The organism is Bacillus cereus group sp. BfR-BA-01347 (assembly GCF_022663835.1).
Lineage (GTDB): Bacteria > Bacillota > Bacilli > Bacillales > Bacillaceae_G > Bacillus_A > Bacillus_A thuringiensis_K.
On sequence record NZ_JAKUGG010000004.1, the window covers coordinates 115344 to 173014 of the forward strand.

A 57671-nucleotide genomic window follows, 5' to 3' on the forward strand; every position below is an offset into this window, starting at 1 on the left:
ACCAGGATGTCTTGAAAACATAGGCTCTGAGTTTAAGACCGTTTTATAATCTAAGTTATGCTCTCTAGCTAAATCTAACAGTCTCGGAACAGCGGCCCTTATCCCTACAGAATTCACTTCTTCATCTGGTACAGCCAATAAAAGAACATTCCCATCGAATCTTCCTTCACATGCTTGTTCAATCATTGCCATTTGTAATGCTAGACCGCATTTCATATCCATTGTTCCTCTACCAAACAGCCATTCCCCATGTTCTATATCTTCACGCACATGGTCTGGAAGTTCATCTTTATGAGAATAAAACATAGATGTTAACTTTTTAGGATTAAATGCATCTTCTTTCCACACTCCGTAATCTTGTACATCTACAACATCAAAGTGACTTACTAGAATTACAGTATTTTTTGTACTATCTTTTTTCTTTACTAGTGCTGTAACAAAATATCGTCCGTCCCCTGTCGGATTTTTTTGTAAATGATGCGGGTTTTCTTTGAAATACTGTAATTCAGATAATTGTTCCACAACAAAGTCTGGCAATATTACTTCAGCTTCTGAACCGGTAATACTAGGAATTTCAACAAGACTGCTTAATAATTGAATCAATTGTTCTTTTGATTGCCACTTTGACATATAAATCCCCCTATTTTTCCGCATTATGAAAACGAATTCCAGTATATGAATAAAAAATGACGACAGCTATCAAAATTATAGTTCTGATGTACTGCCGATTTTTATTGATATTTCATGAGCTGCTTGTTTTACCTTGCTAATAAGAAAAGATAGTCGATCATCATTAATACGATGACTAATTAACCCAACACTTAATGCTCCTACTACTTTATGATTAAATCCGATAATAGGTGCAGCTACTGAAGCTGTCCCTTCTGTTTTTTCACCATAACTGACAGCATATCCTTCATTTTTTATTTGCTTTATTTGATTAAGAAGAATTTGCTTTTGTTCTGGTAATGAAGAAAGTAAATATTCTACAATATGTTCCATTTCATTCGTTTTCATATTGGCAAGCATCGTTTTATTTGCGGCACCAATTGAAAGTGGAATTTGTTCCCCTAGATTATCGATAACTCGAATTTTTAAAGGACTATCAATTCTTTCAATGATAATAGAATGCGTTCCGTTTGGAATATTTAAATAGACACTTTCTTCGACTTCAAAGGCCAACCGCTTCATCACTTCTCTTGCAACAGATCTATAGTCTACCTTCTCCAATTGACGTAACCCTATTTCCATCCACATTGGTCCAATTTTGTACTGTTTTGTCTCTGGTATTTGTGTAACTAACCCATGCTCCATTAGAGAGTTAAGTAATCTATGTACTGTACTAACTGGGAGATGTGTTCCATCTGCTATATCAGAAATAGCCCAATACTCTTTTTCATTTGTAGAATTCAATAATTTAATAATACTTATCGCTCGATCAATGGACTGTACCATAACTCGCCTCAACTTTACTCGTAGTATGTTAGTACGTTTAATTAACTATCAATTTAGCAAACATTCGAAATGAAATCAATATATTTATTCAATTTTCTAACAATAAAAATATATCACTAACAACGAATTGAAAACGCAAACAAAAAAATATTGACTTTTCTTTTTAATTATCTGAAAATTATAACAAGATTTCACATCACGGAATACATTCCATAATACGGAAAAACATCAAACTTTATTCTATCAACTACGAAAGTGAGGAAAACAATGGCGCAAGTAAACAATACAAACAATGAATTAAAACGTACGATGAAAAGTAGACACTTATTCATGATTGCACTCGGTGGTGTGATTGGAACGGGGTTATTTAACGGATCTGGCTTTATAATAAGTCAAGCTGGACCTGGTGGATCCGTACTTGCCTTTATGGCCGGTGGATTATTAATGTATTTCGTTATGCTATGTCTTGGTGAACTCGCTGTAGCCATGCCTGTTTCGGGTTCTTTCCAGGAATATGCCACTAAGTTCATCAATCCTGCAACTGGCTTTACAATCGGATGGTTGTATTGGTTAAGCTGGGCGAATACGACCGGTCTTGAATTTACAACTGCCGGCATTACAATGCAGCGCTGGTTTCCTGATATTCCTGTTTGGGTTTGGTGTTTAATATTTGGCGTTACGATTTTCACTATTAACGCATTATCTGCTCGTAGTTATGCAGAAACAGAATTTTGGTTTTCAAGTATAAAAGTATCTGCCATTATAGCTTTTATAATTCTTGGTGGCGCCGCTATGTTCGGTTTTATTGATTTAAAAGGCGACGAACCAGCTCCGCTATTTTCAAATTTCGTAAATCATGGTGGTTTATTCCCAAATGGACTTGCAGCTATTCTATTAACAATGGTTACAGTCAATTATTCCTTCCAAGGTACAGAGCTTGTCGGAATCGCAGCAGGTGAAAGTGAAGATCCAGCAAAAACTTTACCTCGTTCTATTAGAAATATTATATGGCGCACAATGTTTTTCTTCGTCTTAGCAATCTTTGTTCTTGTTGCTTTAATTCCTTGGGAAGAAGCAGGACTCACAAAGAGCCCATTCGTTGCTGTTTTTGATAATATCGGTATTCCATATGCAGCTGATATTATGAACTTTGTTATTCTTACTGCTGTTCTTTCTGTTGCAAACTCAGGACTATACGCTGCTACTCGAATGCTTTGGTCTTTATCAAAAAACGAAATGGCTCCAGCATTTTTAAAGAAATTATCATCACGTGGGATTCCTCTCAACGCTTTAATCATGACAATAGCTATTTCTGCTTTTTCTCTTTTAACAAGCGTCGTAGCTGCTGAAACGGTTTACTTATGGTTAATTTCCATTTCTGGAGTCATAACAATCATTGTTTGGATGTCAATTTGTGTTTCTCAATTCTTTTTCCGCAAACACTATTTAGCTGAAGGTGGAAAATTAGAAGACTTGAAGTTCAGAACTCCACTCTATCCCCTTGTACCAATTCTTGGTTTTGGATTGTATGGCATTATATTAGTAAGTCTTATCTTTATCCCAGATCAAAGACTAGGCATTTATTGTACTGTACCATTTATCATCTTTTGCTATACCTACTATCACTTTAAAGTTAAGAAAAGAATTGCAACTAACACTCAAAGTGAAACTAAAATTAGCGAAACTTCGTAATATTGCACGATACAAAAAAGACAACACGTGGCGTTTCACTTCATGTGTTGTCTTTTTTTATTATTTAAATATGAGTTCACCTGAATTTAATGGATTTTTCTCTTCTCCTACAAAAGTAGTAAAATTTTCATTTGAACTTGCTACCTCAGTTGGATTTATCGTATTTCAATTTCGATATAATAATAAATAGGTATATCAGATATAGCTGTACATTATTAGAATTACATTCATTACTCAACTGGTAGTTACCAAGAAAGAAAGGAATGATCATAATGATACAGAACATATACGAGACTCATTTACATGTAAGAAATTTAGAAAAGGCAATAAATTTCTATCAAAACAAGCTAGGATTAACGTTAGCAAGAAAACTCTCCAAAAGAAGAGTGGCTTTCTTTTGGGTCGGAGAAAATAAAAAACAAATGCTTGGACTATGGGAAGTAAATAATATCGAAGACTTTGAGCTGAGACATTTTGCTTTTGGTGTAAATTTAGAGTTTTTAATGACTTCTAAAGCGTGGTTAGAGGAGCGTGGAATAGAAGTGATAGGAAGTCAAGGAAAAGGAAATCAAGAGCCAATTGTCCAAAGGTGGATGCCCGCTGCAAGTGTATACTTTCTAGATTATGATAGAAATAAATTAGAATTCATTTCTATGTTACATGACAATCCAGATGAATTAGAATATGCATCCTATTTAAGTGTATGGAATGCGAAACACCAAGAAAAATGAATGAAATTTCCGTTCAAGTCTTTTCTAATTTTTTAGATATAATGTTGTACGATCCCCCTTTTGCTATTAATTTTCGTCGGATTTATGAACAGTTATCGTAATGGAAAATTCATGATAACTCCACTTGTTAACATAATGCATTTACTGTCACTTTATATTTGTACTTACGTACGAGCAATTCCTAATCTGCTTCAATTACAATTTGAATTATGTAAATTTTCCTCTTATCTGGCATCTACTCTTTAAACACAAACTCCCCTTAAATCGAAAATGATTAAGGGGAGTTTTATATACGATGCAATTATAGTTCAGATTTCACTCGAACAGAAACATTACTTTTAATTATATTTTTGACATCTTTAAAGCTAACAAAATTGTTACTTTTCTCATCCCAAAGACGGAAACGTAGTGATTGTAAGCTTGTAGTAAGCGTAATCGTTGGTACATTTTTTAACGGAAGCGTATTATTGTGTGCCTCTTCTAGTTTATAGTTAGGTACTCTTGGACTTAAATGGTGAACATGATGGAATCCAATATTACCCGTTAGAAATTGCAAAATTTTAGGAAGCTTATAAAAAGAACTTCCTTCCACTGCCGCTTTCACATATTCCCAATCTTTATCCTCTTCAAAATAAGAATCCTCAAATGTGTGCTGTACGTAAAACAGCCAAATCCCTACTGAACCTGCTATTAAGAATATAGTACCATGTACTAACAGAAACGATTGCCACCCAATTGCCCAGCAAAGTATAGCTACTACAGCAACAATTATAATATTCGTCAAATAAGTATTCATACGTTCTTTCTGTCTTGCACCTTTTCGGTTAAATCTATTTTTAAGCAAGAAAACATAAATCGGACCTAATCCAAACATAACGAATGGATTGCGATATAAACGATATGCTAAACGAAGTCTAAATGGTGCTGCTACATATTCATCAACTGTAAGCGTCCAAATATCCCCTGTACCCCTCTTATCCAAATTACCACTCGTAGCGTGGTGAATAGAATGCTCATGCCCCCACTGATCAAATGGGAATAATGTTAAAACACCCATACACGTTCCAACTATTCTATTTGCACGTCGACTTTTAAAGAACGAATAATGGGTACAATCATGAAAAATAATGAAAATTCTTGTCATAAATCCAGCGGCTAACAGTGCTGGAACTAAAGTTAACCAATAAGAAACTGACAAACTTTTATAAGCAAGGTACCATAAAATAATAAATGGCACGATTGTGTTGATCAGTTGCCAAACACTTTTTTTAATCGTTGATTTTTCAAAAGGAGCAACTTGTTTTTTTAAATTTTTAGTATTTTCTAAGGTCATTGTTCTAATTCCTTTCCTTTTTGTTGCTAATTCATATTATAGCACACTATTAGTATCAGGTGTTAAAAGTAGCTATAATAAATATTTTATACTATGAAAATCTCTTTTTTCTTACTCATTACTTACAAATTTCTTACGTCCAAAATAGCTTCTATAATTGGACAGACGGAGCATTTTATGTATCAAAGAAACTTCGAATTTTTCCAATAAGTACATAAAAAACAGCGAGTTTTTCACAAGAAGAAAAAAGCTGCAATCAGTCAGTTTCACCGACTTATCGCAGCTTCTCTTCTTTTTACCTTATTTTATCGATGAAGCCAAACTGCACCTGCAGACTTGTCTTCAGCTTGGCCTACGACTTCAAACTTCAGTCCTAGCTTCGGCAACTTACGTCCTGCATCAGGAATAACGCTGTTGATGTATTGCTTAGAATCATCAAATTTTGCCACTCCTGGTAATCCTTTATAATCAAAGATACCGCGTGTTGGTGAATTTACTTTCCATGCTGGCGTTTGATCAAATGAGAATGCCGCATCAGCAATTTGATAACGCGTACTGCTCTTCACAGTAGGTTGTCCATTTAATGTCCCTACAATTGCCTCTGGATGAGAATCTACTACTCCTAAGAACCCTTCACCTGGATGAACGCCTACCCAGTTATCTGTAAAGCTTTGATCCGCATACCATACAACCATTCCTGTATTAAATACTGGTCCACGTGCATGTTGTAACGCAGTGTCAGAACCAGCGTAATTTCTCCACTCTACATAGTAATTATGTTTTTTCTGTTCAAATCCGTTAGACACAGTAAAGCCTTTTAACGTCATTGCTGGCTGACCTTCTGCATCATCAGAGAAAACAACTTTTCCATCTACAGTTAATGCTGCATTATCTAACGCAAACCCTTTATAAGCTACTGCAATATCTGTTAAGTACTCAAATTGCAGTTTTACTTTTTTTCCTTTGAATTGGCTTAAATCGTATGATTTATCAACCCACTTACCATCAGTTGTATCCGCGCCGCCTTTTACATCTTTTTCGCCCATTCTATCAATGCGTGTCTTCGTTCCATCTTCTGCAATCGCATATACGTCAAGGAAATCATACTTCGCTTCAAGTTCGTAAAATGCCTTATAATCGAACTTAGCATCCTTTGCATTTGTTAAGTCAAATACTGGTGTCTCAAGTGTTGTATGAATGTCATTTCCTTTTGTACTGTAATAGAACTTCTTACCAAACGCTGATTCGATATTTTTTATATCTTTGTCCGGCAAGTTAACACGAACGATTCCAGGTCGTTTAGATTTTGTAGTGCTTTGATCTACATATGTCGCAACACCGATTCCTTTGCTAAGTTTGTCATAATCTACTTCAAGGATATTCGCCCAGTTCCCCTTCATATTCTTTTGGAAAAACTCTTTATTTTGTGGTGAGAAACTCGTTGGCTCTGTTCCTGCAATTTTTCCAGCCCAGCTACCACCACTCATAATAGACCATGACTCAACAGGTTCACCTTGTCCTGAGTACTTTGTATCATATTCATCTGGTAAACCTAAATCATGACCATACTCATGCGCAAACACACCAACTGCCCCGTCTTCAGGCTCGATTGTATAATCGTATGCAGCCATCTTTCCGCCCCAGTTCGAAACAGAAGATTTCGTGCCATCAATTGCATATGGTTTTGAACCTAGTTTTGAACGATGTGACCAAATCGCATCATCTTTCAATTTACCGCCGCCAGCTTCTTGACCAACGCCAGCATGTACAACCATTAAATGATCGATAATGCCATCTGGCTCATTTTTATTTCCATCACCATCTTGATCGTATTGATCAAATTGGTCATAGTCTGCTAAATTGATTCCTTTTGCTACCGCTGCTTTTAATGCTTCTTTCACAAAATCTTTTGGTCCTAAAGGCCCCTTGTTATCATGCCCAGTACCCGCATCAGCACCATAATCTGATGCTTTTCCTGGAACAGTAAGCCACTCTGTTACAGTCCCATCAACTGTATAGCTACCACCAGATTGTTCTTCATAATATTGCTTAAATGTGTTAATCTTCGATCCATCAAATAAAGTGAATGGTTCATCACCAAATAACATTTTTTGATAATGTTCACGATTAAAGTCCTTAGAATACATGTATCCTGGCTCTTGATCAATATTGTTATGCTTAAAATCGCTAAATTCTACAAGTAAAACAAGTACTTTATCTTTTCGAACAGCTCCATTGTATTCTTCTTGCTTCGCTGATGTAGTAGGTACTTTTCCATTTAATTTCCCTGGATTCAATGCTGCACCTTGTCCAGCTACTGGGCCTACTTCAGGCTGCTGTGCCTGTTCATTTTCCTTCATTTTTGCATCTTTTACTTTTTTCATAAAATCAGAAGCTTCTTGTGTAAGACTATCTCCTGTTAAGATTTCTTTCCCAGGGTTTTCCCCTTTCTTTTTCTCAACATATTTTTCGACAGCCTTTGACGTCTCAGCTTGTGATGCAGATTGATCAATTACCCCCCGTTGTTTTAGCGCTTCTGCCAAACGCTCCTCCGGTATTAAGTGCTCATCTATTGGTAGAGATGATGTTGGTGTCTCAGCATAAGCTGCGTGACCTCCAAAAGCAAACGTACTACTTAGTACTGCTGCTGTTGTTAATACCGCTAATGGTTTTAATTTCTTTTTCAATGTATTTCCTCCCCAATGTCTGCAAATTATCGTTTTTTGCCGATAACAACATAATATTCGTTATAATGCGAATATTCAATCTTTCTCAACAAATAAAATGTTGAGAAAGATTTTTTTATGCAGGGTGAAATACATAAGATATAAAAACAAACAGACTCTCCTATAAATAACAGTGAACTTTTATATGTTCTTAGTTACAATCAAAATCCAGTAAATCTGGGATTCATACTTTTTTAATAAAAATAAGAATTAAATATTTTCTATACTATTTAATCTATGGATTACCATATTACTCACTATTCTCATTATTACAAGCTAATAGTGGTTCGTACATCATTATAGCGTGATTCTCTGTTACATATTGATCTTCTATTAACTGTTTCTGTTGATTATATACTTTACGTTGAATCACATTATGTCGTATATAACCGCCCCAGTATGCAGGTTGAATTGAGTGTTCTTTCTCATACACTTCATATTGATACAGTTGCGGATAGACTGTTCTCCATTCACCAACTAAATGTTCATCTGTCATATAAAGGTGAAGTTGATACGGTTGGTCCGTTTCATTTTTAATTTGTAAATCCAAATAGTTATAGGAACAAGTCGCCCCACTCCCAAACGGTTGAGTTCGCCTAGAGTCAGGAAAGACATCAAAGCTATGACGATATCGTTCTGTTACTGTCAGTGGTGTATGTAAAGTCATCCAATATATTAAATTCGAAAGCTGACAAAGACCTCCTCCAATACCTGTTTGAAAAGATCCGTAATGTAATACCATACCTTCTACATACCCTTTTTTCCTCGTTGGCTTACCTATTAAACGCCAGTAAGAAAATGTTTCTCCCGGTCTAATGACGATACCATTTAGTTTTTTAACAGCAATTTTCAAATTAACAACCTTATTCTGTTGATACCACATATCTACATCTTTGAGCTTACGAAGTAATATCGTTCGGTGCTGAATTGCTGTACAAGGTAGCTTTTCTTGTTGGAATCTTTTTGCATATGTTTTTCCGTCTGATAACCACTGAATGTACCTCTTTGTAGAGTAATACCACTTCCCTAGCATAATGCGATACTTAGACCGCTGTTTAGGACGTAAGTGCACTATATTCATTTTATTCCCTCTCTTTCTTCAACTAAATTCTAATATATCTCTAATTCAATAAACTACAGTTTTCTTAGCTGCATAATAATTTTCGTAAATAAAGTGAAACTTTAATCAGCCCTCACCAATCTGGCTTTTACGGAGAGCCCGACCCCCACCTAACTTCTTTGCTTACGCTGAATTTTGAGGTGGGGTCTTACTGCCTGGCAAATAGCGGGATAAAATAGACGCAAAAAATAATAAATTTACTCTAGTGGAGATTTTATTTTGATTATTGCTTTATAATTATATAAAACTGAGCTTCAATACAATAAATTGAAATAAGCACATTATAAATATAACGGATAACCTTAAATAAAAAATAATGAAAATTAAATAAATTCTAAAGTATTAATATATTTTTCGTAAATATTAATTGATAATACATTAGATTTTACTATATGTATAAATTCTCTATTCTACAAAACGAAATTTTTTAATGTAAGAAAAGAATATAATTCCCCTTTAACATTTATACAAGTCTCATATGGAAAACTTTACAAAACAATTCGAACACTTATATTTAGAATAAACACAAAAAATTGCCACCAGTTAGCTTAACTGGTTGGCAATTTTTTAACGAGAATGCTTTACAAATAGTTGAATTGCTTCTTCTGGTACATAGCACTTTCCATTACTCTCTACAATAATACTTCTTAATTCATACCCTTTACCATTGATACGAATTATATTTTTGTTACCAAATAATTGTGCTTCTACTTTATTATGTTTTACTACGAGTAACGGGTTTGCTCCTTCGGTTTTGTCGGCTGTTACAGTTGCACCGATTTTCTTAAAGGCTTGCTCACTCTCTAAAAATATTTTATTCGTTACTTCTTCTAAGTTAAAGCCCATCGCTCTCGCCATCGTCTTCGCAATGTCTGTATTCTGGATTAAGCCTTCTGGTTTTTGAGGTCCATAAGAATATAAGAATACATCCTCACCTGTATGTCCTCCTGTCGTAAAGCCGATATTTGCACGATTAGCCAATAATGTAGTAAGGATTCGTCCTACATCAATTTTCTTTTTTTCCGCTTTTAATTTTTCTTTTTCATCATGAGTTAGATTATCCAAACCGTATAGTTTAGCTACATCTTCTACATTTGATAAATCAGATTTCAGTTTATTTATAGTTCCTTCAAGTGTCATTTTCGCCTTTTTCAATGGATCAATGTATGCAGAAACCGGTGTAGTATTGTATCCTTTAGTCGTATTCCTATTCCCTATAGAGATACCGCTGTTACCATGATCAGTTAAAGCGATAAGCATCGTATCCCCATCTTTCTTCGCAAATTGTAACGCCTTTGCTACCGCTTCATCAAATGCCAATACATCGCTAATAATCCCAATTGGATCATTAGCATGAGCTGCCCAATCTGGCTTACTACCTTCTACGAATAAAAAGAAGCCATCTTTATCTTTTGATAATGTTTGAATTGCTTTTTCTGTCATTTGAGAAAGTGTTGGTTGTTCTGGATTTGTTGCTATACGATCCATATCAAACGCAAGAGCATGATGTGAGAAAGAGCCCCAAATTTTATTAGATTTGGAGTTCAATAACGCATCTTTCGTTTCAACAAAATCGTACCCTTTGTCTTGAATCACCTTTACTAAATTTTCACCATCTTTTCGGATTCCATTACTTTTTATAGGTAGAAGCGCCGCTTTTCCCCCGCCTAATACGACATCTATATTTTGATATACTTGCTGCTTCGCAATTACGTTAAAATGTTTGCGATTGACATGGTGAGCGGAGAATCCGGCCGGAGTAGCATGCTGAATTTCAGATGTAGCAACAATCCCAGTTGCACGACCAGTACATTTTGCGCCTTCTAATACGTTTGCGACCGGCCGTAACTTTTCTTCTTCTTTTATTGGCTGTAAGCTAGGCGAACTTACAATAGAAGGTAATACACCTACATATCCTGAATTCGATTTATTTCCAGTTGCTAAAGCTGTTGCTGCTGGCGCTGAGTCTGTAATAGCTGATTCCGCCGAAAACGTACGAACACCTCCTGTTACAATTTGATCTAACGTAAGCGGTGCCCCTTTATACCAGCGAGCCAATGTTGTCGCCGTTGAACTCGTTCCGTCCATAACCATCATAATTATATTTTTAGGCTGGTGTTCTACTTTTTTCACCTTAGCTTTGGCCGCATGATAATTCATCATACTTTCCGTACTTAATACGCTTACTATTATAGCTCCCACCAATAGTAACTTTTTCATCTTCACACCATAATTCAACATGATTGTTCCTCCATAAACTTTGCATTCATTTCAATACACCTTATTTCCTTTTCCATACCAAAACCTACATATGTTTTATTAGTTCCCAATTCTCATAAAGCTAACAATAGTTACTTTCTCTTTCTTTAATTAAATATCGGTATGTTTCATCTATCTTATAAAAAAGATTTAGCATTCTTTTCATTAATTACTTGTTTAACAATAAATCCTCGATTAAAAGAAATAAAAATTTATTGTTAAACGATAAATTTTATGTTAAATTAATAAGATATTAAATAAATGAGGTGCTTTTTATGAAACAAGGATCCACACTCTTTTTAAAGACCGTTGTGATTCTGATTGGAATCCCTGTTCTTGCTATGTGCATTTTTTTAGTCCCTAAAATAGGAAATTTCGCCGCAGAATTATATCCAGATATTGCATATATTAAATATCTTGTATTTATCAATTTATACGCAACAGCAATACCTTATTACTTCGCACTGTACCAAACATTTAAGCTTTTAAACTATATTGATAAAAACAACGCATTCTCAGAGTTATCTGTTAAAGCTTTAAAAAATATTAAGTACAGCGCATTGGCAATTAGTGTATTATATGTATTAGGTATGCCACTTTTCTATCTTGTGGCGGAGAGAGATGACGCCCCTGGCATTATTATTATCGGAATGATTATGATTTTTGCTTCAATGGTAATCGCGGTCTTTGCTGCCGTTCTCCAAAGACTATTAAAAGATGCTATAGATATAAAATCAGAAAATGATTTAACGGTCTGAGGTGAATAATATGGCAATTATTATTAATATTGATGTAATGTTAGCAAAAAGAAAAATGAGTGTAACAGAACTTTCGGAGAAGGTTGGAATTACAATGGCTAACCTTTCTATCTTGAAAAATGGAAAAGCAAAAGCAGTCCGTTTTTCAACTTTAGAAGCAATATGTAAAGCATTAGAATGCCAACCCGGGGATATTTTAGAATATCAACCTGAAGATACCGAATAAAAAGAGTCCTTCATACAAGAAGGACTCTTTTTATTACACATTACGGCGCAAAACTAATTTGACCAGTAAACAATAGGATAATTGCTATGATCCAAAATATAAAAAATGATGAGGACAGTATTAATGAAAGAATAGCAATTCCCTTCTTCTCTGTTCTTTTCGTCATTGTGATTATTGAAAGCATGATACCTACACCTGTCAGGGCAATTGTAATATAATCTCCAACTATATTACCTGCATTGGCTATCCTTGTTGGCGTTATAAAAACGAATAGAAAACACAAAATGCCGATGAGTAAAGATATATAGCTTATTATACTGTACTTCTTTGTAGGAACTATTTCAGTTTTCATACTAACCCCACCCCTTCTATATAGCTATGAGTTCATATTAACATGAATAACCATAATTTGGTTAAAACATAAAAAAGATAAAGTGGACGCTATCACTTTATCCTTCAGTTTATTTCTATCTAACAATTAACCTGGCTACTTCTTTAATAAAGATGGACGGACATTCTTTAACTCCTAGCAATTTTTATATACAGAAAATAAAATGAAATAGTTCTAAAAAATAAAGACTGTACCTTTAAAATGAAAGATACAGTCTTTATTAATAACTTTTTTTATAAAGAAAACTCTCTATCACTCACTACCTTAAAAAACTCCGAGTAATGTGATAAAGAATAATCCGCTACATCACAATTACCTTGAAACATACATGTTGAAATACCTAATTCTTTTGCAGGTAATAAATCTAATTCTCTATCTCCAATAGCTAAATCAATATTGTATTTTTTATGCAGATGATTATAAGCTAAAGAGTTCGGCTTTCGAGGAAAGCCATCGTCAATTGTAACCATATCTACGAAGTATTTTTCCCAGCCGTAATATTTTAAAATGGCCATAACCCCTTTCCTATGTTTATGGGTCATAATCACATTTTTATCTGCAAATTTCAAAACCTCTTCGACACCTGCAAAAGGTTTCATATCTTTTGGAGTGAATTTTCCCTTCAAAACTTTAATCTTTTCTTCCTGCTCGCATGAAATATTATAATACTGAATTGCATGAGAGTATGATATTTTTAAGTTTTTGTATATTTCTTGTTTTTCTACTGAATCACCTAATATTTCAGAAAGCATCATTGTATATGCAGGGTACGTATCAAATAACGTCCCATCAAAATCCCATAAAATATTCATTCTATTCACCTTCTATTTTCAAATCATTGGATGACTAAATCCGCCCTATCCTTCGGCAATTCCATTTCTAAGTAATAATCCTCTGCTTTCCAATACCTATTTTCAAACTTTGAAAGGTTTTTCTGCGTTTTTTCACTCTCACGTAGAAACCTTGTCTCTCTTGGACAGTCCAAATAGACCATATAATGAAAGAAATCTCTCCATTCTTTTCGCTGCAAAAAAACTCCTTCAATAACAATTACGCCTACAATAGGAATCTGTACTTTTTTCATTTCACATGAGTCTGTTTCCTCTTGATAAAAAGGCAAAGTCAGTTTTGTCTCATGTTGTAACTTCTGAAAAAACTTCTGCCTCAAGTATGGAATATCCCACTGTAAACAATAATACTCATACCATTCTTCATATCCTGTATGATAGCGTTTATTACGCTCCACTATGTGATCATCAATATGAAAAATATGAAACGGGATGCCCTCTTGTTTCATATTTTCTTTTAAATTTGCTACGAATGTTGTTTTTCCAGATCGACTTAAACCATCTATCCCTAAAATAAAGCGGTTTTCTTTATGCTTCTTCATAACATTTATAAGCTCATTTGTACTCATTACTTCTTCCACTCTTCTTTTAATAAAGAATATAAAATGGTATCATGAGCGACACCATTTTGAATCATATGTTTTCGAAGTAATCCTTCTTCTTGAAATCCTGCTTTTATTAATAATTGTTGTGAAGCTTTATTTTCTACATATACAACCGCTGCGATTCTTATTAGTTGCAGTATTTCAAATCCGTAAGCTAAAATTGCTTGTAATGCTTCAGATGCATACCCCTGTCCCCAATATGTATCATCTAATTCATAACCAATTTCAGCTCGTCTATGATGATTGTTAATTAAATGAAATCCACACGTCCCAATTAATTGGCCCGTCCCTTTTTTCTCGATTCCCCAGCGAAATACACTTCCTTCTTCATAACGATTTTTAAACGTTTGAATCGTTGTTTTCGCTTGCTCAATATTTTGGAAAGAATCCATTCCGAAATAACGTATAACAGATTCTTTCGAAAAATAACGGAACATCGTTTCCGCATCTAATAGTGTAAGTTCTCTTAAGAATAAACGTTCTGTTTCTAGTTTCGGAAATCCCATCTCTCTTTCTCCCTCTATTCTAATGAACTACAAATTTCAATATAATTTCCATCTGGATCAGCAATGTAAGAAATTGTTTGTCCCCACGGTTTTACAATAGGTTCAACTAAAATCTTAATACCTTGTTCTCTAAATTGCTCAATCGTTTCTTGTACATTCTCAACAACGAATCCTAATTCGAAATGAGAAGACTGTAATTCACCTTCTGTAAGCGGTAGTCCTGTTAATTCTTTCACATCTTGCCGCGTATTCATCGCTAAAATGGTAGTTCCAGTATTAAATTCAATATATGTACCGTGCTCTGCTTTTATAGGTAACTGTAAAATATCTTTATAGAATTTTAAACATTCCTCAAACTTTTCTACATATAAAATGATGTACTTCATTTTCAAATCCATTTTACATCCCCCTTTATATCTACCCCTAAAATTTCGACAAAAGTCTCATAAAAACCTTGTTTTTTGTAGTAATGAGCAAAAAAAATGAGGCCGATTTCTCGGCCCCCCAGCTTATTGGCATAAAACAGGAGATTTGGTTTGGACATAACCAGTTCGTACTTTTATTATATTTTATTTTTTCTGAATTTTAAATACATTAAACACCTATTTATATTGAGAAAGTTTTTTGCTTGCATAAAATTAAAGAGTTTAAGAAATGATACAAATGGAGGTGTATACATATGGAACCAATGCTATGTCCAAGTTGTAAAACGAACCGTACTCGCTTTAATATTCTTGAGCAACAAGTAAAACCAGTCAAATTAAATCCACAAACTGGTCAAGTAGAAGAAGAATATACAAATGACACGATGAATGCTTTTCATATGGCCTATCAAGGACCTACTTATCGCGTCCAATGCGCTGTATGTGGGCTTGTTGAAAACCCAGAACAATTTATTAAACCTGCTCAAAATCAGTCTTTCTAATAAAAACATTATTATCCCTTATAGAAATAGATTTTTCTATAAGGGATTTTTCCGTTTAATAACTTAATTAAAAATGTGTTTCTTCCTTATTATATGTTAAACTTCGCACTCTTTTAGAAATGTTTACATAAGAGAGGTAAAACAAACAATAAAAAGATAACGCTTCCATCAATATTTCTACTATTAACTTGTCATATAGTCATCTTTTACTTTTGGATCTTCGATTGGGAGAAAATAACGACTCCTTAGGATCTAACAATATGGATTGTTTCTACTATTTGTAGTCTTTTACTTTACTACCATTTTTTAAATCAAAAATCTAATAAATTAATATTAATTGCTCGTTCGTTATTATTAATTATTTCTTCTTCATTTATGATTTTTTTAGGTGTTGTTACTGGTATTCATCTTTCTAACTAGTTCTATGCCTTAAATATATAATGTTTTATTATATAAAAAATAGTTAACAAAATAGAATTACATAGAAATTAAAAAAGATAATGATGTCATTGTTATTGTCTTCTTCTAGGGTCTAATCTTTATTATAATATTTCACTTTTCAATTTCTTGATTTTCCAAAAAATCCTCATGAAAAAATAAGCATACATACAACCTACAAGCCCTGTCATAACTTTCGCCCAAATTGGCACCCTTGATTCTGTTGAAATTAAAAATACGCTATACATTGAGGGTAATATAGTTATTGAAATCAATGCGAAAAATTGTAATAATTCCTTCATTTTTTGCACCTTCGTGTCCTTCTCTGAATATATGTCAGGTAACTCAATTCCCTTCTCTACTTCCTTACAAAAATAATTCCATCTTGTAAAACTTGTGACACGTTTCCAACCAGACATTTCATATATTTCAAAGTACTCCTGTTGTTTTTCTTTTGAATCTCTATAAACCAATCTAAAATCCGCTTTATATACTACATCTTTTGGTTCTGTTTTCTTAAACGTATACAACAAATTATATCTTTGTAACGCCCAACCTTTTTGATGCATTTTCCGTAAAAAAACTTCTTCTTTTTCTAAACTCCATGCCATGAAAAATTTAAATACCTTCTTTGTCTCCATCTATCATTCACTCCCCTAATATACTATTTCCATTCCTTACAGATCTCTGCAATCTGTTATATTCTAGCTCTAACACTTCTCTCCCAAACGGCGTTAACTCATAGCACTTCTTTCTATCTGTAGAGGCAACTTCAACAATTAATTTTTCTTTAAGTAATTTCGTCGTATTCCCGTATAAAGTACCAGGACCGAGCTTTACTTCCCCATTTGTCATCTCTTCTACCATTTGCATAATTCCATATCCGTGCATTGGTTTCACTAGTGATAACAGTATGTAATATGTCCCCTCAGTTAACGGAATATATTTTTGCGCCTTCGCATTCATTATAACTACCTCCGATACATCGCCTTATGATATATCGACTTACGATACATCGTATATCGATATTATATAATCATATTCCAAAATATTCAAGAGTAATTTAATAATTAAATATCCATTTCTTTGAATTAAAAAACCATACAAATTTTCTGAATAATTTGTTAAAATATAGAAATATTAGCTCTTTTATAATGAAAGGAATGGTACATATGATAAATAAATTGAAAGAAAACATCGGATCTGTGTTTGTTGGGAAAGAAAATGTTATTGATCTACTGCTCGTTTCACTTCTTGCTGATGGACATGCACTACTCGAAGACGTGCCTGGTACTGGGAAAACGTTACTGGCGAAAACCATTTCCAAAAGTATTGGTGGTAGTTTTTCTCGCGTTCAATTCACCCCTGATGTACTTCCAAGTGATGTAACAGGTATTGAATACTTCAACCCAAAAACAAGCGAATTCGAATTAAGAATTGGACCAGTTATGACAAACATTTTGCTAGCAGATGAAATTAACCGTGCAATGCCGAGAACGCAGTCGAGTTTGTTAGAAGCGATGGAAGAACGACAAGTGACGCTTGAGAAGCAATCAACTCCTCTGCCGAAACCGTTCTTTGTTATTGCGACGCAAAACCCAATTGAATCACAAGGGACTTTCCCTCTTCCAGATGCACAGCTTGATCGCTTTTTAATGACGATTTCAATTGGTTATCCAACTCCTAAAGATGAGTTACAAATGATGCGACGTTTTCGGAACGATTTACCATTAGAAAGTGTCACATCTGTCATCTCATTAGAAGATATTTTAGAAGCTCAAAAACGAGTAAAAGAAATATTTGTTTCGGAACCGTTAGAACATTACATTATTAAACTTGCTCATGCTACAAGAAATCATGATTATATCGCTAACGGTGTAAGCCCACGTGCCACATTAGCTTTAGTACGTGCTGTTCAAGCTTTAGCCTTTTTACATGGGAGAGAATATTGCACACCAGAAGATATACAATTGTTAGTTCCTTCTGTTTGGAATCACCGTATCGTCTTATCAATGGAAGGTGCATTACGTACGACAAAAAATGATATTATGCAAAGTATTTTAAAAGAAGTTGATGTACCCGTGGAGATTGAGCAAGCATGAATGGACAGCGCGTTGTAACTGTACCTTTATTTTTTCAACTTCATATTATTCAACTAACCGTTCCAATCGCGTTACTTTTCACATTCTTTTTCCCGCAACGAATGCTTATGTTTCTCTTTTTCTTCTATTATATATTTGCGATTTTTATTTATAAATATGTCGCTTTCATAGAGAAGAAGTTTCAAATCATAAATGAGAAACAAACTACACGGCTTTTTCCTGAGGAATCTGGACAGTTTTTTATTCATTTAAAAAATGGAGCCAGCATACCGCTCGTTAATGGTGTTTGTTACTTTCATTTAAATTCGTCCCTTATACCGCATAAAGAGCAAGGCATTGAACAAATATCAAAAACGTTATTCTCTTTCCCATTTTCACAACCTGCACATTCGGCACAAAAATGGGATTTAACATTAACCGCTACGAAGCGTGGGGTGTTTCAAATTGAACAGTTTGAATGTGTATTAAAAGATCCATTTCATCTATTAACTGTACATTTACCTGTTTTTGATAAATTAAGGACTGAAATTATTGTGTATCCTTCTCCTAAAGAAGTAGCAGGTTTGCAAGAACTTCAGCAACTTTTAATCGGATCCTATCAAACGAATTTTTCTTTTTACAATGACGAAACATCTATTATAGGTGTAAAACGCTATGAACGTGAATCATTCCGTTCTATTCATTGGAAGGCATCTGCTAAAATGCAGGAATTACAAGCGAAGCAATATGAACCTGTAAAAAATTATAGTTGGACGATTTGTCTTTCTTTAGCTGCCGATCGTGGATTTGGTTGGAAAGATAATGTTGAAGATTTAATTTCATTCGCAACATACATTTGCCAATATGCAACGAAGCATCACATACCGTTTGAATTATTTATTAGTGTATTAGCAGAAGGTGGTGCATTACATTTATCGTTACATGAAGGGCAAACGCAATATGCAAAAGCTTTAGAAGAATTAGCCCGTATTTCAGATGATAGTACGTTACTTCCGAAACAAGGATTCCTTCATTATGTAACGAGAAAGAGAGAACGATCGTCTACAATGATATACATTGGTTTACAAAGAAATGAACTCCCTCTTCTCTCGCAGCCAACGTTTCTCATTACTAGTGAAGGGATGGTGGAATCGGTTGAAAACTTGGCTATATCACATTCATGATTTCATTCTGCTCCTCCTGCTTTCATTATTAACAGAAAGAGATGAACTAATTAGTATTGCAATATTTTTAACAACAGGCTATATTGGAGTATTTCTTATTCATAAATTTATGCAGAAAAAAACAACAGGATTTGTAATACTTTTAGTTCTTCAAATCGTTCTTTTCTCTTTATTTTTACCTTTTTCTCTTTTTGGCACAATCATATTACCACTATTTTTCTTTATCGTACATGTGGTCGGACCTGGATATCCAGTTCAAAAATCTTTAGGTGGTATTGTATGGTTTGTCGTTTCAGTTATATTTTATGCACCCTTTCCACCGTTGTGGAAACTATTAATGTTAGCCTTGCATCTTATGATTACATTTTGGTTAACCGGGGCAAATCGCAAACAACAACTATTACGTTTTGCTTCTATCATTACGATTGGCTTAATGAGTATATTAATTGTTCAAATATTTCCTTTCATTCGACTTATTTTTGGTTTTATAACGGAAGTAGTCGCATTAGGCGTCGGCTATGCTTTAATGCCATTAATTAAAGCAGCGGAATTAAAAGATACTGAAGATGTTTGGGCAAATAAAGGACATCTCTTAAAACCAAAAATTGAAGACGGAAAAAAAATTCCTGATTTTGATCCAATACTCATAAATAGCGCTACAATAATAGTCTGTACAGCTATCGCTATTTACGTCGTTTGGAAAATAGTAAAAAAACGAAAACATTTAAGTTTACCAAATATGCACGTCTTCGAATCTACTATCATTACTGATAAAGAAGGAATGAGCCAAAATCGTTTTAAACGAAATAAACCGCCACATAACGAAATTCGGAAGGAAATTTTTAAGCTAGAGAGTAAGTTAACCTCTCCTTTAAATAGAAAACGGGGAGAAACTGTTGAAACTTGGCTAGAAAGAATAAACGATGAAGAAGATGTAAATATTCAAAGTGATATTATTATAGATGCTTATAATACTGTGCGGTATTCAAATGGTGCAAACACTGTACTTCTACATGAATTTAAGAAAGAGATTCATAAGCTTTATGCATATCAAAAAAATTTGAAGAAACGAAAGAAATAACGTAACAAAAAGACTCCTATATTCATAGGAGTCTTTTTATACTTCTACGTTGCTTTTTAAATGGAAGCATTCTTCCCTGCTTCAATTTCTAATGACTCTTCATGCCACCAAAGTGTTTCTTCAGGATCTTCTTTAGCAATTTGGTGTGCTTCTTTTTTCGTTTCTACTGTAGGATATGAACCTTTTAGCGCACGCCCTGAAGTCGTAACGAATAGTACACTAAATACAACTAATCCAATAATACTTACACCTGCTAAATAAAATGCCGGTGCGAGCGGGTTACCAGTTGCATGAACTAAGTATGAACATACAAGCGGTGTTGTTCCACCGAATATCGATACAGAAATATTAAATGAGATCGAAAGTGCTCGATAACGTACATCAGTGAAAAAGAGTGATGGTAATAATGAAGGTAATGTTCCTTCATATACACTTAAGAAGAAACCTAATACGAAAATACCTGCAAATATAGCTGCAATATGTCCGTTACCTATTAGTAAAAATGCTGGAATTGCAAATACAGTTAAACCAAGTAAACCAATTTGCACAACGCGTTTATTACCAATTTTATCACTTAATTTACCGAAATATAGTGCTAGTGGAATCATAAGTGCCATCGTAATAGAAATAATTAATAAGCCTGTTGTTTCTTCGACTTTAAGTACTTGAGTTAGATAAGAAGGAATATACGAAAGAATCATATAATTCGTAATATTAAAGAAGGCGACAATTACTGTGCTTAATAAGAAATCTTTTTTGTGATACTTAATAATGTCCATAAATGAAAATTGTTCATTGTCTTCAGATTCCTCTTGTGCTTTTTCCATCTCTTCAAAGATTGGAGATTCATCTAGATGACGGCGTAAGTATAAACCGACCAAACCAATTGGTGCAGCTACTAAGAACGGAATACGCCATCCCCAGCTGAGCATTTGCTCATCTGTTAACAATAACGTCAAAATGGTAACAATTACCGATGCAGCAATGTAACCTGAGAGTGTTCCAATTTCAAGACCACTACCGAGTATACCACGCTTTTTATCTGGAGAAGATTCTGCGATATAAACCATTGCTCCTGAATATTCGCCGCCTGTAGAGAAGCCTTGAATCATTCGGGCAACTAAAAGTAGTATTGGTGCCCATACACCAATTTGTTCATAGGTTGGTAGTAATGCGATGAATAATGTAGAAAGTGCCATTAAAATAATAGTAGTACTTAACACGATTTTTCGGCCGTACTTATCTCCTATTCTACCAAAGAATACACCTCCGATTGGTCGAACGAGAAAGGCTGCTGCAAATGTACCGAATGTAAGTACAAGTTGCAATCCACTATTATCAACACCTGAGAAGAATAATTGACTTAAAATTACCGCTAAATACGCGTATAATCCGAAGTCAAACCACTCCATTGCGTTCCCTATACCAGTAGCAATTACTGCTTTCCTGGCTTGTTTAGGATTGACAATATTAACGTCTTGAGGTTCAAAATTTAAATCATTATTTTGTTGCATATAATAAAACAGCTCCTTTTTTAATTTAACTTCTTTAAGCACACCTTCTCTTATTGAATAAAATTAATTCGAAGCACTTAAGGGAAATCAACGTCTCCTTGTCTGTTATTATTATTTCACATAATTAATTATTTGTCCAATTAAATGCTCTTTTTGTATAAATTTACACCCTATTTAACTTTTTATAAAATGAAGTTTAGGCTATATAATATATACCTTTACACTATAAATGAACCTTTCATTTATTTATATTTATAACGTTTCTATAATTGCTTCCTCTAACTTAGAAATCAGTAACTTTTACTAAAGACTTGCATATATTTAAAAAGTGAACTCATTGGCTCGAATTCTGTTTTATTACATTCAACTATAATATTATTGTAGTTTTAAAGGAGGCTGTTTTATGTTGGAAATAATCCTTTTACTTGCTACTGTTTCTTTTCTCTTTATTATTTCTGGATTTTTCATTACCTTAAAACAATATAAAGAAATTAAAAATATAAAGACTATATTAACTACAAAAAAAGAAAATGAGAAAACTACATCCGAAAACTCAATCCCTATGCAATTAGACCTTAGCGTTCTCAATAATTTACTCGCTTCTGGAATAAATAAAGGTTCTAATTCAGGTAATGAAAATTCTAAATCTGATAAAACTAAATAGTCGTTACGTATATAATAAAATATACATCTCCTATTTTATCTAACCTTATTAATAACTACCTCTGATTAAAAAGGAGACTACTTATGTGTAAAAATCCGATTTCTATTATTATTCGTATACAGCATAACATAAGAGTTTTAACTGAAATTTTGAAAGCCTGTGAACAACTACAGCCTTTAGAAATCATCCTTACTATTAACGGATGTATCGATGATTCCATTGATATTGCACAATCTTACAATTGTAAAATTATCACGCTAGAAGAACCGACAGAATCAAATAATTGTTATGTAATTGGTGCCAAAAAAGCAAAGGGTAAGTACCTCTTATTTTTAGATGCAAATTACAATATCAACCCTTCCTTACTTAAACAATTTCTTCAACCATTACTAGATAAATCAGCTGACTTAGTATTAAACAATTTAGATGATTTTTTTTATCAAAAGCAAAAGCCAACTATAGAAATGATTTGGCAGCAAGTTACGAATCATTTTTTTCATCGTCCAGATTTACATGTTAACTCATTATTATTTCCTCCCTATGCAATAACAAAAGAAATTCTTGAAGCAATTACTCCAGAAAGTTTATTAAATCCGATATTAGCACAAATGAAAATTATTAAAAATAAATTTCGGATTAGCAATCATTTTAAAATTTCTATACCGCAAATTCCCTCCTTCCCCTCAAAACAACTCATTCGTTATCACCTAGAAGCAATTGAAAATTGGATAAATATATTACAAAATTCAAGAGGAAACTATACTGATAATAATCGAAGGCGAGATATTATTTTAGAACTTCAAAACGGCGAACAAAGAGCTATACCAAAAATAATTACAGGTAAAGAGTTTTATTCAAATACTTATGGAAATAAACAATTATCCATCATTATCCCTGTTCAAAATGAAGAAAAAACGATAGAATCTATCATTTTTGAGGTGCAGAAATTAAAACCTTTAGAAATCATCATTATTGTTAATGGATCAACAGATAAAACAGAGGAATTGGCGAAGAATTGCGGTGCAACAGTTATTACTTACAAAGAAGCACTCGGCATTGATACCGGACGTGCCGTTGGTGCATATTTTGCAAAAGGTGATATATTATTATTTATTGATGGTGATTTCTTAATTCCTAGTTCTGATTTATTACCATTTGTACAATCTGTTCAAAATGGAACCGATTTAGCTTTAAATAAATTAGAGGACTACTACATGTATCGTCTTCCTTATACTATCGTGACTGCATGTAAGTATGCTGTTAATTTAGCATGTAATCGAAAAGATTTAGGTATGGGATCCACAATTGCTGTCCCTCATGCTTTTAGTCGAAAATGCATTGATATAATTGGATTTGATTCACTTCTTTCACCAACCTTAAGTCAAGTTAAAACAATTTTAGCAGGCTTGCATATACAAAAAGCCCATTCTGTCGACGTTGACAAGATAAATCGAGTTCGACCCAAAAAACACTTCTCTGAGGAAGGCCACCTTTCATTAGCAACACAGCAAATCATTGGTGATCATATAGAGGCAATTTCTTACCTCCTCGAACAAAAAGGAGACACTGAATGCTCTTAATTGTATATCCTTACGAACAGATAATATATAAATTCAATTTAAATATATAGCAAAATAAAAAAGATGGTTTGTAACCATCTTTTTTATTTTTACATTAGTTCAAAAGAAAAGTAGAAAGTAGGCTTTTCATTTCTTGATTTTCTTAAGAAGTTTGAAAAGAGAGGCTTGTTAATGAAGATACAACACTTAAATCATCGTTTAGTGTAATTGAGAAACATGCAACTAATGGTAAAGTAATTACAATTGATCCACTAGGACTAATTACAATTGTAGGACTTGTCCCACATGCACCCCCACAATCCACTACAGCGTCAATTCCACTACCAGGGGTAATTGTAATTTTAAGACATACATCAAAACAAACATTATTCGTAGTACATGCCATAACTCTCCCTCCTTTCTCTTAACAATATATGCAGTTAGTTAAATTCGGACACGACTCTCTTACTAAATTTTATAAATTAGATGTTATTTTACTATTAGGTTCCAAGAAAATTAACGTTTTATTAAACAATCTAAATCAACTAAAAAACTCAAATCATCCTTTACTGAAATAGAAACACATGCAATAAACGGTATTACATTAAAATTAGATGAACATTCATCATTGCACCTTACGAATATTTCTGCCCCACCATTTGGATTGACTTTAGTTTCTAAACAAATATTAAAACAACTTTTATTGATGCAAGACAAGATATTTCCTCCTTTCTTATATCTAATATCAATTTATTCAGAAATAAAAATGTTGTTACAACTTTATTCACTCTTTACTTTCCATACATAAAATAAAAAAGATAAAAGCTCCTTCATATATATAAAGAAGCCTTTACCTTTTGGTTACTTGTTCATTTATTATCAGTCAGTGAAACATGCTCTTCACTTGTACCTAAGCTAAAAATAATAAAAATTTTTGATTTCAGTTTCATTGCAATACTAAATATCGTTAAGTTGCATAAATGAAATGTTGAGGTTACTCATTCAATAGACAAATTTCCCTTTTAAAATAAATCTTTAAAACCCTTATTCTTCAATAAATACGAAAATCCTTCTAAATGATCCCCAGTAATTCTTAATACAGCTGGTGGATGTCCTATCGTGGCAAAATGCTCTTGTGGCCGAATACGATTAGGTTTCATTACATCTACAAAATGGACACATTCAACTTTATATCCTTCTAATATTGCCTTTACTTGCGCAACACACGCTGTGTGAAGTGTATCCCAGCCGATTCCCTCTAAACATTTTCTACTAATAGCATGGGGAACAGCAATTGTGGATCCCACTCCTAAATCTTTACGATTACAAGCAATATTCAACACATATTTATATAAATTTACAATATATAGAGGAAATCTAAGATTTAAATTTAAATCGTTTAAAGCCATATCAATCCCATTGGCAACAGCCTTTGTTAATGGGTGAAGATCTTTTGCTGGAATAGCAAAATCAGCATCAATAAAGAGAAGTATATCCCCTGTGGCTTCTTGTGCACCAATTGCCCGTCCTACATCGTGACCCAATGCTTCTTGATAAACAATTACTGTAGCTCCTAGTTGCTTAGCAATTGCTTCTGTTTGATCTGTTGATCCATTAATTACAACAATTATTTCTTTCGGTTCAATTTTTCTTGCCTCAAGAATAACTTCTTTAATCGTTGTTTCTTCATTTTGTGCTGGTATAATAATCGATAACTGTTTTCCATTATAAATAGAGGAATTCATTCCCCATCCTTTATGAAAAAGTGAATAATTCTTCTGTTTTTTTAGTTGCTCTATAATTTCTCTTTTTCTTCCTCCATCTGTATAGTTACCTCTACCATCTTTTCGTTGTAACCAACTCTCCAAAGCTTTTACGTTTTCTTTAATCTCACATACTTCTAATTTAGTTAATTCATTTTTATAGAAAGAGGTTTTGTTTGTGGGTATATTATTCAAGGAGGTGTTAGTGATAGCTGACGAGGATTGTAGTCGCCACCCTTTCTCAATAAAAGTTATTTGAGATAGAACGGGATTTTGCAAAGTGTCATATCCAATGTCCTCAATTGCTTTTTTTCTAATGGCATATGGCATAGATAACACCGAATCATATTTTAAATCCATGCGCCCCAATACATCGTTTACTATTTTTCTATACACCATAGCAATACTTGGCCATTCTACTCTCATCTTTTCAAAACATACGGAGTCTATGTTATTTAAGATTACATCCTGTTCCTTTTTTAGTAGCGGTTCTATAAATCGTTCTAATTCTACCGAAAAAATAACATCTTCTCCATTTAAAAATAAGACCACATCACCATTGGCGACTTTTGCCCCATGAACTGGTGCTTTCCATTTACTTTTCTCCTCAATCACAACAACGTTACTTTCAACAAATGTTGATATAGATTGTATCGCACTCATTCTATCATCAGATACAATAATAATTTCTAGTGGTTTTATATGCTGCACTTTATTTAAAATTTGATTCAATTTTGATTTATCTTCTCCTAAAACTATAACGACTGATAGGTCCACTTCTTTTTGTTCTTCTTTTACAGTCTGATTAGGTTTTACTTTTTTTATATATTCAATTGTTTCACTCTTACCTACAGCTGCATGCCCTGCTTTTTTATCAAAATATAAGTCAATTATAATTTGATTTACTTCCGTGTCTTTATCAAGTTGCTCTAATTCAGAAATAAATGGTAGCAAATGATTTTGCACATCAAATTCACACGCGAAATTTTGCAAAAAATAAATGTTCGGCACATATTTAATGTGATTAAAAAATTTCACAACATTAATTCTTTCACCAAATTTCTCCTCAACTTCTTCTCTTGATAAACCTGGATAAGATAAATCGAAAACTAAATTTACCGGTACAGGTATCCACTTTATTAAATTTGTTTGAGGATTATTAATGAAAGCTGTGGAACCTTTAACGAATCCAGCTAAAATTAAAGACATAAATCCTCCTCCAGAACTTCCATAAAACAAGACATTTTTTGAATCAACTTTTAACTTTATAAATAATATTTCTAGAATATTAGCTATATCTTGTAAATAAAATCTATTTAACTCTCCCTGTCCCCAACCTAAAGATAATTTTCCAAGATATAAAGTAGGATCATTATAATATATAACAGTATCTTCAAATTCATTCATCCAAGAATGTCGATGAAAAATAGGTGGACCAATTGGTTGTTCTTGAAACCCACCTGCTCCGGATCCAAAAACAATTGTGTTAGAAGCATTGGGCTTAATACGAATTAAAAATTCATACGTTACTTTATCCCAATTAACCTTGAGTATAAATGGCTCCGTAGTTTGAAAATCCATTTGCCATAATTGTTCATATGAAATGTTAATTATTTTATACTGGTCTAACAGTTTAATCACCCTTTCCATCCATTTCGAGTTGTTCTATCAAGTAAGAGAGAGCTTCAACATGATCACCAATTATTCTTAATACTGCTGGAGGATGTCCATTTTGACTTACATTTTCCTTTAAACGAATTCTATTCGGTTTTACAACATCAACATAATGAACACATTCTACCCTATATCCTTGTAATATAGCTTTTACTTGTGCAAGACTAGGGCATAGTAAAGTTTCCCACCCTATTGCATCTAAACATGATCTACTCATTGCATGTGGAATAGCTACTAATGATCCATTACTTAATTCTGGGCGATCATATGCTAAATTAAGCATATATTTTACAATATCAACAATATAAAAAGGCGGATTGAGCATTGGGTTCAAATCATTTAACGCTATGTCTATGCCATCTGAAACTGCTTTTGTAAAGTGATGTAAATCACTTCCTGAAACACTAAAATCACCATCAATAAATAAAAGAATATCTCCTGTAGCTTCAAGCGCTCCAATAGCACGTCCAACATTATGACCGAGTCGTTCGTTATATTTAATAATAGTAGCACCAAGTCTTTTAGCGATATTGGCCGTTTGATCTATCGAACCATTTACAACGACAATTATTTCTAGTGGTTCTATTTTTCTCGCCTCAAGTATTACTTGTTCTATAGTTTCCTCTTCATTTTGCACCGGTATAATGACAGAAAGTTGCTTCCCATCATAAATTGAAGAATGCATTCCCCACCCTTGATGATAGGAAGGGTATCGCTTACATTCACCTAGTTTTTGAACAATATCTCTTCTTTTTCCTGCATCAGTAAACCCTACTCTTTTTCCCTTTTTCTCTATCCATTTAGAAATACCGATTAAATATTTTCCCAATTTCTCCTTTTCATTTTCTGACAATTCTTTTTTAACTAAATACCCTTCCTCTTCTAACGTTTCATCTCTAGATAACGTTTTTATTGCATATTGATCGTTAATCCGCCATCCTTGATCCACTATGTTCATATGAGCTAGAACGATATTTTTCATATAATCAAAGCCGATATTTACTACTACTTCCTTCGCAAGTGCATATGGTAATGAAAGTATTGAATTGCTTTTTAAATCTGGTCGACTTAAAATTTCATTTAACATTTTTCTCCATACAATATCCATATTTGGACATTTACCAACTTCTACAAATTTATCTATTTTGTTTAATACTACATCAGCCTGATTTGTAACAACTGGTTCAATAAATTTCTTCATCTCATTTGTAGATATTGAAAAATTACTATCTACAAATAACAAAACATCTCCTTTTGCTGCCTTTACAGAAGCTTCATACCCCTCATAATACGTACTATATTTATCCATCAAAACAATATGGCATTTATTTTTCTTTGCTATTTCATACAAATTTCTTCTATCGTTAGGAACTAAAATTATAATTTCAAGAGGATTTAGCTTCCATATAGATTGAATTGACTCTTCTAATATTTGCTCTCTTTCACTATACAAAATAATAACCGTTAACGATTTCATTACACGCCCCCTTTACACATCATGTGACATAAAGTGAAACTTTAATCAGTGGGGGTTTTCTTCATCCCCCACTGATTATTAGCCCTCACCAATCGGACTTTAATGGGCAGCCCGACCCCCACCTAAATTCTTTGCTTTCACTAAATTTTGAGGTGGGGTCTTACCGCCCATTAAAGCGGGATAAAATATTAAGTATTACCATTTCCTATGAATTTGCTACTTTATTAACATATTCAAAAGTGAATTATACTGTGTAAAAACAATCGTCTATTTTTGAAAATATAAGTTCTACACTCGTTCCCTTCCTCTTATCATTATTTGTTACAACTCTCACCATTTAAAAACAAAAAAAAGCCCTAATTTCTTTAGGACTGTTTTAAACTAATTTATTTACATTATTAATTTTATATACTATCTTTTTCCATGTTATACCTCTATCCGTTGTAGTAAATATTTCTTTTTTATTACACGCCCAACCTTTACGCCGATTAAAAAAATGTAAACAAAATACATTTTTCAACAATGGATTACTTGATACCTTTATCCATTTTGCTCCTTTTTTTATTATTTGATATACACTTCCATGTTCACTATTTATAACCCAGCCATAATAGGAACTAAAAAAAGAAACAGCCGCTTTACTAGTATTTATTGTTTTATTTGAAATATGCCACGAATTCCCCTTATCAAATGAGTAATTCATTAAAAATACATCATTATTCATTTTAGTTGGTATTACTAACAAGTTATTTTTATAGATTGCTTTATAAGCCATAGAAGTCTCATTATTACTTCCTTCAAGACTTGAAATATCTTTTATAGGCTGCCAATTTACCCCGCCATCTATTGTTTTAAATACCGCTGATGTTTCATATTGTTTGTGCAATGAAATAAATCCAACTAACTCGTTTATAAATGTTATTCCTGAAATACTATCACTAATACTTATATTTTTAATTACTTTCCATACTCTCCCTTTCGTTTTCATGTAGTATAAATTATGTTCAAATTTATTTGATGCAAGCTTTCTAGACAATACAATCCATATACTATCCATATTGGTGGCATGCAATTGTACTTGAACATCAGTCGATTTCTCCCACTCTTCTTCAATTGGTAATATAAACTCACTCCATCTTTCCCCTCTATTAACTGTATAAAATATAGCGGGCAATAAATCATCATTCGTTTTTGTTAAACCATATGCCCAAGAGCTTCGAGCATTTATTGGATATCCAAATAATATAATTGAATTTAGAGGATTAACAACTTCCCATTCTACTCCTCCGTTTCGAGTATATAAGATAGCTTGCTTTTTATTTGTATATTGAATACCAGCCCACCCAAATCTATCAGTTCGCATTTGTAAAGAAGTAAATTGAATATCATTATTTTCCAATATATCACCTCATTCTTATCATATATATATTCGTATGCTATTATTTTCAAAACGTTCTATCATTAGTTGTTAGTACCACTCGTTTTATCTACTATCTTTACACATTTACTTTCTCTTTTCCTCACCAACCAAATATCAATAAATAATGTATCAAATCTAATAAAGTTCCTTTTATTTTTTCATTCTCATTTCATAACGACTGTATTTCACAAAATTCTACTATAAAAAATGCACCCCAATTGTAAAACTATTTCTAACAATTAGAGTGCACTTTATATAAAATATAGCTTTAATTTTTAAGCACTTACTACAGCAGCAACTTTATCTAAACAAATAATAAACTGATTAATAAATGCGTCAATTTCCTCTTTCGTAATAATATACGGCGGAAGTAATCGAATAATATTCCCTTGTGTTACATCGACTAACATTCCTTTATTCATTAGCTCAATCTGTAATTTCTTCACATTTTCATACGTATCATTCAGACTAATTCCAAACATCATGCCAGCATGACGTACTTCCTGAATATAATAAGAATTTTCTTTCTGAATTTCTTGTAATTTATCATTTAAATATAGTGACGTTTCATACGCTTCGTGCATTAAACCATCTTCAATCAATGTGTTTAATACCGTTAACCCTAAAGCCGTTCCCATTGATGAATGAGCAAATGTTGTTCCATGATCTCCAGGTGCAAATACATCACATAGCTTTTCACCTACAATAATTCCTCCTAGCGGTATCCCGCCTCCTGCACCTTTACCAATTTGAATAATGTCCGGTGTAATATTAAAATTTTGATAAGCAAATAGTTTTCCCGTTCTACCCATACCACTTTGAACTTCATCAACGACAAGAAGTACATTATATTTTTCACATAAATATTGAATACCATGTAAATATTCACTTGATAAAGGATAAATCCCCCCACTTCCTAAAACAGGCTCTAGCATAATCGCAATTGGGTTCTCTTTAATAATGGTCTCTTCTAATTGGTCTATATTTTCGCGCTCTACTTCATATACAGGAATAGATGTTTTAGGGAAATTTTGATATACCTTTTCTTGTCTCGTAAAATGTAGTGCCCCTAACGTCCTCCCGTGAAAACTATCTTTTAACACAACTACTCCATCACGTTCTTCATTCGCAATAGTTCTATATTTATCAATTAATTTTAATGTCGTTTCTGTCGCTTCCGTACCAGAGTTTGTAAAAAAGACTTTTCCGCTTTTTAAAGTACACGCTACTAATTTCTTTGCATACTCAATTGCAACTGGGTTTAAGAAATGAAACGGTAAATGCAACGATTTCGCAACTTGCTCCATTGTCGTTTGTACAATTTTAGGATGATTGTATCCTAATACATTTACTCCTACGCCAGAAAATAAATCTAAATACTCTTTACCATCTACATCATATAGATTACATCCTTCTCCTCTTTCCATTGCAACCTCTGTACGACAATATGTAGACACCATATATTCTTTATCTAATTGAAACCAATCCGACATGTTAAATTCCTCCTAGTTATTTTTCCTTTTTTAACGTTCATTCTCTATATAATCGTTTATAAATTAAGTTTTAAGATTGAAATTTTAATAGTGGTTTTCTTCCACATTTTTATTAAAACGTGTGCTTTCTCTTCCCGATATTCATTTTTCCATAATTTCTTCTATTTCAACAGGTCCACTACATATGTGTTTTTTTCATCTAGCGGTATGTTACTGCTTTGAACTTTGCATGTCATACATAATTGGGACTATAAAATCATATTTAGTAACAATCGACGAAAAAATTTGGAGGCTATATCGATGAATGAAAAACATGATAAATATAAAAAAGATTTATTAGATGAAGACTTTAATAAACATCGAGAACTTACTGAACCAGCTAAATTCCACTCTCAAACAGTTGGTTTACGTGGCCCCGTACTAGAACAAGATAGTGTACTGCATGAGTCATTACAACAATTTATTCATGAAAAAATTTTAGAAAGGCCTGTTCATGTAAAAGGATTTGGTGCGTTCGGTTATTTTCAAACGATATATTCGATGTCTGAACATACTAAATTAAGTTTTTTACAAAATTCTAATGAGAAAGTTCCTGTTATGGTTCGATTTTCGTTAGCTGTTAGTACGAAAGGAACACCGGATACTGCTAGAAATGTACGCGGTTTTTCTACAAAATTTTATTCAAAAGAAGGAATTTTTGACCTTTTATGTAATCACATTCCTGTTTTTTCTGTTCGTGATCCAATGCGTTTCCCTGAAACGATTCAAGCATTATTGCCTTCACCTAAAAATAACTTAATAGACCCGAATAGATTTTGGAGTTTTGTCGCTAAAGCACCTGAATCGATTCATTTTGTTGTCCGTTTATACTCTAATAATGGTACGACCAAAAGTCTTCGCCACATTCCAGGACATAGTGTTAATACATATGTATGGAGAAATGCGGAAGGTAATCGAAAGTATGTAAAGTATCATTGGTACCCATTTGAAGGTGTACAATACATTACTAGTAAAGAAGCAATTAAATTAGCTGCTGAAAATCCTGATTATAGCGGGAAAGATTTATATGATGCTATTAAAAATGGTAAACCAGTGGAGTATGGTTTATACGTCCAGCTCATGGATCCGAAAGATGAAGCGCACCTATCTTATGATCCTTTAGATGACACAAAAGTATGGGATGAACAGACGTATCCTCTCATACCAGTCGGGAAAATGGTATTAAATAAAAATCCTGAAAATTTTATGGAACAAGTAGAAAAGGTCGCATTCTCTCCTTCTAATTTACTGGATGGTGCAGAACTATCAGATGATAAAATGCTGCAAGGGCGCGCTAACATTTACAGTGATTCACAAAGAAGAAGAATTGGTCCAGAATTTCGCAAATTAACGATTAACCAGCAGCAAGATTGGACACCTGCTAATCAAATTACAACCGGTGAAGGAAGGTACGTTGAAGGTAAACTTGAAAGAACTTCTATAACGAAACAGGATGACTTTACGCAGGCTGGTGAATTTTATACGAAGTTACAGCCGATAGAAAAAGAGCATCTCGCTGAAAACTTAGCTAGTGATTTAAAAGTTATATCCGATGATATCAGAAAGGTCGTTTTAGGGTATTTTCATAAAGTGTCTGCTGATTTAGCTGCAAAGATTGAGAGTGCGTTGCAAAAGATTTAAGCATATAAAAAACGTCATTTTAATGTTTAAAATAACGTTTTTTATAGAAAAATTACTAATAAAATTTATTGTCTCGTTTATAAATTATTAAAGATAGATTCTCCTGTAAGATTTTCGTTATTTCATTTTATATTATGATACTCATTTTTCTTTTTCATATAATCTTTTTCACATTGCAACGGCTTGAATTTCACTTTTTTCCCTTTCTTCTTTTTCGTTTTTATAACGAGCCATTCCCCTTTTTCAACGTCTAGTTTTAGGCGTTTCATTACATTGATATTATCTTTTTCTTTATAAAGTAAAAATGCTTCTTGCGCCCTCACAAATAGGCTGGGCTGTTCGCTAAATCCACCACTATCATAAATTTTAGTTAGCGAAGTATAATAAGAATCATTTTCCTTTCCACCATACATCAAATGAGCAGCCTCCAGATCTCTTTTACTTACTTCCCAAAAACTATGTTCATCAATATTTAAATTAAATGTGGATTTAATGTCCTGTATTATATTCTTCACATACTTTTCATCTCTAACTTTTCTTTCTTCGAGACAATCCGAAGATAACTCTGGTGCATCTGATTGGGAATGTACAACGTGTTGTATCGATACACACAGAATAAATACGCTTAAAATGTAAAATATTTTTTTCATATTTACATATCACCTCAAATGATTTAGATACTATATCATTTGAGGCTTACAATATTCTTATGCTAATAATAGGAAAGATCCTATAAAATAAAATTTTTATAGGATCTTTCCTTTTAATATTGCTTTATCAAATTCACGGGCGAGGCAACTACCTTACTACTTTTCACATCATATAATCCTATAGGTGTTACTCGTACAAAAGGCAAGTGCGTCGCAGAAAAGAATAAAATTGTAAATGCTGGATCATCATACGCGTAGCCACGCTCTTGTAGTAATTTCACCATCTGTTTCTCTTCCTGTATTAATTCTCTCATTTTTAAATTAGACATAATCCCGAGCAATGGTAATGCTATTTCGTGTAACACTTCATTGTTTTCTGCTATGACCATTCCACCACCGAGCTCTTTTACTCTACGAAAAGCTGTAAGCATATCTTCTTTTCTTTTTCCTATAAGAATGATGTCACCTGTACCAGAATAAGAGCTAGCAAGCCCACCTAGTTCTTTTGCAAAACCTTTCACAGCTGTATTCACTTGCCAACCGCCATCACGAGCAATCATCATAAGGAAACATTCATCATGATCTGTGGACAATTCATCACAGTCTATATTGATTTCACTAGTGTATGGTTTTGTAATAACGTTATTTAATAAGTGTATCCCCGTTTTATTAGAGAAAATCATATCCTCTTTTTCTATTGACCAATCTAGTGATAATGGAGTTACTTTATGTTTACTCCAGTCTATATGTAATGCCTCATGTGTATTTACACCGTCACGCTTCACCCATTTCCCCTTTGCAATTACACTTATTGGAACCGGGTTTTCTTTACTTTCCAAAATATTAATATTAGCAATTCTACCTGTCGCAATTGAACCATGTAGATGTTCCATATTGTAATAACGAGCGATATTATAGCTTGCCATATGATAAGCATCTATTATTGGCACTCCTTGTTTTATCGCGGTAGCTATCATTACATTTGTCATTCCATTTTCATAGAACGAAGGATGTGAACCGTCTGTCGTAAGAATAAATCTATCAAACTGCTTTACTCCTAGTTCCAGCAATTCTTTCAGTAACACTTCTAAATCTGGACGGATTGAAGAATTTCTTAGGGAAACCGTGTAACCTTGCATAAGACGAGCAAAAGCTTCCTGTCCTGTCATCGCCTCATGATCACAATCTGTACCTAACAGTTTTAACTTTGCTAAAGTCGTTTCAGATGCTCCTGGAAAATGTCCTTCTACTTTTTTATGTAATCGTTTCGTTTCCTGCACCCAATGTAACATTTCATCATCGCCATGTAATAACTTTGGCCACGCTGTTAGCTCACCGCCTTGAAGAACTGCTTTATGCTTTAGCCACTCTATTATTTCTTCACGATTAAATAAAGATTCCCCGTTTTGCAATTCAGTCTGTCCATCAAAACGACACCACCAATACATACTTGCTGGAATCTTTTCAAATTCATCTAATAAACAAAATGCTTCTTCACGTTGTAATGTGAAAAATAAAGTTAAATTATCATTAATAAAAGTAGTCGTCCCAAATTGCATCGCATAATTCGCTAACGTTTCTGGATTATATAATTGATACGGATGTGCATGCGGTTCTATGTAACCGGGTACGACATACTTTCCTTCACAATCAATGACTTCGCATCCTTGTAGTTGCACTGGTAGTTTTTCTCCTACATAAATAATGCGATCATCATAGATCCAAATATGTGCTTGCATCCACTCGCGTATATAGGAATTTAAATAAGTTGCATTTTTCAATAAAATGTGTGGACTTCTTGTGCCGTCTATTACTTCAACATGTTCTCTTAATTGCTTGTTACTCCATCTAAACTGATTTTCTCCCAATGAATTTCACTCCACATCTAGTTACTATTATTTATTAAAATAAAAATAATTAACAAACTAAAGTATTATCCATTCATAACTCCCCTGTATAACCCCTATCCCCTTCATTATATGGAATGATTGTAAAAATAACAATTTTCAGAATCAAAAACACACCTCTTTGCTCAACAATAAAAAAGGATGTCGTGTAACTGACATCCTTTTTATTGTTGAATTACACTTGATGTCATACTAGGAATGCTAATACTGTCCTTTACAACAGAATGCTATTCGCTTTCTTTTCATCTATTTCTTAAATTCAATTTGCATCATTTTATTAAACTGCGGAACAATATCGATCCCACCTATAGAGTTAACACTGATAGCCAATGTATGTTTGCCTCCAATTACTCCCCCAGCAAAAGTTGTAAATCCAGGAATTCCTCCTCCATGCCCCCAAACTGAAACACCGTTTGGAAGTTTAGTCTCATAGATTCCAAGACCGTATGCGTCACCAACCCCTTTTCCTTCTATAGGAACTGTAGTAAGCATTTCTTTTAGCTCGCGTTCCTTCAGTAACTTACCACCGAGTAAAGATGAAAAGAACTTATTTAAATCATCCGCATTAGAAATCATATCTCCAGCTGCATTAGCTAAACTCGGATTATAATAAGTAATATCTTTCAACTCGCCTGTTCCTTCCATTTTCACATATCCACGAGCATGATTCTTTCCTGGGATGACGGGTGAATTTCCTGGTAAAAACGTATTTGATAGGTCCAAAGGTTCAATAATTCGCTTTTCGATTTCTTCCGCATAACTATTTCCAGTTATTTTTTCAATAAGCATTCCTAGTATTACGTATCCTGTGTTTGAATACAACCAGTCTTTACCCGGTGAGAAATCTGGAGGCAGCGAAAGGCCTATTTTCACTATTTCTTCTGCTGTATACGTTTTTTTCGAATTCATTATGTCCGCGTCTTTTGACTTTAAGTATTCAGCGATACCACTCGTATGATTCAAAAGTTGTCGTATCGTAATTTGATTACCATCATACCCATTTCCTTGCACAAGACCCGGTAGCCACTTTTCAATTGGATCGTCAAGTTGTAAGCGATTTTCTCCTACTAATTGAAGAATAGTCGTGGCAGTAAACGACTTCGTCACACTACCAATCCGAAAGCGATAATCCGAATTCACCGGTTTCTTTGTACTTAAGTCCGCCACGCCAGCAGTAAAACTACTAGTTTTTCCGTTATTAGACGCCTTAGCTAATATTCCTACAGCACCAAGCTGTACTGTTTCCTGCATTACTTGTTTCCAGCCATTACGATTCTTTTGATCATGTACTTGTGACGAACTAGAAATATTTTGAGTTGACTCTGCAGTCACAGTAAAACCAGGTGTGAATAGAGCAGTACCCGCTAATAAAACTGCAAAACTTGCTAACTTAATTGAATTACATTTTTTCATAAGGCTTTCTCTCCTCCATTAATATCGGATTGATTCAAGCTATACTTTCATCCTATATGATAAATCTCTCTTTTTTCTTATCCATTCCTTACGAAATACTTACTTTCAAAATTTGGCGACCAGATGAGAAAAAATTATGTATGGAAATAAAAAAAGAACGTGTTTTCATTTATAAACACGTTCTTTTAAGCACTCTATTAACTTTTACCATCCTGCACTAGCGTTCATACCATTTCCTATAATAGTAAGAAGTAGTGGCCACAGTACTGGTACTAACGTAAGAAATAGATTAAACAGTATAAGTATTCTATATCTTCCAGGAATATTATAATTTTTACGATTAACAAATAATACAAAAACTAACAATATTATGGTCGTTACAAACAAAAGTAACACTAACAACCAATACCAAACCATTAAACTGAGACTCCATGGCTGTAATAGCTCGTGTACAATACCAAAGGTGATTCCCAATACTGCAAAACTAAAGGTAGTAATTGTTGCTTTGATAAACAATTTACTCGTTTTTTTATCGTATGTATACTTACAATATAAATCTATTATCGTGTATAAAGATAAAAATGCCATTAATACACCTATCCAAGACAATAACCAGTCTCCGCCTCCTCTAACTACCATAAACAGAAACCAACACATCCCTGCTGCAGAAAAAATAAAGGAAAGGAGTATGTTTTTCAATACCGGTTTCATTCTGTTTTCACACCCTTACAAAAATTTAAAAATAAATAATAATTTCTTATTTACATGCTACTATTAATTGTTTTATCTCTTTTTCATTCTATATTGATGTAGTGAAGATAACTCCACAAAAAATGTAACGAGCAATACTCTATTAAGACAACCCATTTCCATTAGTATTGATATAAAAAAGTAAGTATACATTACCATATATTTAAATATAAGTAAATAAAATTAATTATATGGTAATTTTATTTACTTATATTAATGTCACCCTTTACCGTCTCGCTCTATCCATCGTACAGTCTTCTCTACATCTAAATCCGTATACGTCTTTTCACCATAACGAACAGACTCATATATCGAAATAATATCTCTCGTTCTACAAATTCTCGTTAACCATTGTTGCATCGTTTCATAAGACCTTCTTTGTTCGTGAAATGGTAATGTTCTTTCCCATTCAACTAACGTTTTCCTTATCGTATCTTTAGGTAACGGCTGTTCAAACTGATGCTTCACTTTCTTGTTCTTTTCGGTTCTATCCGTATTTTCCTTTGTTATCGATTGTTTATCCTGTTCTATTTCTGATTTTGTTACCTTTTTCCTCATTAATTTATAAAAAGCATATAGAATAACTAATGCAATAATTACATAAAAAACGACACTAATCCATGCATTTGAAAGAACAGAAAACACATCAGTCCATGAATTTTTTCGTACAAAAAGTGGAATTTCCCTATATATTTTTGTTCTTGTATCTACAACTCCTATTTCTTCATCTATAATTCTTTCAGGTTCATCAAACTGTGCGTCTACACTAGTAAAATCATAATTTCTTTCCGATATTGTCTCCGTCTTACTAGAAAAAAGCCCATTTACTATGTCTTGTACATGCACAACACCTTGTGATAACGTTATCGCACTAACCGTAAAGAAAAGTAGTATTAATACTCTAACACTCCACAACTTTACTTTCACATGTCTCTCTTTATTAGCCATGACATAAACCCCTTCTTATTCTTTAATTACGACCCATTTATTCGTTCTACTGTATTTCCTTGGGGAAGTACCAAGAATTAAAGGAACCGCATCTAATTCCTTTCGCCGAAATCCAGCTGTGTAAAAATAAGAAGAAGTTATAGGTGTATCTTGATCCGATATTGAGGCAAGTACCTTTAATACATTTTGCAAATGTTTCCGGTTATCTCCATTTTTTATATGTAGCAAACCATTATCTTTCACACTATTAATCCATACTTCAAACGAACAGTTTTGCATAAGAAGTTGTTTACATATGCCTGCTGTTAATTCAATTAATTCTTCTATATCATTTCGCAAAGAAACACCACTTTTATTTTGCAAGTTGAGATAAATCGCGTATTTATCACATTGTGTTCGCTCATACTTTTTCGCAGTTATCGTCCCTGTTTTCGCTGTTGCACTCCAGTGGATGGAACGAAAATCTTCATTTTCATAAGACTTTACTCCCATTACTTTCGTTTCATCATATAAGGGTGAAGACATCGCTTTTCGAAATCCTCGTGACCATTCTTGTAATTCAGGAACTTGTATTTTCGGAACAGCTGGTAAGACTAAATAAGAGGGCGTATCAACTTGTTTATATGTTATATGGTTCGTTATAAATCCAAAGAGATCAGTAATAACAATTTCAACTTCTTCCCATTTCGCGATGCCTCTTTTTAACGCTACAGCTTGCAAATCAAATGAAACTGACTCCCTTCCTTTTAAATTAAAATTCATATAATAATTTGAACCTGTACTATGATTTTTGTTTATTTCATCATGATTCCAAGTTAGCTTATTTTCACATTTAAATCGAAATACGATATTAAGAATAGGAAATATCGACTTGTTTGAAATTTTCATTTTGCACATATTCGTTTCACCTATAAAAACGTTCGAATTCCCTTGACTGTATTCCCATTCAACACGAGATACTTTACGTATATATACATGCATAGCACCTATTAAAATTACATATAAAAATACGAGAGATAAAAACAGTAGATTACTTGAAAATACACTTAAAATAACGGCTACAACTGACATAACCCCCATTACGAAAGGCTCCGCTAAAGGTGTATACACAAGCTGTTGATTCATTGTACATTCTCCACTGGCACACTAATCGTATGAAGAATTTCTTTCATAATTTGTTCTTTCGTCGTTTTCATCTCTCCCTCAATCGTTAACGTTAAACGATGAGCACAAACGGATGCAGCGAGCGTCTTAATATCATCTGGCGTACAGTAATCTCTTTCATTTAATATTGCCCGTGCTTGAATTGCTCTCATAAATGCCAACGTTCCCCGAGGGCTTACACCAATTTCAATTAACTCATGGTTACGAGTTGCTTCAATAATTTCAAGGAGATAATCTTGCACATCATTCCCCACTAACACTTCTCTTGCACGCTTTTGCATCGTAATAATTTCTTCACTTGAAATAATAGAATGTAACGTTTCTAATGGATCATTCATTTGAAACCGATTCATCATTTCCTTTTCAGCTTCTCCCCTAGGATAACCTTGGCGTATTGTGAGTAAAAACCGGTCTAACTGAGCATCTGGTAACGGAAATGTGCCGGCTGATTCGAGTGGATTTTGCGTTGCTATAACTAAAAAAGGTTCTGGTAATGAATGTGTCTGTTTCGCAATTGTAACAGTACGCTCTTCCATAACCTCAAGTAACGAAGATTGTGTTCTCGGTACAGCTCGATTAATTTCATCCACTAATACGATATTTGCAAAAATAGGACCTAACCTCGTTTTAAAATCCGATTCCTTCACATCAAAATATTCAAGACCAATAACATCTCCAGGCAAAGTATCCGCTGTAAATTGTATTCTTTGAAATTTAGCGTCCACACTTTTAGCCAAGCTTTTCGCTAACGTTGTTTTTCCTGTCCCAGGTACATCTTCTAATAAAATATGCCCCCTTGCTATAAGAGCTATAGCTGCCAGTTCAATCGATTCATCTTTTCCTATAATAACTTTCGAAATATTATTAGTAATCTTCTTTAATGTACTCATATAGTATCTACCACCTTTAAATTATCTAAAAATTAAGAATATATTTTTTCCAAATTATAACATGTAATTCGAAGATGAAATAGAGTGAAAATGAATCTTTTATTTTTTCTTCATTGCACGCAAAAAAGCACCTATTGTCGTATATTGACAATAAGGTGCTTAACTCACGTAATTTTCATATTGGGTATTTAACACCTTATATACATTCACTATCTTTCTATTTCACTCCAAATATCAATATCACTTTCATTTAAAATCAATTTAATTTCGTCTTTCTCAAAAACTACTAAATAATTATACGGTAAAGCTAGTACTTGAATAATTGCAGGTTTCATTTTTAATAATTCGTAGGCGTATATGGTCTCTAATTCTCCTGATACTTCTTCATTAATAGGACCTATATACCAACCCGAATCACCTTTATCACAACCACTAGATCTTTGTAAATAAAGCCCTTCTTGTTGCAACACATTTTTCGCTATCCCAACCTCTCTAGCTGCAGCAATATTGTCTTCCTGCTCTTGTAAGTTCAATTGTTGTTCTTGCAAAGTAAATTGTTTCATCTTGGTTTGCCAGCTTGTACTTCTATAATCTCTTGAGTTCGTCTCATTGTTTCTTTAAAGAATCGACATTGATTTCTATTAGATATCCTAAGTACACTCATACTCTCATCTGCCTCTTATTCTTGCAACCAATTTCGTGCCACTGATGAACACCCTTTACAGGTGTTAAAAACATAGAAAAACCTTGAAAAGCATGTATGCCAATCAAGGTCTCAGTTTATATACCACCTATTATTTACATATTCCACTTTCCCATACTCTTTTTCCGTCAGTTAAAAACACTGCACTTGGCGGATCATCATAGAGAGAAATTTCAACCAATGAACTTTTTTCTTGTATCAACCAATTATATACAATACCTTCGTTAGTAGAAGGTTGAGATAAAATATGATTTACTTGAAATGCTGTTGCATAATATTCTGCGTATGCGGGGTCATCATCATCTAATCCATTGTCTGTCTCATAAAATGTGTCTGTTTTGCCTATAATTCTCAACCCACTGTTCCACTCTAATATGATTTCTACACCTTCATGCTCTGTTAATGTTTTAAATAAAGAATCTGCTTCCATAGACATCCTCTTTCTTAATTTTATTCTGATGGTTTTGCTGGTACTATATGGGCACCATCTTTTCCATAATGTATCATTCCTCTATTAGTCTCTATATATTGTCCGGTCACAGTGTCATAGTATTTACCTATTGGTTTACCAAAGTCCACTCTTTCTTTATTTTTGGTAACAGTGGTTCCTTTTCCGGCAAACTTATCAAGCAATTCTTGCGCTATTTTATTATCACCATAGAAAATGCTCTTATTTTTTCCATTTGCTAATTCTTGTTTATAGTTCGGTGTATCAGGAATATGCTTTTCTTGAGCTCCTGCTTTCACTTTTATTGGATAACCATTTACTTCACGGTATGGACCTTTAGGTACAGAATCTTTTCCATAAGAAGGTATTCGATTACTCGCACCCTTACCCCCACCAGAAGACTGAATTTTTTGAATAGTAACCTTAGTATTTTGAATCGATTTATCCCATACAAATCCACCATGTGCAAAAAGACTAGCCCCAGCAGCTGTTGCTGCTATATCTAATGGGATAACAATTGGTGACGCTAACCCGCCAGTTCCTACTTCTGCCACGATAGTTAAGAAATTAGATCCGCCTATGAGCGAGATACCTTCAAACATTTCTACAATGGACCAGACTATTGATATAACATTTCCAGCCAACCTTCCAGCTTGGTAAGTTGTCTTACTTTCTAATTTATCATTCTCATGTGGTTGTAGTCCAAAAAAGTTTTCTAGTGCTGCATCACCAGCACCTTGAAAAAATTCGATAACTCCATGCAAAAACGTTTGCGCATAAATGGCTGTTTTTTCATACCATGATCTATTGTCTTCCTGCTCTTGTAAGTTAAATTGTTGTTTTTGCAAAGTAATTTGTTTCATCTCGGTTTGACGAGCTGTTTCTTCTATAATCCCCTGAATCGAACTCACCCAATCCATATTCAACCCTTGTGTACTAAACGTACCACTCACAGGACTAAATCCTTTCCCACTTTGCACTTCAGCGAGTCCGGCTGTGATGCTAGCTGCTAATTGGAGAGCGGTGCTGTAGTTGTTGCTGGATGAATGATTGAATTCATATAGACGCTCTAGTTTTTCTTCTAGTTTTTTTCTCATTGTACCTAATACCGTTACAATTGCACCTACTCCGGGCATTGGTGTAAGTACTTCTATTGCTTCTATACTTGTAATCGATTGATTGGCATGTCTCGTAGAGTAAACTGCTACGATAATCCAGTCGTTGAAAACTTCTTCATATCATGAAAGAGAATTGTGGAAGCACTTCATCATTTGAAACTTTTGTTTTGGTATTTTTGAATATATAATTCACCGTACCAAATATTGTAATTCCGAAATAAAAAGCACTTGTTGCTTTTAGTCGGCAATCAAGTGCTTTAAGTTAATCTGTTTATTAAGTAGGATTATTTGGGGAAATTTCCAATTAACTTTACAATATCTTTAAAACTTACGAATTCATTAGTTTCATGTTTATTCCATTTATTTATATTCTTAGCCCACTAATAGCTATCTCGCCTAGTTATTGTTCTTATATTCAAAAGAATTACCTCTCTTCTTTGCACAAATATAAGTATTGGCCAAACTTAGGGAATGCATCCCAATTTCTAGATACATCATCTTTTATCTCTCGCTCTTCTACTTCTCCAGTTTTAGAATCTTTTTGCTCCATAGCAATATGACCATTTTCTTGATACCCCAAAATCATACTTTTTAACTGTGTATCCCCGTCATATTCCCAATACATTATTGTCCTTAGGAATAGTCTATTATCTTCTTTAACAATAAAATCGTAGTGTAAATATTTACGAAGAAAATCATCAAAAAAACTTACCGATACCCATTTCTCAGTGACATTTACTAAATACTTTGGCTGCTCTCCATCACTAAGAACAGCAGTATAAGAATGACGATTTTCATGAAGTGTCTTGGCTGCATTCTCATCAATAATATTCCAAGGCTTCTTTTTTATATTAGACCACTTATCACAATAATAAATTTCCATTAATTATACACCTTCCCATTAATATCACGAATAATAATCCCTTTCTCATTCGCCTCTTCAATAATTTTTTGTGGAACTGGCTTTGTTTGTACAGGGATTTCCAAAATTAACTCTCCATCTAGTCGACCACCTTTTAAAGCATTAGGATTAAATTTGCCTGAAGAAATTTCTGAACCGGAAGAATACTTTTTAGTAAACTCACTTAAATAACTTAATGCCGTCTTTTCTTTTACTTCAGCCAATTGGGTAAATTTCCTCGAGACAATTTCTTCACTCGGAATATAAGAATCTACAACATATTTCTTCCCATTGATTTCCTTTGCCTCTAACTCTACTTCATTATAAGGATATCGAGGACGATTTTCCTTATTAAATCTATTCCCTGCTTCCCATTGCTTTTTCACAAAGTCCGGTATTGATTTCTTTTTAGATAGTGTTTCACCCGTACCCTTACCACCATCTTTAGACTTCGCAAACTTATAAAAAGCTTCTAATAATTCGCCTTGAGGTATTTTGGTTACAATAGTTCCACCAACACTAGAGAATGCATAGGAAGCATTTCTCTTAAATGATTGTAACATTTCAAGCGTAGGCTTCAATTCTTTTGCTAGTTTTACTGCATTAGCAAATGTACTTACTCCACTTGATGTCTTTGCGATATGACCGATTTTATTTAGCGCCTTTGACTTATTTACTTCTCCTACATAATATATATACTCTGAAATACTCTACTTAATTTACAGAACCATTCGTAAACACAAAAATAGTGGCAGTTGGATTCTCCAAACTACCACTATTTTTAACCTCTTAATTCATTAAATTCCGTATAAATTAGTTTTTCAACGTTACTCATGATACACAATGTTTTAATTTGCTTATTATAGAACTTCCTCTACATCAACACTCTCTATCTTCACTTCATACATATTTGGGATATTTACTTCTTTCGGTACCCATGCATAATAGTCTTGATCATTCTCTAACATAAATTGAACTAACTTTGTTTCTGATCCATTCCAGAAATTTTTAAGATTATCAATGTAGTCTTCGAAATCCTCTTTATAATCCAATTGTAATATATAATCTCTTACCGTCAGAGCAAACACAATTAAACTTCCTAATAGATTTTTTTGCTCATTTTCTTCTTCATACTCTTGTGGTAAGAACCACACTTGACCTATCCCTATCGTTTTTTTGTATTTTTCATAAAAACTACTATCGTCCATATTATCATAGTCATGGATCAATTCATTGACCAATGAATGCCATTTTGGCGGAATAATGTTTTCCAATGCAGGATTATGTTCAATTCCTTCTACTATATCCTCGATTTCTTCTGTCTCATCTTCATAGTGATATTCACTTAGGTCTATATGCTTAAATTTCATTTCATTTTTATAATGTGCCAAATCATATGGATAATGATTATTATCTTTTAAACTTGTATCATCAAGTTCGAGTATCTTTACTATTGCAGCTGTCTCAAAGCTCCAATACCCTACATATCCAGGTTCTTTATGCGCATTTTTCCATTCATAATCATAATGGCCTTTAAACCATTCTTTCTCCATGTACGTTTGTAATCTTTTAGATGCTTCTTTTTTATCTGTTTGTGCAAGTTCTATAATCTCTCTCGTTTTTGCATATGGATTTTCTTTATAATATCTGTTCGTCATTTTTGTGTATCCGATATCACTAGCGCATAAGAGGAAATCGATTACTGCATCGTTCATATTTTCTTTCTCAACTAGCTTAGCTAAACTTACAAGATTCTTTTTCTCCGTCTCTAATAAAATCCCTAGAGATATCATCCAAATTAGATTTAAATATCCAACTTCATTTTCCCCTATATGCCTCAAATCAATAAGAGCGTTGTCAAAATCTCCTTCTATTGTATGGATAGCTTCTCCTAGGGAATATTTTGCAATAATATCCTCTAACTCATAATTAAAATTTAATAGATACCTTCCTTCTATAAGACTTTTATTATCTTTAGCCTTTCTTTGAATACCATTCCTTTCATCTTCTTCAAAACTTTTAATCTCCTCTCTATTTTCCTCAATAAACTCTTTATTATATTCTATTCCTTCTCTACATTTTTCTTCTATACATAAAGGATCTCTCATACTATTCAATTCCTCCTAGTGCCTTAAATTATGGCCATTCTCCAATTATGTCTCCCTTTGCATCTATTCTAAATGTTTTCACATTTCCACTACTATCAACCTTTGATAACACTCTCTCAACTTCCTGATCTTGTAATGCTTTCGTAATCTTTGATGCTAATTTTGCATCTCCATCAACGGCCTTCAATATTCTACTTTTTCGGGTCTTCGCACCATTCAACCAACCATCTGACATTTGTCGTCCATCTTTAGTTTTCCCCAATTGTGAACTACCAAACTTAGCTTCATCAATAACATATTTGATCTTTGATTCTGCATTTGCATTTTCGTATAATCCATCAATCCCTTTTACTATTTTATCATTTATGCCTGATGGTGTACTTTTTCCGACTGGCTTTAAATCAAATCCAGCTTCTTTTAAACTTTGATTATTCAATAAATTGTCACTAGATTTTATTTCACCATAATTACCTTTTTGCTTATTTGTAGCTGTTTTTGCATCAAAATTGTCTACATTTGTATTTTTGTTACTGCTAGGTTTACCCTTACCACCATCTTTAGACTTCGCAAACTTATAATAAGCTTCTATCAATTCACCTTGAGGTATTTTGGTTACAACAGTTCCACCAACACTAGAGAATGCATAGGAAGCCTCTTTCTTAAATGATTGTAACATTTCAAGCGTAGGCTTCAATTCTTTTGCTAGTTTTACTGCATTAGCAAATGTACTTACTCCACTTGATGCTTTTGCTCCTTTTGTGATATGGCCTATTGAAGATTTAATTAAATCATTCAATTAATTTCTATATACAGATATAAATAGAAGGTGATAACAATATGTTTATGAATTTACTAACATTCAATTAGATATTATGGATATTTAGATAAAAAAATCCAGTGATAATTCATAATTCGTCTGCGTTTCAACATCTCGTACATATTTCCTAATTAGCTCTTACATCTAGCTCACTGGATCCATTACCAACATTACCCTTATACCTACTTTAATACAAACTAAAAAATCCACAGTGTTAAAATTTATCACTGTGGATTCCAACATTTATTTTTCTTGGCAATGCACCATATCATAAGGGTAATATGAACTATCTTTCAAGGTTGAATCATCTAATTTTAAAATTTTAGCGATTGCTCCACTTTCAAAACTCCAGTAACCACTATAAATGTCATGTTTATTTTCATGTGCATCGTACCATGCTTCTTCTAAATGTCCCTTATACCAATACTCCTTTATATATTTCTCTAAATTTTTTATAGAATTCTCTTGTGAAATTTTATTACTCTCAATTACTTCTTTTAATTTGAAATATGGATATTTTACATAAAACTCACTTTGCTCATAAAAATCTGATGGCTCACTATTTCTAAAAGCAATAAAATAATTAATCAGATAATCATTTAATCCTTCTTTCCTTACCATTGCTATTAGTCTATTAAATTCTTTATCTTCAACATTTAGCATTACTGCTATAGATATCATCCATAACATACGTATATATCCACTTTCTTTATTCCACACTTTTTCCATTATATTTATTACTTCAGGTAAAAAATCACGAATAGTTTGGATAGAACAACCCGCAGAGTACATTGCCCTTAATTTATTAAAATGATACCCTTGTAACACTATATATCCATTCTTTACACCTTTATCATCTTTGCCTCTTTCCTCAATAACCTTTTCAACCAATAATAAAAACTTTTCTATTCTCTTTTCCTCATAATTGATAAATTTGTTAAAATATATATCATTTTTGATTTTATCCCTTAGCATAATTTCTTTTCCACCTTTTATACTTCAAGAATTTTCTTCACAATCGTTCCGTCAGGCATAACTTGAATAACAATTCTTTGAACATTTTCTGGATTCAGCAACATCTCTTCCACAATTTCATCTGCTTTTTCTTTTGACAAAGTACTATCTAACCTTTCACTTCCAAGAATCCAATCTTCACTCATTTGCTTACCATCATTTGTTTTTCCTAATTTGGATGTGTTATACTTAGCCTCCGCTATCACATACTTAGGTGGCGGAGATGAATTTTCATATACAGCATCTATTCCCTTAACAATTTTTTGATCTAATGTTAATACACGATCATCACTAATTCTAGTATATGTTTGACTTTCAAAAAAGTCATCCATCTTCATTTCACCATAATTTCCTTTACGCTTCGTTGTTTTTAAAGCTACTTCGCCACTTTCTACTGATTCTATTACCGTACGTTGTTGTGCTCTAGCTGCTTCTAATGTTTGGGCTACTTTTCTAGATTCCTTAGCTATTTCACCAGTTTTACCCTTACTACCATCTTTAGACTTCGCAAACTTATAATAAGCTTCTATTAATTCGCCTTGAGGTATTTTGGTTACGATAGTTCCACCAATACTAGAGAATGCATAGGAAGCCTCTCTCTTAAATGATTGTAACATTTCAAGCGTAGGCTTCAATTCTTTTGCTAGTTTTACTGCATTAGCAAATGTACTTACTCCACTTGATGCCTTTGCTCCTTTTGTGATATGGCCTACTTTATTTAGTGCCCTATCGCCTAATATTGTGGTAGCTATTTGTGTTAATCCATAGGTAGTCAATTCTGTACGACTCTCTGCATCTCCCTCTATCATATCTCGTTTTATTTTATTTGAAAATGCATGCCACATATTTTTTGCAGTTTCATCCAAATGGAAAAGTGCATAGGCTACATTAATAAAAGTTCCTATGTCCATATTACTTAAAGCTATTGCGGACTCGATTTCATCACCAACAGCTTTCCCCGATCCTCTTTGAATAGCTTCCCACATCTTTTTCGCTGTTTCAAACGTGCTAACTATACCGTCTGCCGCATCGTCCCAAGCATTTCTAACCGGAGATTTCTTCTCAATTATGTTATTTGTTTCTATATCTTTAATTGACTGATCATTTTTTCGAGCTGTTTCTTCTATAATCCCCTGAATCGAACTCACCCAATCCATATTCAACCCTTGTGTACTAAACGTACCACTCACAGGACTAAATTCTTTCCCACTTTGCACTTCAGCGAGTCCGGCTGTGATGCTAGCTGCTAATTGGAGAGCGGTGCTGTAGTTGTTGCTGGATGAATGATTGAATTCATATAAATGCTCTAGTTTTTCTTCCAGTTTTTTTCTCATTGCACCTAATACCGTTACAATTGCACCTACTCCGGGCATTGGTGTAAGTACTTCTATTGCTTCTATACTTGTAATCGATTGATTAATTCCCCTTATTTGTTCTCTTATTTCTTGTTCAATCACATCTGTCGAAGCAACTTTCGCTTGGAACTCATTTGGAAATGCTTCATTTTGGCGAATTAATTCTTCACATAAGCATATGATTCCTTGCGCTAATGGCCGAAATGTTTGGACAAGGTAGGCTTTTGCACTACTGTATGTTTGTCCTTGTAATACTGTGTCTATCGCAAAGGCATCAATAGATTGAATGGCTTGTTCCATACTTTGAATCGTAGCATTACATATAGCGTTCATACTTTGAGTTTGACTTTGTACTTCTCCCAAATACATGTTTAAACTCATGTATCGGCCTCCCTTTGTAGTTGCTGCTGTTCATAGGAAAGGTCGTTTTCTTTCTCGCTGAGATGCCGTTTTTCTTTAAGCAACGTCTCTTTTTCGTTTTCTAATTCGAATGTAAGTTTTCTTTCGTACTGCCCGATCTCTTGCCGCATATTCGTAAAAAGGTGAAACACTTCTTTGTCACCATACCAAGTTTCTAGTATTCGGTTAAATAAACGATTATTTCTATTTTTCCATTCATGAAAACTAGCCTCAGCTCGTTCTTGATGTTGCAGCGCCATTCGGTTTTCATTTTGTTCTTCAAATATAATTCGTAATTTTTGATTACATTGACTGATTTTCGTTTCAATTTCTTGACTCATCTTTTCTCCCTACCTTTTCCCCTTTACGTAGGCTGTTACATTATTGAAAAGTCTTTTGAAGTCCGGTATCCATTTTCTCAAATTCATTTGCTACGGAATGGATATTATCAATCGTTTGTTGAAAAGCAGCGCAAAATTGTGTCGTGATCTGTAAATTTTGTTGATTTGCTTCTTGTGCTTTAAAGTTCACAGATAGTGTCGTACGCGTTGCCTTATTTATAGAGCGACTAGTAGCACTTTGCATTCGATCTGAAGCATTTCTCATTTTCGTTGCAAGTTGCGTTGCCCTATGCAAATTACTTTGAAATTCTCCCATCACTTACTCCCCTCTACCTTATATTTTCAAGAAAATTATACCATGGAAAAATATTCTAATAAACCGAATGTTCGAATTTAACATACAATTCACCACTATTATTGAACATAATTTCAACATAACTGTGTCGAAATTATGTTCTACTTATACAAAAAAGATGACTTCAGCCATATGCTAAAGGCATCTTTTTCTACCTTATTATTTTACTAATTCTCCATTATAAGCTTTTATATTAAGCGGAGCAGTTAAAAATTGTGCTGCTTTACTAACGAAAGATGTGAAGTGTTCACTCGTATTATGGCTCGCAACTGCTGCTTCATCTTTCCATACTTCTACCATCGTATAAACACTTTCTTTTTCTGTATCTTTATATAAGTCATAAGATACATTTCCACTTTCTTCTCTTGAACCGTGAATGAGTGGCTGAATTTCTTCTAAAAATGCTTGTTGTTTCGCTGGATCTACTTGAAATATTGCGTGAATAATAATCATGGTGCTTCCCCTCTCATCTTTCACTTATTGAAGTTCTTTTATAAAATTATTTCCACTCTGCAACTTTTTCAATTGGAAGACGTACTGATTGGTAACCACTGTCTGCAGCTTTCCCGATTGAAATTAACATAACTGGTACGTAGCGTTCTTTATCTAGTCCAAATGCTTCTGCAATTTGGTCTTTTTCAAATCCACCAATTGGACAAGTATCATAACCGTGCGCACGAGCTGCTAGCATAAATTGCATTGCTACAAGACCACCGTCAATTAATACTGTATCTTTCATTACTTCTGGTGTAACCATAGAGAAGTAAGCTGAAAGTTTTTTCATTTGATCTTCTTTTACTTCTGCTGGCATAAGTCCACGCTCTACTGCTGTACCGTAAATTTCTTCTGCGTTATCAAAGTTGTTTAAATCACCAAATAAAGCAATCATTGCTGAAGATGTTTCTACTTGAGATTGATTGAATTTCGCAAGTGGCGCAAGTGTTGCTTTTGCTTCGTCACTTTCAATCACAAGGAATCTCCATGGTTGCATGTTTACTGATGATGGTGCAAGTGTTGCTTCTGTAAGAATTTCTGTCATTTCTTCTTTGCTAATTTTCACTGAAGGGTCGTACTTACGAATTGAACGACGTCCTGTTAAAATTTCGTTAAAATCATTTGTTTTTACTGAGTTAGTCATAGTTGTATTCTCCCTTTTTTATAATTCTTTTATATTTTCTTGAATGTGATTTAACATATTTAAAAGATTATCGCGTTCTTCCTCACTTAATCCTTTAAATGCAGATGTTGCAAAACGTTCTTTTTCCTCTTGAAACGCTTGAATTTTATTTCGTCCCTCTTCAGTAAGAGAAACTAACGTAATTCTGTTATCATCTGGATTTTTACGTCTTACAATCATTTCATTGGCCTCAAGCTGCTTTAAATGCCTTGTTATCGCAGCATTATCAATATTCACTTCTTGCTGAAGTGCTTTTTGACTAATTTCACCTACTTCAAATAATTGAAGTATAAGCTCTAATCGAGACTGGCTCATACCCGTACACCCTTCAAATTTCGAACTTACTTCTTTATTTAGAAAGTGTAATTTATATAAAATAATCGCTTCTTTTGAGCATGAACTTGTCAAATTAACCCTCCTTTACAATCAAAATAAAAACATTTGATGTATCAATAGTTGATATGTCAATTAATATAATCTATATCGATTTAGAATGCAAGCATTTTGTTTTTATTTTATTTTTTCCAAATTAAGGCGCTTTGTAGCGTTACAAATAATGTTAATTGCACTATAATAATACTAATTTAAAGAACTGGAGAGTGATTGATAATGCGGCAATACACAAATAGAAATGAGGAATTGAAAATGGAAAATGAAATGAGGATATTCACAAATGACAACAATAAATATAGGGATTGTTGCGCACGTAGACGCTGGCAAGACGAGTTTGACTGAGCGTATTCTTTATGAAACGAATGTGATTAAAGAAATTGGCCGAGTAGATAGTGGTAATACACAAACTGACTCAATGGAATTAGAAAGACAACGCGGAATTACGATTAAAGCATCTGTCGTTTCTTTCTTTATTGATGATGTAAAAGTAAATGTCATTGATACACCTGGACACGCTGATTTTATCGCTGAAGTGGAGCGATCATTCCGCGTTCTAGACGATGCGATTTTAGTTATCTCTGCCGTTGAAGGTGTGCAAGCACAAACAAAAATTTTAATGCGAACATTACAGAAACTAAACATACCGACTATTTTATTCGTTAATAAAATTGATCGTAGTGGCGCAAACACTGAAAAAGTTATGAAACAAATAAAAGAGGTTCTTTCAAATGAAGCATTCCCCTTCTATTCTGTTCTAAACGTAGGAACGAAAGGAGCCCAGATTATTGCATACAAATCATATGACGATTGTATGGAACTGTTAGCGCCATATAATGAATCGTTACTTGCGTCATATGTAAATGATGAAATCGTACCGGACGTATTATTAAGAGAAGAACTCGAAAAACAAATACAGCAAGCAAGTGTGTACCCAATCTTTTTCGGTTCAGCCATGACAGGTATAGGTGTAACTGAACTGCTCGAAAATATTTCAACCTTATTTCCAGCTAATAAGTCGGCAGAAAACGAAACATTATCCGGTGTTGTGTTTAAAATTGAACGTGAACCTTCTGGAGAAAAGATTGCTTATGTAAGAGTTTTTTCTGGTCGTTTACACGTAAGAAAATATGTTGATATACAGCGCGGAGACGTTCTGGGGCATAAAGAAAAGGTTAAGAAAATATGTCTATTTCATAACGGGAATGTTGTTCAAGCTTCTATCGTTCCTAGCGGAGAATTTTGCAAAGTGTGGGGACTGAATGATATTAAAATTGGTGATATTATTGGTGAACGTACGGATTATATAAAAGATATTCACTTTGCCGAACCACAAATGGAAGCTTCCATTGATGCAGTATCAAAAGAAAGAATTCATGATTTATACGCTGCACTTATGGAGCTATGTGAAGAAGATCCACTTATTAAAGTGTGGAAAGATGATGTTCATAATGAACTATATATTCGCCTTTTCGGTGAAGTACAGAAAGAAGTAATTGAAACGACTCTTTTTGAAAAATATAATTTGCAGGTTACTTTTTCAAATACGCGAGTTGTATGTATTGAAAAGCCAATTGGCATTGGGAATTCCGTTGAAGTCATGGGTGAAAAAGCCAATCCATTTTACGCAACAGTCGGATTCAAAGTTGAACGTGGTGAACTTAATTGCGGCATAACATATAAATTAGGTGTTGAGCTCGGCTCACTACCTTTAGCATTCCATAAAGCGATTGAAGATACAGTATTTCAAACGTTAAAGCAAGGTTTATACGGATGGGAAGTTACGGACATTTCTGTCACGTTAACGCATACAGGTTATGCTAGTCCTGTTACAACAGCGAGTGACTTTAGAAACTTAACGCCGCTCGTTTTAATGGATGCTTTAAAGCAAGCTGAAACACATGTATATGAACCAATAAACGAGTTTGAATTAACTGTACCGGAGCACGCAATTAGTACCGCGATGTATAAGCTCGCTGCTATTCCAGCGACTTTTGCAGAACCTATATTCAATAATGATTCCTACCAGTTAACAGGATCATTACCTGTTGCAAAAACAGAGAATTTTAAACGAATGCTACATTCATTTACAGAAGGAGACGGCATATTTACAACGAAGCCAGCTGGTTTCACAAAGCTTATGGCTCCCTTCCCTACTCGAAAACGTGTTGATTATAATCCGCTGAGCCGTAAGGATTATTTACTTCATGTTTTGAAGGCTTATTAAAGTAAAAGAGGTGCAATTCGCACCTCTTTTGCATGTATTAATAGGTTAGTTTGTCCTAACAACTTCTTTAAGTTCTCCTATTATTTTCGCTATAGCCTCAATTGAATTTTCCGTTTCATATCCCCCAACATTTACAGAATGATTTGCATTTTTGACAACTTCAATCTGTAAATTCGTTTTATATAACTGATCAATTTGATCTGCATTGTATTGGTGATCTTTATCCCCAATAACTAAAAACCCTTCGTGTCGACTATGTAAGATAGAATCAAAAATTGTATCAAACGTCAGTAAAGGTGTAAGTAATATCATTTTTGACTGCGCGAATTCGTCTCTCTTCATTAAATCATTTGCAATCGGAATTGTTCCGAGTGATTTCCCTAAAAACATAGTATCGTTATATTGCTTACCTTTTAATACGCCCTTCATTATAGGATTAATATCATCCATCATTACTTTCGTTATTTCTTCCATTGTTTTATTCATTACTTGTTCGTCATAAGAATAATGAATATGTACTACATCTATTTTATTTTCGAGCATAAGCATCGTCGCATAATAAAATAACGGTTTATCGTAATTGTATCCTGAACCGGAGAACATAAAGCAAATCCTACTAGAACCTTTTTCGATATGTGTGTAACGAATTACTTTATCATCTATATGTATTTCTTTTTTAGTCCCCTTCACCCTTTTCCCCTCCGAATACATTTAATTTTGTAAAACGATATGTTCTGTATGAACTGCTATATCCTTTACTTTCTCTTTTATAAATGCAGGCTGTAAATTATATGCCTCTAACTCTTCTACCGGCACCCACTTAAAGAAATACGTTCTACCTTCTTCTTCCAAAATATATTGATCCGCTCCATTTGCAGGTAACTCATGTAGCTCTACTTCATAATAAAAACTAATTTCATGAAACTTTCGCTCAGAAAGTGTAAAGAAATTTTCTACTGACCATATTAATCTTTTCCCTTTCATAGGAACACCTAATTCTTCTGCAAGTTCTCGTTTTAACGTATCTTCACTATTTTCTAGCATTTTCACTCTTCCGCCTGGTACATACCAATAATCTTCCCCTTTGTTTTGAAGAATAAGTATTTTATTATCCTGTTTACAAATTGCTCCAACGCGGTAATTAAAACATGTTTCCTCTACTTTAAACGTAAGATCCATCCGTAATGCCCCTCATATAAATATCGAATTATTACAAAACAATTATGTAATTACTGTACAAATAAGGTTACTAAATTTATTCACTTCATTCAATCATTTTCGAATTTTCTAAACTCTTATTTTTCATCATTACAAGTGTATATACATATGTTACAATCACATTGCACACTAGAAAACATTATGGGGGTACGGATGGAAACGTTATTAATCCAGCAAACTGAGAAATCAAATAAGTTTTGGAAAATCGTTGTGAAAGAAAAGGACTATGTTGTGTTTTACGGAAAAATTGGCACAGCTGGCAGTGTGAAAGCGAAAGAGTTTGAAACAGAAGAAGAATGTATGAAAGAAGCTAATAAACTAGTTGCTTCCAAACGTAAAAAAGGATATACAGACCCGTTGCCTGGGGAAGATTACATAAAAGAAAAAACGATAACCGAAGAAGAATTTTGGGAACTACTTCATCGTGCAAAAACGAAAGGTGAGGACCAAGAAGAACAAATAGAATGGCTTACTTCTCACCTTGCTAAACGTACAGTACATGAAATTGTAGCATTTGATACGCATATGCATCGTCTTTTGAAAGACTCCTATACCTCCCGTTTATGGGCAGCAGCCTATATTATTATGGGTGGCTGTTCAGATGATACTTTCGATTACTTCCGCGGATGGTTATTATATCAAGGAAAAGAGACATACGAAGCTTGTATTGAAGATCCAGAACGATTAATTCCTGTATTAGAAAACTTGAGTGAGTATGACGTCCCAGAGATTGAAGAACTTTCTTTATATTTCGGTTTCACTGTATATGCAGAAAAAACTGGTGACGAAGATGATACTTACTTTACACTTTACCATGTCTTATCTAATGAAGAATTCGACGATGTAGATTTTGAATTTGACTGGAATGAAGACGATGAAGAAGGTTTAAAAAAGATGTTTCCTAAGCTATGGGAGATGTATGGGGAAGAACCGATTGAGTAGTAGATTAATTATTCGTGAAAAAGCGCCTTGTTTCTTTAGTAACAAGGCGCTTTTTTTGATACTATATTTAAATTATTATCTTCCCACTCTCCCACCACTCCATAAAAGTCTTTAAAGAAGGAGCAACCCACGTTCTACTATCATTTTCATGATTCCATACATATATATCATCTCTTTGCACTTTTCCATTCAAAATGGAATAGCCAAACAAATCACCATTTCCGCCATCAGCAAAAAATAATAAACAGTCAAAAGGCATGTATAAATCCTTAAAATCAACTATATTTCTCATACTCATATTTTCAGTTTTAATTTTTGAAGCAGACCATATAAAGTCACCGTATTCACCTTCTATACCATTTGTTTCCTGTAATAATTGATATAAATCATTCGGTAACTCCACATGTATACATTGTTGTATATCAGTAAGTTCCTCCTTCGTAGCCGAATTTTTTAAGCTTAAGTTTGATGAGATACTGTGAATGGTGTCTTTCCACATCACCTTTTCTCCTCCTTATGTGCAATCAAGTATATTCAAAGGACACCGCTAAATTTATTGATACCATCTTTCTAACAATTCCTTCTCCCTCTCCCCTGAAATACCTGCTTTTAATTCCCATTCGTCTGTACTCTTCATCCACTCATACACGTCTGTAACTGTCTCTTCTATTTTTCTAAAAGTAAGTCCTTCTTTAACAGCATTCTCGATACTTATAGAAAATCCACCTTTCCACGGCTTCGTTTCACCTTCTAATGAAAAAGTTTCTGGAAGCCATAAAGGCATCTCTGTCCAAGGCTGCACTTTATGTTCATTCATAAACGATTCCTCTATC

General features: G+C 33.6%; 56 protein-coding genes and 3 pseudogenes (2 of these 59 cut by a window edge). 14 read left to right on the top strand and 45 right to left on the bottom strand.

Going from position 1 to position 57671, the window contains the following annotated elements:
- Positions 1–654: the start of a M20/M25/M40 family metallo-hydrolase gene (locus MR143_RS08755; protein WP_242280707.1), read on the bottom strand. The gene continues 1014 nt to the left of window position 1, outside the view; 654 of the gene's 1668 nt are visible here — the first part of the coding sequence; it begins with the start codon at positions 652–654; the stop codon falls past the left edge of the window.
- 51 nt (positions 655–705) lie between these two features.
- Positions 706–1455: an IclR family transcriptional regulator gene (locus MR143_RS08760; RefSeq protein ID WP_098022294.1), complete on the bottom strand. Its 750-nt coding sequence runs from the start codon at positions 1453–1455 to the stop codon at positions 706–708.
- 267 nt (positions 1456–1722) lie between these two features.
- Between MR143_RS08760 and MR143_RS08765 the strand changes: the two genes are divergently transcribed.
- Together MR143_RS08765 and MR143_RS08770 are read left to right on the top strand one after the other, a co-directional pair.
- Positions 1723–3147, top strand: coding sequence for an amino acid permease (locus MR143_RS08765; RefSeq protein ID WP_202822180.1), 1425 nt, complete (start codon positions 1723–1725; stop codon positions 3145–3147).
- A gap of 272 nt (positions 3148–3419) precedes the next feature.
- Complete coding sequence (locus tag MR143_RS08770) at positions 3420–3878, top strand: VOC family protein (protein ID WP_199717581.1); 459 nt, start codon at positions 3420–3422, stop codon at positions 3876–3878.
- Between the two features lie 301 nt (positions 3879–4179).
- Here MR143_RS08770 and desA read toward each other — a convergent pair whose 3' ends face one another.
- The 4 genes from desA to MR143_RS08790 form a co-directional block, all read right to left on the bottom strand.
- On the bottom strand, positions 4180–5211 hold the full coding sequence (desA, locus tag MR143_RS08775) for a Delta(5) desaturase DesA (RefSeq protein ID WP_199717582.1): 1032 nt from the start codon (positions 5209–5211) through the stop codon (positions 4180–4182).
- 305 nt (positions 5212–5516) lie between these two features.
- Positions 5517–7898 carry an immune inhibitor A domain-containing protein gene (locus MR143_RS08780; RefSeq protein ID WP_000727915.1) on the bottom strand — a complete coding sequence of 794 codons (2382 nt, stop codon included), beginning with the start codon at positions 7896–7898 and terminating at the stop codon, positions 5517–5519.
- Positions 7899–8187: 289 nt separating this feature from the next.
- Positions 8188–9018, bottom strand: a complete 831-nt coding sequence (locus MR143_RS08785; RefSeq protein WP_151522169.1) for a VanW family protein — start codon at positions 9016–9018, stop codon at positions 8188–8190.
- A gap of 606 nt (positions 9019–9624) precedes the next feature.
- A complete protein-coding gene (locus tag MR143_RS08790; RefSeq protein WP_202822181.1) occupies positions 9625–11298 on the bottom strand; it encodes an alkaline phosphatase in 1674 nt (557 codons plus the stop codon).
- A 293-nt stretch (positions 11299–11591) separates the two neighbouring features.
- Here MR143_RS08790 and MR143_RS08795 point away from each other — a divergent pair, with 293 nt between their 5' ends.
- A complete protein-coding gene (locus tag MR143_RS08795; protein WP_001977318.1) occupies positions 11592–12074 on the top strand; it encodes a DUF2975 domain-containing protein in 483 nt (160 codons plus the stop codon).
- A 10-nt stretch (positions 12075–12084) separates the two neighbouring features.
- A complete protein-coding gene (locus tag MR143_RS08800; protein ID WP_000974619.1) occupies positions 12085–12300 on the top strand; it encodes a helix-turn-helix domain-containing protein in 216 nt (71 codons plus the stop codon).
- A gap of 40 nt (positions 12301–12340) precedes the next feature.
- On the opposite strand, the gene MR143_RS08805 is transcribed toward MR143_RS08800, so the two are convergent.
- From MR143_RS08805 to MR143_RS08825, 5 genes are all read right to left on the bottom strand, one after another.
- Positions 12341–12652, bottom strand: coding sequence for a hypothetical protein (locus MR143_RS08805; RefSeq protein ID WP_000845564.1), 312 nt, complete (start codon positions 12650–12652; stop codon positions 12341–12343).
- A 272-nt stretch (positions 12653–12924) separates the two neighbouring features.
- Entirely contained in the window at positions 12925–13503 is a 579-nt protein-coding gene (locus tag MR143_RS08810; RefSeq protein ID WP_046945998.1) for an HAD-IA family hydrolase, read from the bottom strand.
- Between the two features lie 23 nt (positions 13504–13526).
- The gene (locus MR143_RS08815; RefSeq protein WP_000106105.1) at positions 13527–14108 is read right to left on the bottom strand and encodes a kinase; all 582 of its coding nucleotides are present in this window, start codon (positions 14106–14108) and stop codon (positions 13527–13529) included.
- Complete coding sequence (locus MR143_RS08820; RefSeq protein ID WP_000506641.1) at positions 14108–14650, bottom strand: GNAT family N-acetyltransferase; 543 nt, start codon at positions 14648–14650, stop codon at positions 14108–14110. The genes MR143_RS08815 and MR143_RS08820 overlap by 1 nt, the downstream gene beginning before the upstream one ends.
- Positions 14651–14664: 14 nt before the next feature.
- The gene (locus MR143_RS08825; protein ID WP_000364500.1) at positions 14665–15048 is read right to left on the bottom strand and encodes a VOC family protein; all 384 of its coding nucleotides are present in this window, start codon (positions 15046–15048) and stop codon (positions 14665–14667) included.
- A gap of 281 nt (positions 15049–15329) precedes the next feature.
- On the opposite strand from MR143_RS08825, the gene MR143_RS08830 reads away from it, so the two are divergent.
- Together MR143_RS08830 and MR143_RS08835 are read left to right on the top strand one after the other, a co-directional pair.
- Entirely contained in the window at positions 15330–15575 is a 246-nt protein-coding gene (locus MR143_RS08830) for a hypothetical protein (protein ID WP_000433605.1), read from the top strand.
- A gap of 156 nt (positions 15576–15731) precedes the next feature.
- Positions 15732–16008, top strand: a pseudogene (locus MR143_RS08835) (hypothetical protein).
- Positions 16009–16117: 109 nt separating this feature from the next.
- Here the strand turns inward: MR143_RS08835 and MR143_RS08840 are convergent.
- Positions 16118–16654 (bottom strand): DUF2812 domain-containing protein, encoded by a 537-nt coding sequence (locus MR143_RS08840; RefSeq protein ID WP_199717584.1) that lies wholly within the window; start codon positions 16652–16654, stop codon positions 16118–16120.
- A 7-nt stretch (positions 16655–16661) separates the two neighbouring features.
- Complete coding sequence (locus MR143_RS08845; RefSeq protein WP_000991894.1) at positions 16662–16979, bottom strand: PadR family transcriptional regulator; 318 nt, start codon at positions 16977–16979, stop codon at positions 16662–16664.
- Positions 16980–17185: 206 nt separating this feature from the next.
- Between MR143_RS08845 and MR143_RS08850 the strand changes: the two genes are divergently transcribed.
- The 3 genes from MR143_RS08850 to MR143_RS08860 are packed head-to-tail and all read left to right on the top strand — an operon-like array spanning position 17186 to position 20359.
- Positions 17186–18115 carry an AAA family ATPase gene (locus tag MR143_RS08850; protein WP_089149470.1) on the top strand — a complete coding sequence of 310 codons (930 nt, stop codon included), beginning with the start codon at positions 17186–17188 and terminating at the stop codon, positions 18113–18115.
- Complete coding sequence (locus MR143_RS08855; RefSeq protein WP_089149471.1) at positions 18112–19278, top strand: DUF58 domain-containing protein; 1167 nt, start codon at positions 18112–18114, stop codon at positions 19276–19278. Before MR143_RS08850 ends, MR143_RS08855 begins: the two co-directional genes overlap by 4 nt.
- Entirely contained in the window at positions 19250–20359 is a 1110-nt protein-coding gene (locus MR143_RS08860) for a DUF4018 domain-containing protein (protein ID WP_000860494.1), read from the top strand. The genes MR143_RS08855 and MR143_RS08860 overlap by 29 nt, the downstream gene beginning before the upstream one ends.
- Positions 20360–20415: 56 nt before the next feature.
- On the opposite strand, the gene MR143_RS08865 is transcribed toward MR143_RS08860, so the two are convergent.
- Positions 20416–21873, bottom strand: a complete 1458-nt coding sequence (locus MR143_RS08865) for an MFS transporter (RefSeq protein ID WP_001186931.1) — start codon at positions 21871–21873, stop codon at positions 20416–20418.
- Positions 21874–22276: 403 nt separating this feature from the next.
- On the opposite strand from MR143_RS08865, the gene MR143_RS08870 reads away from it, so the two are divergent.
- Complete coding sequence (locus tag MR143_RS08870) at positions 22277–22537, top strand: hypothetical protein (RefSeq protein ID WP_000889740.1); 261 nt, start codon at positions 22277–22279, stop codon at positions 22535–22537.
- 83 nt (positions 22538–22620) lie between these two features.
- Positions 22621–24117: a glycosyltransferase gene (locus tag MR143_RS08875; protein WP_199717586.1), complete on the top strand. Its 1497-nt coding sequence runs from the start codon at positions 22621–22623 to the stop codon at positions 24115–24117.
- 142 nt (positions 24118–24259) lie between these two features.
- Here the strand turns inward: MR143_RS08875 and MR143_RS08880 are convergent, their stop codons facing one another.
- The 6 genes from MR143_RS08880 to MR143_RS08905 all read right to left on the bottom strand — a co-directional run bounded on the left by MR143_RS08880 (position 24260) and on the right by MR143_RS08905 (position 31923).
- On the bottom strand, positions 24260–24502 hold the full coding sequence (locus MR143_RS08880) for a hypothetical protein (protein WP_000752466.1): 243 nt from the start codon (positions 24500–24502) through the stop codon (positions 24260–24262).
- A 110-nt stretch (positions 24503–24612) separates the two neighbouring features.
- The gene (locus MR143_RS08885) at positions 24613–24813 is read right to left on the bottom strand and encodes a hypothetical protein (protein WP_001277650.1); all 201 of its coding nucleotides are present in this window, start codon (positions 24811–24813) and stop codon (positions 24613–24615) included.
- A 305-nt stretch (positions 24814–25118) separates the two neighbouring features.
- Entirely contained in the window at positions 25119–27440 is a 2322-nt protein-coding gene (locus MR143_RS08890; RefSeq protein ID WP_116777461.1) for a glycosyltransferase, read from the bottom strand.
- A 52-nt stretch (positions 27441–27492) separates the two neighbouring features.
- Positions 27493–29010 (bottom strand): glycosyltransferase family 2 protein, encoded by a 1518-nt coding sequence (locus MR143_RS08895; protein WP_000839306.1) that lies wholly within the window; start codon positions 29008–29010, stop codon positions 27493–27495.
- Positions 29011–29386: 376 nt separating this feature from the next.
- Positions 29387–30409: a hypothetical protein gene (locus MR143_RS08900; RefSeq protein ID WP_000429637.1), complete on the bottom strand. Its 1023-nt coding sequence runs from the start codon at positions 30407–30409 to the stop codon at positions 29387–29389.
- A 296-nt stretch (positions 30410–30705) separates the two neighbouring features.
- Positions 30706–31923 carry an aspartate aminotransferase family protein gene (locus MR143_RS08905; protein WP_001286510.1) on the bottom strand — a complete coding sequence of 406 codons (1218 nt, stop codon included), beginning with the start codon at positions 31921–31923 and terminating at the stop codon, positions 30706–30708.
- A gap of 300 nt (positions 31924–32223) precedes the next feature.
- Here MR143_RS08905 and MR143_RS08910 point away from each other — a divergent pair, with 300 nt between their 5' ends.
- Positions 32224–33603: a catalase gene (locus tag MR143_RS08910; protein WP_001003074.1), complete on the top strand. Its 1380-nt coding sequence runs from the start codon at positions 32224–32226 to the stop codon at positions 33601–33603.
- Between the two features lie 122 nt (positions 33604–33725).
- On the opposite strand, the gene MR143_RS08915 is transcribed toward MR143_RS08910, so the two are convergent.
- The 21 genes and pseudogenes from MR143_RS08915 to MR143_RS09015 form a co-directional block, all read right to left on the bottom strand.
- Positions 33726–34253: a hypothetical protein gene (locus MR143_RS08915; protein ID WP_000719377.1), complete on the bottom strand. Its 528-nt coding sequence runs from the start codon at positions 34251–34253 to the stop codon at positions 33726–33728.
- Positions 34254–34366: 113 nt separating this feature from the next.
- Complete coding sequence (locus MR143_RS08920) at positions 34367–36121, bottom strand: adenine deaminase C-terminal domain-containing protein (RefSeq protein WP_199717588.1); 1755 nt, start codon at positions 36119–36121, stop codon at positions 34367–34369.
- A gap of 285 nt (positions 36122–36406) precedes the next feature.
- Complete coding sequence (locus MR143_RS08925) at positions 36407–37573, bottom strand: serine hydrolase domain-containing protein (RefSeq protein WP_199717589.1); 1167 nt, start codon at positions 37571–37573, stop codon at positions 36407–36409.
- 204 nt (positions 37574–37777) lie between these two features.
- On the bottom strand, positions 37778–38284 hold the full coding sequence (locus tag MR143_RS08930; RefSeq protein ID WP_000805745.1) for a DUF3902 family protein: 507 nt from the start codon (positions 38282–38284) through the stop codon (positions 37778–37780).
- A gap of 258 nt (positions 38285–38542) precedes the next feature.
- A complete protein-coding gene (locus MR143_RS08935; protein ID WP_001284448.1) occupies positions 38543–39271 on the bottom strand; it encodes a hypothetical protein in 729 nt (242 codons plus the stop codon).
- 15 nt (positions 39272–39286) lie between these two features.
- The gene (locus MR143_RS08940; RefSeq protein ID WP_001075944.1) at positions 39287–40396 is read right to left on the bottom strand and encodes a DUF58 domain-containing protein; all 1110 of its coding nucleotides are present in this window, start codon (positions 40394–40396) and stop codon (positions 39287–39289) included.
- Positions 40393–41325, bottom strand: a complete 933-nt coding sequence (locus MR143_RS08945; RefSeq protein WP_199717590.1) for an AAA family ATPase — start codon at positions 41323–41325, stop codon at positions 40393–40395. The genes MR143_RS08940 and MR143_RS08945 overlap by 4 nt, the downstream gene beginning before the upstream one ends.
- Before the next feature lie 209 nt (positions 41326–41534).
- Positions 41535–41888, bottom strand: coding sequence for an immunity protein Imm33 domain-containing protein (locus MR143_RS08950; protein WP_199717591.1), 354 nt, complete (start codon positions 41886–41888; stop codon positions 41535–41537).
- Between the two features lie 231 nt (positions 41889–42119).
- On the bottom strand, positions 42120–42458 hold the full coding sequence (locus MR143_RS08955) for a hypothetical protein (RefSeq protein WP_000387012.1): 339 nt from the start codon (positions 42456–42458) through the stop codon (positions 42120–42122).
- A 20-nt stretch (positions 42459–42478) separates the two neighbouring features.
- A pseudogene (locus MR143_RS08960) lies at positions 42479–43666 on the bottom strand (polymorphic toxin type 50 domain-containing protein); the annotation flags it as partial.
- A 352-nt stretch (positions 43667–44018) separates the two neighbouring features.
- Positions 44019–44477, bottom strand: a complete 459-nt coding sequence (locus MR143_RS08965) for a hypothetical protein (protein WP_000409335.1) — start codon at positions 44475–44477, stop codon at positions 44019–44021.
- Positions 44477–45160: pseudogene (locus MR143_RS08970) on the bottom strand (cytoplasmic protein); the annotation flags it as partial. The gene MR143_RS08965 and the pseudogene MR143_RS08970, both read right to left, overlap by 1 nt.
- A 195-nt stretch (positions 45161–45355) precedes the next feature.
- A complete protein-coding gene (locus MR143_RS08975; protein ID WP_199717592.1) occupies positions 45356–46603 on the bottom strand; it encodes a PoNi-like cognate immunity protein in 1248 nt (415 codons plus the stop codon).
- Between the two features lie 28 nt (positions 46604–46631).
- Complete coding sequence (locus tag MR143_RS08980) at positions 46632–47399, bottom strand: hypothetical protein (protein ID WP_202822186.1); 768 nt, start codon at positions 47397–47399, stop codon at positions 46632–46634.
- A gap of 264 nt (positions 47400–47663) precedes the next feature.
- A complete protein-coding gene (locus tag MR143_RS08985) occupies positions 47664–48395 on the bottom strand; it encodes a PoNe immunity protein domain-containing protein (RefSeq protein ID WP_242280708.1) in 732 nt (243 codons plus the stop codon).
- A 17-nt stretch (positions 48396–48412) separates the two neighbouring features.
- Positions 48413–50170, bottom strand: a complete 1758-nt coding sequence (locus MR143_RS08990) for a T7SS effector LXG polymorphic toxin (protein WP_202822187.1) — start codon at positions 50168–50170, stop codon at positions 48413–48415.
- Positions 50167–50529, bottom strand: coding sequence for a DUF3958 family protein (locus tag MR143_RS08995; protein ID WP_000076588.1), 363 nt, complete (start codon positions 50527–50529; stop codon positions 50167–50169). Before MR143_RS08995 ends, MR143_RS08990 begins: the two co-directional genes overlap by 4 nt.
- Before the next feature lie 40 nt (positions 50530–50569).
- Entirely contained in the window at positions 50570–50845 is a 276-nt protein-coding gene (locus tag MR143_RS09000) for a TIGR04197 family type VII secretion effector (RefSeq protein WP_000503629.1), read from the bottom strand.
- A gap of 198 nt (positions 50846–51043) precedes the next feature.
- Entirely contained in the window at positions 51044–51337 is a 294-nt protein-coding gene (locus MR143_RS09005; RefSeq protein WP_000583805.1) for a putative quinol monooxygenase, read from the bottom strand.
- 46 nt (positions 51338–51383) lie between these two features.
- Complete coding sequence (locus MR143_RS09010; protein WP_000185374.1) at positions 51384–52022, bottom strand: nitroreductase family protein; 639 nt, start codon at positions 52020–52022, stop codon at positions 51384–51386.
- A gap of 18 nt (positions 52023–52040) precedes the next feature.
- Complete coding sequence (locus MR143_RS09015; protein WP_000204163.1) at positions 52041–52469, bottom strand: MarR family winged helix-turn-helix transcriptional regulator; 429 nt, start codon at positions 52467–52469, stop codon at positions 52041–52043.
- A gap of 265 nt (positions 52470–52734) precedes the next feature.
- On the opposite strand from MR143_RS09015, the gene MR143_RS09020 reads away from it, so the two are divergent.
- The gene (locus MR143_RS09020; RefSeq protein WP_242280709.1) at positions 52735–54678 is read left to right on the top strand and encodes a GTP-binding protein; all 1944 of its coding nucleotides are present in this window, start codon (positions 52735–52737) and stop codon (positions 54676–54678) included.
- Between the two features lie 45 nt (positions 54679–54723).
- On the opposite strand, the gene MR143_RS09025 is transcribed toward MR143_RS09020, so the two are convergent.
- Both MR143_RS09025 and MR143_RS09030 read right to left on the bottom strand, forming a co-directional pair.
- Entirely contained in the window at positions 54724–55389 is a 666-nt protein-coding gene (locus MR143_RS09025) for an alpha/beta hydrolase (protein ID WP_192797064.1), read from the bottom strand.
- A complete protein-coding gene (locus tag MR143_RS09030; RefSeq protein WP_000366247.1) occupies positions 55390–55857 on the bottom strand; it encodes an NUDIX hydrolase in 468 nt (155 codons plus the stop codon).
- Between the two features lie 192 nt (positions 55858–56049).
- Here MR143_RS09030 and MR143_RS09035 point away from each other — a divergent pair, with 192 nt between their 5' ends.
- The gene (locus tag MR143_RS09035) at positions 56050–56838 is read left to right on the top strand and encodes a DUF4240 domain-containing protein (protein WP_000449118.1); all 789 of its coding nucleotides are present in this window, start codon (positions 56050–56052) and stop codon (positions 56836–56838) included.
- Positions 56839–56905: 67 nt separating this feature from the next.
- On the opposite strand, the gene MR143_RS09040 is transcribed toward MR143_RS09035, so the two are convergent.
- A complete protein-coding gene (locus tag MR143_RS09040) occupies positions 56906–57337 on the bottom strand; it encodes an SMI1/KNR4 family protein (protein ID WP_000265344.1) in 432 nt (143 codons plus the stop codon).
- A gap of 54 nt (positions 57338–57391) precedes the next feature.
- Positions 57392–57671, bottom strand: partial view of an SDR family oxidoreductase gene (locus MR143_RS09045; protein WP_199717596.1) — the final stretch only. 746 nt of this gene lie beyond the right edge of the window; only the last 280 of its 1026 coding nucleotides appear in the window; its start codon lies off the right edge, out of view; its stop codon occupies positions 57392–57394.

Bases quoted from the DNA above. Each gene is read 5' to 3' on its own strand.
- MR143_RS08760 (WP_098022294.1), bottom strand. From the start codon at position 1,455: ATGGTACAGTCCATTGATCGAGCGATAAGTATTATTAAATTATTGAAT.
- MR143_RS08765 (WP_202822180.1), top strand. From the start codon at position 1,723: ATGGCGCAAGTAAACAATACAAACAATGAATTAAAACGTACGATGAAA.
- MR143_RS08770 (WP_199717581.1), top strand. From the start codon at position 3,420: ATGATACAGAACATATACGAGACTCATTTACATGTAAGAAATTTAGAA.
- desA (WP_199717582.1), bottom strand. From the start codon at position 5,211: ATGACCTTAGAAAATACTAAAAATTTAAAAAAACAAGTTGCTCCTTTT.
- MR143_RS08785 (WP_151522169.1), bottom strand. From the start codon at position 9,018: ATGAATATAGTGCACTTACGTCCTAAACAGCGGTCTAAGTATCGCATT.
- MR143_RS08790 (WP_202822181.1), bottom strand. From the start codon at position 11,298: ATGTTGAATTATGGTGTGAAGATGAAAAAGTTACTATTGGTGGGAGCT.
- MR143_RS08795 (WP_001977318.1), top strand. From the start codon at position 11,592: ATGAAACAAGGATCCACACTCTTTTTAAAGACCGTTGTGATTCTGATT.
- MR143_RS08800 (WP_000974619.1), top strand. From the start codon at position 12,085: ATGGCAATTATTATTAATATTGATGTAATGTTAGCAAAAAGAAAAATG.
- MR143_RS08805 (WP_000845564.1), bottom strand. From the start codon at position 12,652: ATGAAAACTGAAATAGTTCCTACAAAGAAGTACAGTATAATAAGCTAT.
- MR143_RS08810 (WP_046945998.1), bottom strand. From the start codon at position 13,503: ATGAATATTTTATGGGATTTTGATGGGACGTTATTTGATACGTACCCT.
- MR143_RS08815 (WP_000106105.1), bottom strand. From the start codon at position 14,108: ATGAGTACAAATGAGCTTATAAATGTTATGAAGAAGCATAAAGAAAAC.
- MR143_RS08820 (WP_000506641.1), bottom strand. From the start codon at position 14,650: ATGGGATTTCCGAAACTAGAAACAGAACGTTTATTCTTAAGAGAACTT.
- MR143_RS08825 (WP_000364500.1), bottom strand. From the start codon at position 15,048: ATGGATTTGAAAATGAAGTACATCATTTTATATGTAGAAAAGTTTGAG.
- MR143_RS08830 (WP_000433605.1), top strand. From the start codon at position 15,330: ATGGAACCAATGCTATGTCCAAGTTGTAAAACGAACCGTACTCGCTTT.
- MR143_RS08840 (WP_199717584.1), bottom strand. From the start codon at position 16,654: ATGGAGACAAAGAAGGTATTTAAATTTTTCATGGCATGGAGTTTAGAA.
- MR143_RS08845 (WP_000991894.1), bottom strand. From the start codon at position 16,979: ATGAATGCGAAGGCGCAAAAATATATTCCGTTAACTGAGGGGACATAT.
- MR143_RS08850 (WP_089149470.1), top strand. From the start codon at position 17,186: ATGATAAATAAATTGAAAGAAAACATCGGATCTGTGTTTGTTGGGAAA.
- MR143_RS08855 (WP_089149471.1), top strand. From the start codon at position 18,112: ATGAATGGACAGCGCGTTGTAACTGTACCTTTATTTTTTCAACTTCAT.
- MR143_RS08865 (WP_001186931.1), bottom strand. From the start codon at position 21,873: ATGCAACAAAATAATGATTTAAATTTTGAACCTCAAGACGTTAATATT.
- MR143_RS08870 (WP_000889740.1), top strand. From the start codon at position 22,277: ATGTTGGAAATAATCCTTTTACTTGCTACTGTTTCTTTTCTCTTTATT.
- MR143_RS08875 (WP_199717586.1), top strand. From the start codon at position 22,621: ATGTGTAAAAATCCGATTTCTATTATTATTCGTATACAGCATAACATA.
- MR143_RS08880 (WP_000752466.1), bottom strand. From the start codon at position 24,502: ATGGCATGTACTACGAATAATGTTTGTTTTGATGTATGTCTTAAAATT.
- MR143_RS08890 (WP_116777461.1), bottom strand. From the start codon at position 27,440: ATGGATTTTCAAACTACGGAGCCATTTATACTCAAGGTTAATTGGGAT.
- MR143_RS08895 (WP_000839306.1), bottom strand. From the start codon at position 29,010: ATGAAATCGTTAACGGTTATTATTTTGTATAGTGAAAGAGAGCAAATA.
- MR143_RS08905 (WP_001286510.1), bottom strand. From the start codon at position 31,923: ATGTCGGATTGGTTTCAATTAGATAAAGAATATATGGTGTCTACATAT.
- MR143_RS08910 (WP_001003074.1), top strand. From the start codon at position 32,224: ATGAATGAAAAACATGATAAATATAAAAAAGATTTATTAGATGAAGAC.
- MR143_RS08915 (WP_000719377.1), bottom strand. From the start codon at position 34,253: ATGAAAAAAATATTTTACATTTTAAGCGTATTTATTCTGTGTGTATCG.
- MR143_RS08925 (WP_199717589.1), bottom strand. From the start codon at position 37,573: ATGAAAAAATGTAATTCAATTAAGTTAGCAAGTTTTGCAGTTTTATTA.
- MR143_RS08930 (WP_000805745.1), bottom strand. From the start codon at position 38,284: ATGAAACCGGTATTGAAAAACATACTCCTTTCCTTTATTTTTTCTGCA.
- MR143_RS08935 (WP_001284448.1), bottom strand. From the start codon at position 39,271: ATGGCTAATAAAGAGAGACATGTGAAAGTAAAGTTGTGGAGTGTTAGA.
- MR143_RS08940 (WP_001075944.1), bottom strand. From the start codon at position 40,396: ATGAATCAACAGCTTGTGTATACACCTTTAGCGGAGCCTTTCGTAATG.
- MR143_RS08945 (WP_199717590.1), bottom strand. From the start codon at position 41,325: ATGAGTACATTAAAGAAGATTACTAATAATATTTCGAAAGTTATTATA.
- MR143_RS08950 (WP_199717591.1), bottom strand. From the start codon at position 41,888: ATGAAACAATTTACTTTGCAAGAACAACAATTGAACTTACAAGAGCAG.
- MR143_RS08955 (WP_000387012.1), bottom strand. From the start codon at position 42,458: ATGGAAGCAGATTCTTTATTTAAAACATTAACAGAGCATGAAGGTGTA.
- MR143_RS08965 (WP_000409335.1), bottom strand. From the start codon at position 44,477: ATGGAAATTTATTATTGTGATAAGTGGTCTAATATAAAAAAGAAGCCT.
- MR143_RS08975 (WP_199717592.1), bottom strand. From the start codon at position 46,603: ATGAGAGATCCTTTATGTATAGAAGAAAAATGTAGAGAAGGAATAGAA.
- MR143_RS08985 (WP_242280708.1), bottom strand. From the start codon at position 48,395: ATGCTAAGGGATAAAATCAAAAATGATATATATTTTAACAAATTTATC.
- MR143_RS08990 (WP_202822187.1), bottom strand. From the start codon at position 50,170: ATGAGTTTAAACATGTATTTGGGAGAAGTACAAAGTCAAACTCAAAGT.
- MR143_RS08995 (WP_000076588.1), bottom strand. From the start codon at position 50,529: ATGAGTCAAGAAATTGAAACGAAAATCAGTCAATGTAATCAAAAATTA.
- MR143_RS09000 (WP_000503629.1), bottom strand. From the start codon at position 50,845: ATGGGAGAATTTCAAAGTAATTTGCATAGGGCAACGCAACTTGCAACG.
- MR143_RS09005 (WP_000583805.1), bottom strand. From the start codon at position 51,337: ATGATTATTATTCACGCAATATTTCAAGTAGATCCAGCGAAACAACAA.
- MR143_RS09010 (WP_000185374.1), bottom strand. From the start codon at position 52,022: ATGACTAACTCAGTAAAAACAAATGATTTTAACGAAATTTTAACAGGA.
- MR143_RS09020 (WP_242280709.1), top strand. From the start codon at position 52,735: ATGACAACAATAAATATAGGGATTGTTGCGCACGTAGACGCTGGCAAG.
- MR143_RS09025 (WP_192797064.1), bottom strand. From the start codon at position 55,389: ATGTATTCGGAGGGGAAAAGGGTGAAGGGGACTAAAAAAGAAATACAT.
- MR143_RS09030 (WP_000366247.1), bottom strand. From the start codon at position 55,857: ATGGATCTTACGTTTAAAGTAGAGGAAACATGTTTTAATTACCGCGTT.
- MR143_RS09035 (WP_000449118.1), top strand. From the start codon at position 56,050: ATGGAAACGTTATTAATCCAGCAAACTGAGAAATCAAATAAGTTTTGG.
- MR143_RS09040 (WP_000265344.1), bottom strand. From the start codon at position 57,337: ATGTGGAAAGACACCATTCACAGTATCTCATCAAACTTAAGCTTAAAA.